Consider the following 55677-nt stretch of genomic DNA (forward strand, 5'->3'; position numbering starts at 1 on the left):
CCCGCCATGTCCTTGATCGCGAGGATGTGCGCGCCCGCCTCGACGATCTGCTCGGCGAGGCCGAGGTAGTAGTCGAGCGTGTACAGACGCTCCGCGGGGTCGAGGAGGTCGCCCGTGTAGCAGAGCGCGACCTCGGCGACGGCGGTGCCGGTCGAGAGGACGGCGTCGATCGCGGGCCGCATCTGCGAGACGTCGTTGAGCGCGTCGAAGATCCGGAAGATGTCGACCCCGGATGCCGCAGCCTCGGCCACGAAGGCGTCGGTGACCTCCGTCGGGTACGGCGTGTAGCCCACCGTGTTGCGGCCGCGCAGCAGCATCTGGATCGCGACGTTCGGAAGAGCCTGACGCAGCGCGTCGAGGCGCTCCCAGGGGTCCTCGCCGAGGAACCGCAGCGCGACGTCGTAGGTCGCACCTCCCCAGGCCTCCACCGACAGCAGCTCAGGAGTCATGCGAGCGACGTAGGGCGCGACCCGGACGAGATCCCGCGTGCGGACCCGCGTGGCCAGCAGCGACTGGTGCGCGTCGCGGAAGGTCGTCTCCGTGACGGCGACGGCGGTCTGCTCGCGCAGGGCACGGGCGAAGCCCACCGGACCCAGCTCGCGCAGGCGCTGGCGCGAGCCCGCGGGTGCGGCATCCGTCAGATCGATCCGCGGGAGCTTGGCGCCGGGGTCGATCGAGAGGGGGTTGTCGCCGTGGGGGCGGTTCACCGTCGTGTCGACGAGCCACGACAGGATCTTCGTGCCGCGGTCCTTCGACTCCCGGCCCTTCAGCAACTCGGGGCGTTCGTCGATGAACGATGTGCTGAGATCCCCCGCAACGAACGCGGGGTCATCGAGCACGGCCTGCAGGAACGGGATGTTGGTGGAGACGCCACGGATGCGGAATTCGGCGAGGGCCCGGCGGGCACGCGCGACGGCCGCGGGGAAGTCACGTCCGCGGCAGGAGAGCTTCGACAGCATCGAGTCGAAGTGCGGGCTCACCTGCGACCCCGCCGCGGTCGTGCCTCCGTCGAGACGGATGCCGGCTCCGCCGGGCGAGCGGTAGGTGGTGATCTTGCCGGTGTCGGGGCGGAAGCCCTGCGTGGGATCCTCCGTGGTGATGCGGCACTGCAGCGCGGCGCCGCGCAACTGGATGTCGTCCTGCTGCAGGTGGAGCTCGGCGAGGGTCTGCCCCGCGGCGATGCGCATCTGCGACTGCACGAGGTCGACGTCGGTGACCTCCTCGGTCACGGTGTGCTCGACCTGGATGCGGGGGTTCATCTCGATGAAGACGACCTCGCCGGCGCGCGGTCCCGCGGTCTCGAGCAGGAACTCGACGGTGCCCGCGTTCTGGTACCCGATCGACCGGGCGAAGGCGACGGCGTAGCGGTGGAGATCCCGCCGCACGGCGTCGTCGAGGTTCGGCGCCGGGGCGATCTCGATGACCTTCTGGTGGCGGCGCTGCACCGAGCAGTCGCGCTCGAAGAGATGAACGGTCTCGCCCGTGGCATCCGCGAGGATCTGCACCTCGACGTGACGTGGACGCTGCACGGCCTGCTCGAGGAACATCCGCGGGTCGCCGAACGCGCTCTGCGCCTCGCGCATCGCCTCGGCCAGAGCCGGCGCGAGCTCGCCCATGGCCTCAACGCGCCGCATGCCGCGTCCGCCGCCGCCGGCGACCGCCTTGGCGAAGAGGGGGAAGCCGATCTCCTCCGCCTGCGCCAGCAGGGCGTCGATGTCGTCGGACGCCGGGGTCGAGCGCAGCACCGGCACGCCGGCTGCGATCGCGTGCTCCTTGGCGGTGACCTTGTTGCCGGCCATCGACAACACCTCGGCGGGAGGGCCGATGAAGGTGATGCCGTTCACCGCGGCCTTCTCGGCGAGCTCCGGGTTCTCCGAGAGGAAGCCGTATCCGGGGTAGATGGCATCCGCTCCGCACTCCCTGGCGACGCGGATGATCTCGTCGACGTCGAGGTAGGCGCGTACGGGGTGACCGCGCTCGCCGATCTGGTAGGCCTCGTCGGCCTTCAGCCGGTGCAGCGACGCCCGATCCTCATACGGGTAGACCGCGACGGTGCGCGCTCCGACCTCGTAGGCGGCACGGAAAGCGCGGATGGCGATCTCTCCGCGATTGGCGACCAGGATTTTCGAGAACATGCGCACCTCACGTCAAGCTGGCGGGGCTGAATGTGCTCACAGCCTAGGGGACGGTAACGTGGACTCTTGTGCACGTACTCTCCGTCAGCTCTCTCAAAGGCGGGGTCGGCAAGACGACCGTGACACTGGGGCTGGCTTCGGCCGCCTTCGCGCGTGGCGTTCGCACTCTCGTCGTCGACCTCGACCCCCAGTCCGACGTGTCGACCGGGATGGACATCCAGGTCGCCGGTCGGCTCAACATCGCCGATGTCCTGGCGAACCCGAAAGAGAAGGTCGTCCGCCAGGCGATCACCTCGAGCGGGTGGGCGAAGGTGCATCCCGGCACCATCGACGTGCTGATCGGCAGCCCGTCGGCCATCAACTTCGACGGGCCGCACCCGAGCGTCCGTGACGTCTGGAAGCTCGAAGAGGCCCTCGCGACGATCGAGAGCGAGTACGACCTCGTTCTCATCGACTGCGCCCCCTCGCTGAACGCCCTCACGCGCACCGCGTGGGCCGCGAGCGACCGCGTGGTCGTCGTGACCGAGCCGGGACTGTTCTCCGTCGCCGCCGCAGACCGCGCGCTGCGCGCGATCGAGGAGATCCGCCGCGGTCTCTCGCCTCGTCTGCAACCCCTCGGCGTCGTGGTCAACCGCGTTCGCCCGCAGTCGATCGAGCACCAGTTCCGCATCAAAGAGCTGCGCGACATGTTCGGCCCCCTCGTGCTCAACCCGCAGCTGCCCGAGCGGACGTCGCTGCAGCAGGCCCAGGGAGCCGCGAAGCCGCTGCACGTGTGGCCGGGCGACTCGGCGCAGGAGCTGGCCGCCGATTTCGACGCGCTGCTCGACCGCATCGTACGCACGGGCCGTATCCCGGTCGACAACGAGGCCCCTCAGGCCTGACCTCTTCTCGAGACGCCGTCCCGCTGCTGCGCAGCCGGGGCGGCGTTTCCTTTCGGCACCGAGCCGTCGGAAGTCGACACCCCCGCCGGCACCGGTGGCTTCGACACGCTCGGACACCTCCGACGCAAGAACGCTGAGCCTGTCGAAGGGGCCGAGAATTCCGCCGGCGCCGGCGCTTCGGCACGCTCAGCCACCTCCGACGCGAGAACCCTGAGCCTCGTGACGAATCCGGGAAACCGGCGGTATGCACGCGAGGACCCTGAGCCTGTCGAAGGGTCCGGGCCGCGCGTCGGGTCGCTGCGCGCGGCCGCGCGACGAAACCCCGGATGCCGAGGCGTCCGGGAAGGGCCTGCCTCAGGCGGTGCGGGCGGCGCGACGGGCGGCGAGCTCGTCGACGGCCTCGGGCGTCGCGGCTTCGAAGTCGACGAGCGTCGACTCGACCTCGCGGAGCACCTTGCCGACCGCGATGCCGAAGACGCCCTGACCGCGGCTGACGAGGTCGATGACCTCGTCGTTCGAGGTGCAGAGGTACACCGACGCTCCATCGCTCATGAGGGTGGTGCCCGCGAGGTCGCGGATACCGGCGGCACGGAGCTGGTCGACGGCCGTGCGGATCTGCTGCAGCGAGATGCCGGTGTCGAGCAGACGCTTCACGAGCTTCAGGACGAGGATGTCGCGGAAGCCGTAGAGGCGCTGCGAGCCGGAGCCGCTGGCTCCACGGACGGTGGGGACGACCAGTTCGGTGCGGGCCCAGTAGTCGAGCTGGCGGTACGTGATGCCGGCGGCACGCGCGGCGACCGCGCCCCGGTAGCCGGTCTCGTCGTCCATCTCGGGCAGACCGTCGGTGAAGAGGAGGTCGGCGGCGAACCGGGGTTCACCGAGTGCATCGCCAGCGTTCATGCTCGCGTCCCTCCTCATCGGCTCGTTGGTTCCACGCTAGATCAGCGCGGGTCCCCCGGCAATGACATCCGCTCCGAGGGCCGCGGCGTGTCGCGATCAGGACAGCATTCGCTCGATCGCGTCGCGCACGAACAGGGTGCGCACCTCATCGAGACGGCCCGCGAGTTCGGGCGCGAGCTCGCTCGCGCGGGCCCGGGAGGCGGCGTCGGGACGACGCAGGAGCGCGGAGAGGGCGGATTCGACGAGCGACACCTCGCGTTCGGCACTCTGGCGCAGCGTGCGGACGTGCCGCGGCTCGATCCCGTGACGGTCGAGGGCGACGAGGGCGCGCAGCAGGGTCACGGTCTGCTCGGAGTAGGTGTCGGCCCCCGCGATCACGCCCGTGCTCACGGCGTCGTTCAAGAGCTGCGGGCGTGCTCCGGCGGCAGCAAGCAGCTCGTCGCGGCGGTACCGGCGCGGCGCGGAGGTCATCGACGGGATCGACGTCGGCGGGGCGGGGTTGCGCCCCGCGTCGAGGTCTTCGAGATACTCGCGGATGACGACGAGCGGCAGATAGTGATCGCGTTGCAGCGTCAACGCGAGGCGCAGCCGTTCGAGATCGGCCGGCGAGAACTTGCGGTACCCCGACTCGGTGCGGGTGGGCGAGACGATGCCCTGCACCTCGAGGAAGCGCAGCTTGCTCGAGGTCAACGCCGGGAAGTCGGGGGTCAGGCGCGCGAGCACCTGTCCGATGCTGAGCAGCCCCGCAGCCGCCTGACGACCACGGGAGGGGGCTGCCGCCATCAGTGCTCTGCCGCGGGCAGGTCGACCGGCGAACCGAAGAAGTTCAGGCGGAACTTGCCGATGCGCACCTCGGAGCCGTTCACGAGAGCGGAGCGGTCGACCCGCTCGCCGTTGACGTAGCTGCCGTTGAGCGAGCGCTGGTCGACGATCTCGAACGCCGAACCGGAGCGGATGATCTCGGCGTGGCGACGCGACACGGTCACGTCGTCGAAGAACAGGTCGGCCTCGGGATGACGCCCGACGGTGGTGACGTCGGTGTCGAGCAGGTACCGGGCACCGGTCGTGGGACCCGACCGCACGATCAGCAGCGCCGCCCCGGAGGGCAGCGCACCGATCGCTTCGAGCTCGGCCTCGGTGAGGTCGGCTCCGAAGGGGACGAACGACAGGTCGGCGTCGTGGGTCTGGGTCGTGTCGTGCGAGCTGTCGCGGGCGACGGCGTCGGCCGCGCGTCGGATCTCGTCTCGATCGAATCGGCTGGTCTCGTCCACGGCTTCTCCTTCATATTCACCATAACCGATCGGTTCAGATCGAACGGGGGGAACCGACCGCGCGCGGGCCATGGTGATGCGTGATGTGTCTTCATTTCGTCGACACCGGACACCGCGGTTCGGGGCGCGGAAACGGCCGACGAGACACTCGAACCTATCGACCCGGGGTCCGTCGTGTCGAGTCCGGTGACGCCACGGGTGTGGCGGGTGAGGAGCGCGAAGACGCAGGTGACGAGAACCTGAGCCGGTGAGGCCGCCGCCGGAGGACCCTTCGAGGGGCTCGGAGCCCCGCGCGCCGGTGGGCGGAACCGCCGCGGGGTCCCGGACCCATCGACAGGCTCAGGGTCCTGGGGCACCGAGGTCGGGGTCCTGTGCGGGAGGTGGCTGAGCCCGTCGAAGCCACCGGAGCAGACGGGGCCCCAGACCCTTCGGCCAGGCGCAGGGTCTGGGGCGGGGAGAAGGGCCGGTACCCGGGGCGGCCCGTCACGCCGACGCCCTCGTTAGGGTCGAAGGATGACGTCCCCCTCGGCGCCGCGTCGGCGCAGCCTCCCCGCCGTCCTGGCATCCCTCCTGTTGGCCGCCGCCGTGCTGTTCGTCCCCGCGACGCCGGCCTCCGCGCACGACGAGCTGGTGTCGACCGATCCCGCGGCCGATGCGGTGCTCGAGGCCGTGCCGCAGCGCATCACCCTCACGTTCAGTGCCGACGTCCTCACCGACCCGGGCGCCACGGTGGTCGAAGTGACCGATGCGAGCGGCGCGTCGCTCGCGGAGGGTGCCCCCGAGCCGTCGGGCACCGAGGTGACCCAGGCGCTGGCGGGGTCGGCATCCGGTGCCGTCACCGTGAAGTGGCGCGTCGTCTCCAGTGACGGACACCCGATCGACGGCTCTTTCGCGTTCACCGTCCCCGAGGCCGCCCCGACCCCGACGGCGACGCCCACGACCTCGGCGTCGGCATCCCCCTCCCCCACCGTCTCCGCCTCGGCCGCGCCCACGGAAGCGGAGACCCCCGTCGCGGCGCCGGTCGAGGAGTCGTCGGCGAGCTCTCCCCTGCCGTGGATCCTGCTGGCCGTGGCCCTGGTGATCGTTGCGGGCGTGCTCGTCTACGTCTTCGCCTCGCGCGGGCGTCGGAACGCCGCCGGTGGCGGCACGACCGGGCGATAGGCTGGAGCCATGCCTCATTACGATCTGGTCATTCTTGGTGCGGGTCCCGGCGGGTACGTCGCCGCGGTCCGCGGTGCGCAGCTGGGACTGTCGGTTGCGATCGTCGAAGAGAAGTACTGGGGCGGTGTCTGCCTCAACGTCGGCTGCATCCCCTCCAAGGCGCTGCTGCGCAACGCCGATCTCGCCCACACCTTCCACGCGAAGGCCGACCTGTTCGGCATCTCGGGCGACGTCACCTTCGACTTCGGCAAGGCGTTCGACCGCAGCCGCAGCGTGGCAGCCGGTCACGTCAAGGGCATCCACTACCTGATGAAGAAGAACAAGGTCACCGAGTACGAGGGTCGCGGATACTTCGCCGACGACCACACCATCGACGTGACCAAGACCGACGGCTCCAAGGAGCAGGTCACCTTCGACAACGTCATCATCGCCACGGGCTCGACAGTGCGCCTCCTCCCCGGCGTCACCCTGAGCGAGAACGTCGTCACCTACGAGGAGCAGATCCTCACCCGCGAGCTCCCCGAGTCGATCGTCATCGTCGGCGCCGGCGCCATCGGCATGGAGTTCGCCTACGTCATGACGAACTACGGCGTGAAGGTCACGATCATCGAGTTCCTCGACCGCGCCCTCCCGAACGAGGACGCCGAGGTCTCGAAGGAGATCCAGAAGCAGTACAAGGGCTACGGCGTCGACATCCTCACCTCGACGAAGGTCGACTCCGTCACCGACCACGGCGACAAGGTCACCGTCGCGTACACCGCGAAGGACGGCTCGACCGGCTCGATCGACGCCGACCGCGTGCTGATGTCGATCGGGTTCGCCCCCAAGGTCGACGGCTTCGGTCTCGAGAACACGGGCGTGAAGCTCACCGAGCGCGGTGCCATCGACATCGACGACCACATGCGCACCAACGTGCCGCACATCTACGCCATCGGCGATGTCACCGCGAAGCTGCAGCTCGCGCACGTCGCCGAGGCGCAGGGCGTCGTCGCCGCCGAGACCATCGGCAACGCCGAGACCCAGACCCTGGGCGACTACCGCAACATGCCGCGCGCCACCTTCTGCAACCCGCAGGTCGCGTCGTTCGGCCTGACGGAGCAGCAGGCCCGCGACGCCGGCCACGACATCAAGGTCGCGAAGTTCCCCTTCTCGGCCAACGGCAAGGCCAACGGCCTCGGCGAGCCGGTCGGCTTCGTCAAGCTCGTCGCCGACGCCGAGACGCTCGAGCTCATCGGCGGCCATCTCATCGGTCCCGACGTCTCCGAGCTGCTGCCCGAGCTCACCCTCGCGCAGAAGTGGGACCTCACCGCGCTCGAGGCGGCCCGCAACGTCCACACGCACCCGACGCTGTCGGAGGGCCTGCAGGAGGCCTTCCACGGCCTCGCAGGGCACATGATCAACCTCTGATCGCTCCACGCAGAAGGCCCGCCCGGTTCGCCCGGGCGGGCCTTCTGCGTGGGTGTCGGGAAGCCGCTCCCGCCAGGACACATCACCTCGCCGACATGCCGGTCGCCGGATGTCCCGGAGTCGTCAGCGAGACGCTGTCCCGCGACGGGCGGGCTGTCGCGGCGGCGGGGAGACCCCGTCCAGGTCGATCAGTGGCCGAGGGCGCGGGCGAGCTTCGAACCGGATGCCGCGGGGCGGCCACCGGCGGCGAAGACGGCCGCATCGACGGCGGCGAAGAACGCCGCACGACCCTCGTCGTCGGTCGGACCGGCCGCGCCGAGCTCGACCTCCCATTCACGCCAGGACGACTCCACGCCCCGGCGCTCGTCGCGCGCACGGACCCGGTCGTCGACGAACTCGGCGACCTCGTTGCCCTCGGCATCCCGGAGCGCGTACGCCGTGCGGTGGTTGCGCAGGCGGGCGAGGGCGGCGAAGGGCGGTCGAGCGATCGCGGAGACGGCATCCTGAACCGCCGGAGGCACGATCGGGTCGGCCTCGGGGTCGACGTCATCGGCCTCGAGCGGCCACTGCGTCTCGGTGCGACCGGCGCCCTCGGCGGGCCCCTTCACGTGCCAGCCCGCGTCGGGACCGCCCAGACGGCGCCGCATCGCCACGCCCGCACGGGCCAGATCGGCCGCGGGGGTGTCGAGGTAGCGCGCGTCGAGATCTCGCGGCTCGGGGTCACCGACCGTCGCCACCCCGGGAAGGGTCGACCAGTCGGGCAGGGGCGTGTCGTCGTCGACGTCGTACTTCGTCTCGACCTCGACGTTCGACGACCCGTTCGGGCCTGCGCTCAATCGTCGCGCCCGTCGGCGTCGGGGTTGATGTCCTCGGTCTCTTCGGCGAAGGCGAAGACCGCCTGGGTGGGGCCGTCGGAGTCGCCCGTGTTCGTGGGCTCGCCCTCGCGGCGGTAGACGAGCTGTCCCTCGCTGTAGGGCATGATCAGCGTATCGTCGGTCTCGTTCTCGAGCGGTATCACCTGCCCGTCGAGCGGGCCTCCGGTCAGTCGTGCAATAGCCATGCCGTCAGCGTAGACCGCACCCGCGACGAGGCCCCGCGCCTTGACACCGCGTCGCCGCGATCGCTCGCGCCGCTGCTCCGGGAAGCACTGCGCGCCTCGCCGCCGCTCCCCCGGGGACCACTCCGCGCCTCGCCGGCGGCGCTGCCCCGGGAACCACTGCGCGCCTCGCCGGCGGCGCTCCCCCGCCCGACGCGGGACCGCCCGACGGTCGCCGCCCGCTCGCCTAGACTCGCTCGGGTGAACGCGACGGACCTGCCCGGTGACCGCCCGTTCGTGCTGCTCGCGACGCGCGCCGAAGACGGCCCCGCCGACGAGGAGTACGCGCTTTTCCTGCGCTACACCGGGCTGCCGCCGCACCGTCTGCGCCGCGTGCGTCTCGAGCGCGAGACGATGCCCGCGATCGATCTCGACGAGGTGTCGGGGGTCCTCGTCGGCGGAAGCCCGTTCAACGCGTCCGACCCGTTCGAGCGCAAGTCCGTCGTGCAGCGTCGCGTCGAGGCGGAGATGGCACAGCTCGTCGCCGAGGTGGTCGCACGCGATGCGCCCTTCCTGGGCGCGTGCTACGGCGTCGGCACCCTCGGGACGCACCTCGGTGCGCCGATCGACGGCACGTATGCGGAACCCATCAGCGTCGTCGAGGTGACGTTGACCCCGGAGGGGCGCACCGACCCCCTGTCGGCGGGCCTCCCCGATGCCTTCACCGCGTTCGTCGGTCACAAGGAGGCCATCAGCGTCCTGCCGCCGTCGGCGGTGCTGCTGGCGTCGTCGGCCGCGTGTCCGGTGCAGATGTTCCGCGTCGGGCGCAACGTCTACGCCACGCAGTTCCACCCCGAACTCGACGTCGACGGGATCGTCACCCGCATCCACGCCTACGCCGGGTACGGCTACTTCGCTTCCGGAGACCTCGACCTCACCCTGTCGGCGGTGCGGCGGGCACCCGTCACGGCACCGTCGCGCATGCTCCGCACCTTCGTCGAGCGCTACGCCCGCTGAGCGGCGGCCGGCACCACTCGGCCCCTACGCCTCGGCGAGGGATCCCGGCGAATCGACCCGCACGACCTCGATCGGCGCGGTGACCGCCGGGTGCGCCCGCCGCAGGTACGGCTCGAGTCCCAGGTCGACCAGGTGCACCCGCCCGGCGAGTTCCGGGCCCCGACCGCGCACGAGACCCGACTTGATCGCGCCGAACGTGACCGTGACATCGGCGGCGAGCACGGCGGCATCCGCGGATCCGTCATCGGGATCGAGTCCGCTCGGGAGGTCGACCGCGACGATGCGCGGACGGCGGGGGCGGGCGAGCAGGCACTCCACGATCGCGCGGGCGCTGCCCCGCATCCGCCGGTCGGCGAGACGGCCGATGCCCAGGATGCCGTCGAGCACGAGGCTGTAGTCGTCGATCGCGGCGCAGATCTCCGACGCCTGCCGCACGACCACGCCGGCGGCGACGGCGGCGTCGAGGGCGGCGCGATGCACGCGATCGCGCACGAGCACGATGTCGACGCGGGAATCGGCGGCACGCGCCAGTTCGGCGGCGGCGTACAGCGCGTCTCCCCCGTTGTCGCCCGCGCCGACGAGGACCAGCGTCGGTCCGGGTGCCGTGTCGCGCTCCGCTGCAGCGACGACGGCGAGGGCATGCGCCGCCCACCGCATCAGCGGTCTCCCCTCCGCGAGGAGAGGCGCCTCGGCCGCGCGGACGGCATCCGCGGTGTATGCGGCGACGCGCGCCGCCCCCGCGGGGGTCGAACCGTCAGACACGCGCGTCCGCTTCCGCCTCGTCCGCACGCGTGGCGGCGGCGGGGTCGCTCTCGGCGAGGGTCTCGCGCTCCTTCTTCTCGGCCGCGCGCGCGGCGTCGAGCTCGCCCGCGGCGGCGCGGACGGCCTTCTCGGCGCGCCGCACCCGGAATTGGATCATCGTGGAGGCGCCGTACTTCGCGCGGACGCGATCGTGGTCCTCCTCCGTGGCGACGGTGATGTACGCGCCCGCGATCAGGATGACCTGGCTGGACAGGTTGAGCCACAGCAGCAGGGCGATGAGCGAGGCGAAGGTCGTCAGCAGCGGGTTGTTGCCCGCACCGCCCACGAACAGGCCCGACAACTGCTGCAGCACCACCAGACCGACGCCCCCGAGCAGCGCCCCGCGCCACAACGTGCGGCGACGGGTCTTCACGCCCGACAGCACGGCGAACGCCACCGCGACCGCCGCGGTGTCGAGGGCGAGGACGACGATCGTGGAGAGCGACCAGGTCAGCACGGCCGTGAGCCAGGAGTCCGCGGAGATGCCGAGCAGCCCCCGGACGAAAGTGAGACCCGCCGTCGCGAGGAAGGTCACCGCGGCCGCCCCCACCAGCGCGACGCCGATGCCGACGGCGACGGCGAGGTTGCGCACGATGACCAGGACGGGCAGGGTGTCGTCGGTCGTCACCCCCGCGATCTGGCGGAGGGCAGTTCGGAGGGAGCCGATCGCCCCGATCGCCGCGCCCAGCAGACCGATCGTTCCGATCACGCCCGCGATGGTGAACTCGGTCGGCGCCTCGATCGCGCTGACGTCGAGCAGACCGTCGGGGCCCACCAGGCCGGGGACGACGTTGTTGACGGAGCGCTCGAGCGCCGCGAGGCCCTCGGGGTTGCCCGACAGCCAGACCGCCGCCGCCGAGAAGCCGAGCAGCACCGCCGCGAACAGACTGAACAGCGTGCGATAGGTGACGCTGTCGGCAAGGACGGGGCCGCGTGCCCCCGAGTAGACGAGGAAGGCGCGCACGAGGCGGAGCGACAAGGCCCACGCGGTGACGCGACGGATGAGGTCGGCCATGGGGTCAGCGTATCGATGCGGCCGTGCCGGGCCGGACGGGCTTGACCCGCCGCCCGTCGAGCGACAAGCGGCCGGGCACCGGTCACGACGCCGGGGTCAGCAGGCGCACCCACGCACCGAGCAGCAGGAACGGGCCGAAGGGCAGGCTCGTTCCGCGCGCACCCGCCGCGAGTACGCCGACGGCGGCGACGCCGGCGGCCACGAAGCCGAGGGCGACTCCGGATGCCACGGCCTCCGGGCCGAACCACCCGAGGTGCGCACCGACGAGGGCGGCGAGCTTGACGTCGCCTCCGCCGAACGCCTCGGGCCGCGACAGACGCACCAGCAGGCACGCGCCGAACGCCCCGACGGCGCCGAAGGCGACTGCGGCCGCGAGTGCCGGTCGTCCGGCGGTCGCCGCCGCGACCGCCAGGATGAGAACCGCCGCCGCCGTCGCGGGCAGCACGACCACATCGGGCAAACGGCGTCGACGCACGTCGGTGATCACGAGCACGACGCTCACGACCGCGAACAGCGAGAGCGCGAGGGCGGGGAGCGACGACGGTGCGTTCGCCGACGACGGCCGCAGCACAGCGCCGTGCGTCTCAGGCGTCGAGCACCGCGAGGTCGACCATGACGGTACCGCCCGGCTCGATCCCCTCGGCGTCGCGCACCGCCCGCTTGAGCGGTAGGACGTACACGCCACCCGCCTGCGGGAAGATCGACGTGCGAAACGACGTGGAACCGATGGTGGCGTCGACACGCACCCCGCCGAACCCGCGGCGGAACGTCTGGGTCTCACGGATGTCGTCGCTCAGCTCGGCTGGGAGGGCGACGAAGTACCAGTCGCTGTCGCTGCGGGCCTCCCACCGGAACACGACGCCGTCGAACTGCACGAGCACCGGGCCCTCCTTTCGTCGCGGAACCGTCACGCTACCCCGCGACGTCCCCGGGGCGCGGCATCCCTCCCCGGGGAGGAGCCGTCGGCGGAGAGACCGCGGATCCCCGCCGCGGCGCACGCACCGCGGACGGGCGACCGGGTCAGCCCGACTCCGCGCGCCGGGCACGCACCCTCGTCACCACGCCGTCGACGCCGAGAGCGCTCGCGACCGCGAGCACGTACACGACGAGGTCGCGCGCGTCGAACCCGGAGCCCAGCACGAGGGCCGCGACCGGCATCCGCTCCGCCAGCGTGATCGGCAACCCGGTGAGCTGCAACAGCTCGACGGCGACGCACCACACGGCCGCGCCCGCCGCGAGAACGAGCGGTCGTGAGCGCGGGAGCAGCAGGACGAGCCCCGTGTACACCGCCGCGGCGTACAGCGCGTCACCGGCGACGTCGGATGCCACCGAGGAGGGCATCAGGCGGTGCCCCGCGAGCCCCGCGGCGACGACGACGGCGAGGGCGAGGACCGCCGCGAGACGCCGTGTCATGAGATCACCCCGGCCGCGCGCGCGGGAGCAGCGTAGGCGGTCGCGAGCGACTCGACGGTGTCGTGCGCGTTCAGACCGCTCGGGTTGGGCAGGACCCATGTCTCGCATCCGGCGATCGCCTCGTCCTGTCGACCCGCGACGGCTTTCGCACGGTCGAACCCCTGCCGATACGCGGTCAGTCCGACGACCGCGACCACCCGCGGCCGCCAGGTCGCGACCCGCTCCGCGAGTGCGTGCGCGCCCGCGCGCAGCTCGTCGCGCGTGAGCTCGTCGGCCCGGGCCGTGGCGCGGGCGACGAGGTTGCTCACCCCGATCCCCGCATCGAACACGAGACGCCGGTCGGCCTCCCCCAGCGCCGACGAGTACGCGGGCGAACGCGGCAGGATCCCGGCTTTCACCAGAGCCGGCCAGAAGCGGTTGCCGGGTCGCGCGAAGGGGGTACCCGTGGCGGCCGTCCACAACCCCGGGTTGATCCCCACGAACAGCAGCCGCACCCCGGGCTCCACGAGGTCGGGCACCGTGGCGTCCCGGAAGGACTCGAGCTCGGCACGCGTGAATCCCATGAGACCACTATGACCAGTACCGGGCCCGCACGCGGCGTTCTGCCAGGATCGGAGGAATGGATGCCGTGCCCGCCCTCACCGAGATCCCTCCCGCGCAGTTCGTCATCGTCGGCGACAACGTGCGCCTCGCCACCTACTCCTGGGGCGATCCCGAGGCGGAACCGGTGCTGTGCGTGCACGGTTTCGGCTCGAGCACGCGCGACAACTGGATCAACACCGGGTGGGTGCGCGATCTGCTGCGCGCGGGCTTCCGGGTGATCGCCGTGGACCAGCGCGGGCACGGGGCGAGCGAGAAGCCCCACGACGCCGCGTCGTACACGATGCCCACCCTCGTATCCGACCTCGTGGCCGTGCTCGACACCTACCTCGTCGACCAGGTGCGCTACCTCGGCTACTCGCTCGGCGGTCGCGTCGGCTGGCAGCTCGCCGTCGACGCGCCCGAGCACGTCGAGCGCGCCGTGCTGGGCGGCATCCCCGACGGCCGGCCGCTCGCCCGACTCAAGGTCGAGCAGGCGCGCGCGTTCCTCGATCACGGCGAGCCCGTCCAGGATGCCACCACCCTGCGCTACGTCTCGCTCGCCGAGCGGGTGCCCGGTAACGACCTGCGCGCGCTCGTGGCGATCGCCGAGGGGATGCGCCTCGGCGAGACCGACCCCGACCCGGCATCTCCCCCGCAGCAGCCCGTGCTGATCGCGACGGGGACCGAGGACCCCATCCACGACCAGTCCGCCCACCTGGCGAGCCTCCTCCCCCGCGGCGAGTTCGCCGACATCCCCGGCCGTCACCACGTCAACGCCCCCGGGGCACGCACGTTCCGCGAGGCGGGCCTGGAGTTCCTCGGCCGCGCCTAGCCCGGCCGCCGCTCCGCCGCGGCGTGCCCGCTCCCGCTCCCGCTCCCGCTCCCGCTCCCGCTCCCGCTCCCGCTCCCGGCGAGTGTCCACGACACCCGGACGGTTTTCGAGATCGACCGGGTGTTTCGGACAGTCGATCGCGCGGAGGGGCGGCGGCGATGCGCGCGGGGACGAGCTCAGCCGCAGGCGTACACCGTCGAGGGGGCGCTGCTGTCGATCGCGCAGTTCTGCCCGACCCAATCGCGGATCTGCGCCGACGTGCTCGACGTGTCCGCGGCCGACGACCCGACCCCTCCGCCGCCGCGCTCCTGCCCCTCGATGACGAAGCGCACCTGGCCCGACTCGACGAGTGCGACGAACTCGTCGAGGGTGGGCACGGCATCCGTCCCGTTGAATCCGCCGATGGGGAGGAACGAGCCGCCGTCGCTGGCGATGATGAGGGATGCCGCGGACTGGGCGCCGAAGGTCGCGGCCAGGTAGGTCGACCCGGCGGCGTTCTGCTCCAGCCAGGAGATGAGGGCCGTGTCGGCGGTTCCCGCGCCGGCGCCGGCGCCTGCGCCTGCGCCTCCGCCGCGGTTCGAGCCGCCGTCGTCGGCCCCGCCGGGCGCTTGCGCGCCGCCGTCGCGCGCCGAGGAGCCGCCCGCGGCCGAGCCCGGTGCACTCCCTCCCGGGGCTGCACCGCCCTGCGCCGAGTCCCCCGCAGCCGCACCGCCCTGCGCCGAGCCCCCCGCAGCCGAACCGCCGGGCGCCGCACCGCCCCCGGGGAATGCGCCCGAGCCGCCCACGCCGCGGCCGGCACCCGGCATCCCGCCGCCGAAGCCTGCGCCCGACATCTCCGACACGCCCCCGGCGACCGGGTTGATCGAATTCGGGTGCGCGATCGTGACCGCCGACCAGACCGCGGGGGTCAGCAGCAGGCCGACCAGCATCGCCGCCGTGGTGACGGTGCGCGACCCGCGGCGAGCGAGCAGCAGGGCGATCGCCACGGCGGCCACCACGGCCTGCGCGAGGGAGACCGGGATGCTGTAGCCGCCCGAGGCGAGCCCGATCCCCAGCGCCGTCACCGCGGCCGTGCCGACGATCGCCACCTGCGGCCAGGTCCGCTCGGCGCGGTGCGCGACCGCCAGAGCCGTCGCCACGACGAGGCCGAGAGGCACGGCGAGGGCCGCGGTGTAGAACTGGTGCATCCCGGCCACCGTCGAGAACATGGCGACGAAAGTGGCCGTCCACACCGTGAGGAGCACCGTGAGCGGCCGCGGGAACCGCATCACCCACAGCACCGCGAGTGCCACGACCGCCGCGGGGATGAGCCACGCGACCTGTCCGGCGAGCTGCGCGTTGAACAGGCGCAGCACCCCCGGGTCGCCGGAGAACGGAGGGGTGAACGACTCGTACGCGCTGCTGTCGCTCGTCGCCGTGAAGCGGCCCAGGCCGTTGTAGCCGAAGACCATCTCCCACGGGTCGTTCGACAGCGTGCTCCCGATGTACGGGCGGCTGCCGGCGGGGATCGCCGCGACGATCGCCACCCACCACAGCGAGGCGACGAGGCTCACGACACCCGCGACGAGCAGATGCCCCACACGGCGCCCCCACGACTGCCGCGTGCAGAGATATGCGGCCGCGAGAGCCGGCCACACCGCCCACGCCTCGAGCATGTAGAACTGGAACGACAGCCCCACCAGCGCGCCCGCGGCGATCAGCCACCCGGCGCTGCGCTGCTGGACGGCGCGCACGGCGGCGAAGGCGGTGAGAGCGAGGCCGAGGACGAAGAACGTCTCCGGCTGATTCGACCGGGCCACCGCGACGAGGATCGGGGTGACCGCCACGATCGCCCCGGCGACCAGACCCGCGCGGACGCCCGCGAGCCGACGCGCGGTCGCCGCCGTCACCAGCGCCGCCCCGACGGCCGCGAGGGCGTTCGGCAGGATCACCGCCCACGCCGAATAGCCGAAGACACGGACGAACAGCGCCGGGACCCAGAACGACCCGGGGATCTTGTCGAGCGTCACCGTGCCCGCGGGGTCGACGGCGCCGAAGAAGAAGTTCGACCACGACCGGCTCATCGACAGGGCGATCGAGGCGTAGTACTCGCTCGGCGCCCCCGCCCACACCTGCCACCCCGTCAGCACGAGGGCGAGCAGCCCGATCGCGACGAGCCCGACCGTCCAGCCCCCGGGCCGTCGTCGCGCGCGCGGAAAGGAGACGGAGGGGGTGGGAGCGGGGGTCAGGACGGCGGTCACCCGCGCAGCGTAGACAGCGATCCCCTCGACCAGCCCTCACGCTTGCTATGCGTGAGCGATGGATGCCGGCATCCCCGACCCGCCGTGTCCCTCCGCGCCACGGCGAGACCCACTGTCGCGGTCAGGGGTCGCGGTCGCACCGTGTGCGGGCGCTGCGCCCGCCGATCGACGGAGCTCAGGATGCCGAGACGCGCAGCGTCGGCGCGGTCGGCGCCGTGGTCGCGGCGGCCTGGAACCCCACCCGCACGCTCTGGCCGGGCGCGAGGGCGGCCGCCCAGTCGCTCCCGGTGCACGTCACGGTGATGCCGGCGACGCTGCACGACATGCCCCAGGCACTGGTCACCGCCGACGTTCCCGGCGCCTCGAACGACACCGACCAGCTCTTCACGGCCGCCCCCGCGGTGAGGGACAGCTCGGCGACGTACCCCTCCCCCCAGGCGCTCTGCGGCACCCACGTCGCGGAGAGGCTCGTCGCCGAGGGCTTCGGCGAGGTCGAGGGCGAGGGCTTCGGCGACGTGGTCGGCTTGGGCGACGTGGACGGGCTCGAGCTCGGCTTCGGCGAGGTGGTGGGCTTCGGCGAGGTGGTGGGCTTCGGCGACGTCGACGGCTTGGGCGACGCGGACGGGCTCGAGCTCGGCTTCGGGGAGGCCGACGCGGTCGGCTTCGGGGATGCCGAGGCGCTCGGCCTCGGGGAGGTCGTGGGGCTCGACGTCGGCTTCGGAGTGGGCACCGTCACGGGGGTGAGGATCGGTCGCAGCGCGGCGAGCTTCGCCTTCTGAAGGGTGCGCCAGTCGTCGGCGACCAGGCCGCCGGTGTCGCCGCTGTTCGGATTGAACGACCAGTACGCGTAGCTGATCTTCGTCTTGGCGAGATAGGCGACGAGCGTGCTCATCCACTTCTTGTCGCTGTCGGTCTCGAGCTTCGTCCCGAATTCGCCCAGCAGCACGGGCGCGATGCCCTTGCGCACGAGGTAGCCCCAGTTGGCATCCCAGACCGCTTCGAGGTTGGCGGGGTAGCCCGGCGCCGTGAACCAGGACTGCTGGTGCACCGTGGCCGGGTAGTCGTGCGGGGAGTACACGACGCGGTTCTTCACCGACAGGGTCACGGGAGCCGCGCCGACGTCGCGCAGGCCGCCTCCCCACCACGTGCTCGAGCCGTCGTTCTGGCGCTCGACGCCCTCGACGACGATCAGCAGCTTCGGGTTGACCGACAGCACGGCGTTTCCGGCGCGCGTGGCTGCCGCGCGCCAGTCGCGGGCCGGATCGCCGCAGTTCCAGCAGGCCGGGCCGTGCGGTTCGTTGTGCAGATCGACACCGATCACGGCTGGCTCGTTCTTGTACCGCTGCGCGAGCATCTTCCAGTCGTCGATCCACCGCTTCTCGCTGTAGGCGCCGGTGTACCAGAGCTCGCTCTGCGCCGCGGAGTCGGGGCGATGACGGTCGAGGATGACCGACAGGCCATAGGCCTTCGCCCGGGCGATCACGGTGTCCATCAGCTTCAGGGGGCTGAGGGCGACGAGGTCGGCATTGACGGAGGCGTTGATCGAATTCGACGACGAGGCGGCGAGGCACTCGTTCGAGAAGGGCAGGCGGATGGTGTTGAAGCCCATGCCCGCGATCGCCCGCAGACCCTCGTCGAGCGAGAGGGACCACAGGCCGTGCGGTGCGCAGTTGGAGGTCTCCATGCCGAACCAGGCGACGGCCTTGATGGTGTACGGCGTGCCGGCGGAGGTCACGATGCTCGCCCCGCGGGTCGAGAGCCAGCCGGGAAGAGTCGACGCTGCGGTCGCGCTCGGTGCGGCGACAGCACCGGTCACGGCGAGCGCGGCGACGGCGACCGCGGCCGCCGCGCGAAGGACGGTGCGGCGCGCAGACGACCACCGTTCGAGCCACCCCGACATCCGCACCTCCGCGGTCATCGTAGCGGCGCCGCGGACCATCGCGCGGACGCGCGGCGCACCGTCGGGGCCGCGGCATTGCGGCAACGACGGTTTCCGCGGTGTTACGCCTCCGTAAATGTCGAGATCATCATTGATTCAGCCAATGTTGCGCTGATACCGTCGCCCATCATGAGTCCCACGGCCGAACGCAGTCCCGCCCTCGATCGCGTCTCCAAGGCGATCGTCGAACAGCTGCAGGAAGACGGCCGCCGCTCCTACGCCGAGATCGGCAAAGCCGTCGGTCTCAGTGAGACCGCGACGCGCCAGCGGGTGCAGAAGCTGCAGGATGCCGGCATCCTGCAGATCGTCGCGGTCACCGACCCTCTGCAGCTGGGCTTCGCCCGGCAGGCGATGATCGGGGTTCGCGTATCGGGCGACACCCGCGTCGTCGCCGCGCAGATGACCGAACTGCCGGGCGTGATCTACGTGGTCTCGACGGCGGGCTCGTTCGACCTGCTCGTGGAAGTCGTCTGCGAGAGCGACGACGACCTCATCGATCTGCTCAACGATCGCATCCGGTCTCTCCCCGACGTCGTCTCGACCGAGACGTTCGTCTATCTCAAGCTCCACCGTCAGCTCTACAACTGGGGAACGCGATGACCCTCATCGAAACCGATCAGCACGCCGACCTGCAGGCGAAGGCCCGCGACCACCTCTGGATGCACTTCTCCCGTCAATCGACCATGACGGAGGGCCCGGGCGTGCCGATCATCGTCAAGGGCGAGGGGCACCACATCTTCGACGCCGCCGGGAAGCGCTACATCGACGGCCTCGCCGGTCTGTTCGTGGTCAACGCCGGCCACGGACGCCGCCGCATCGCCCAGGCCGCCGCGAAGCAGGCCGAGGAGCTCGCATTCTTCCCCCTCTGGTCGTACGCGCACCCCGCGGCGATCGAGCTCGCCGAGCGCCTCGCCGACCTCGCCCCCGGAGACCTCAACCACGTCTTCTTCTCCACAGGCGGCGGTGAAGCGGTCGAGACGGCGTTCAAGCTCGCCAAGCAGTACTGGAAGACGCAAGGCAAGCCCACCAAGCACAAGGTCATCTCGCGCGCGATCGCCTATCACGGCACCACCCAGGGGGCCCTGGCCATCACGGGACTCCCCGTGATGAAGCACATGTTCGAGCCGGTCACCCCCGGCGGTTTCCGCGTGCCCAACACGAACTATTACCGGGCCGAGGAGTCCGGCTTCGGGGGCGGCACCCCCGAGGAGTTCGGGCTGTGGGCGGCCGACCGCATCGAGCAGATGATCCAGTTCGAGGGCCCCGAGACGGTCGCCGCGGTGTTCCTGGAGCCCGTGCAGAACGCGGGCGGGTGCTTCCCCGCCCCGGCCGGGTACTTCCAGCGCGTGCGGGAGATCTGCGACAAGTACGACGTGCTGCTCGTCTCGGACGAGGTCATCTGCGCCTTCGGTCGTCTGGGCCACTACTTCGGCGCCTCGGCGTACGACTACCAGCCCGACATGATCACCTTCGCCAAGGCCGTCACCAGCGGCTACTCGCCGCTGGGCGGCACGATCGTGAGCGACCGCGTGTACGAGCCGTTCGCGCACGGCGACGCGACGTTCCCGCACGGCTACACCTTCGGCGGCCACCCGGTCTCGGCCGCCGTCGCGCTGGAGAACCTGGACGTGTTCGAGGAGGAGGGCCTGCTCCAGAACGTGCGGACCAACTCCCCCGTCTTCCGCTCCGCCCTGGAACGGCTGCTCGACCTGCCGATCGTCGGCGACGTGCGCGGCGACGGCTACTTCTTCGGCATCGAACTCGTCAAGGACAAGGCGACCAAGGAGACCTTCGACGACGACGAATCGGAGCGACTGCTGCGCGGCTTCCTCTCGAAGGCGCTGTTCGACGCGGGCCTGTACTGCCGCGCCGACGACCGGGGCGACCCCGTCATCCAGCTCGCCCCGCCCCTGACCATCGGCCCGTCCGAGTTCACCGAGATCGAGCAGATCCTGCGCTCGACCCTCACTGAGGCGTGGTCGCGCCTCTGATCCCGCGGGATGCCGGCCCACACCCGCCGGCATCCCTCCCCCCATCGACGGTCGCACCTCGACCGCTCATCCGGCTCCACCCCTGCCGACACCCCCGCTCCCACCCCGAGCGGTGCTCCGACCGCTGTACCCCCGACATCAGCCCACGGACGCGACACCCGATCGCGCACCGCACCCCTCTAGGAGGAGCCACGAACGAGAACCTCGCCGCCGACGCGGCCACGTCACGCTCGGGAGCCAAACTCGCCCGCACCCTGGGTCTCTGGTCGATCGTCGGCCTGGGACTGGGGTACATGACCCCCACCGTCGTGTTCGACACCTTCGGTCTCGTCGCCGACAAGACCAACAACGTCGTCCCCGCCGCCTACGCGGTCGCCCTCGTCGTCCTCGTCTTCACCGCCATCAGCTACGGCAAGATGGTGCGCGTCATCCCCAGTGCCGGCTCCGCCTACACCTACGCGCGGGAGTCCATCCATCCCGGCGTCGGCTTCGTCGTCGGCTGGACGGCGCTCATCGACTACATGCTGCTGCCGATGGTCAACGCCCTCATCCTGCGCAGTTACATGGAGGCCCTCTTCCCCGATGTGCCCGGCTGGATCTGGGTCGTCGTCTTCACCGCGGGAGTGACCGGGGTGATCTACCTCACGATGCGCGGCACCTCGAACGTCAACATGGTGCTGCTGGTGTTCTCGATCCTCGTGATGACGGTCTTCGTCGTCATGGTCGTCGTGCAGTTGGTGGGTGGTGCGGGAGCCGGCACCGCGGTGTCGCTCGCTCCCTTCGCCCACAGCGACGTGCAGTTCGGCGCCGTGCTGGCGGGGGCAACGGTCGTGTGCTTCTCGTTCATCGGGTTCGATGCGGTGTCGATGTACTCCGAGGAGGCGAAGACCCCGAAGATCATGCCGCGCGCGATCGTGCTCACGCTCATCGTGGGCGGTCTCATCTTCCTCATCGCGTCCTACGTCACGCAGCTGCGCTTCCCCGAGGCGACGGCGTTCCCGCAGGAGGCGATCGAGGACAGCACGCTGCCCGAGATCGGCGTGCAGGTCGGCGGCCCCGTGCTGCAGGCCGTCCTCACCGCCGCGGGCTTCGCGGCGACCCTGGCGTCGTGGCTCGCATCCCACGCCTCGGTCTCGCGCATGCTGATGGTGATGGGCCGCAACAACGTGTTGCCGCGCCGCATCTTCGGTTTCATCAACCCCAAGACGCACACCCCGACGTTCTCGATCGTCATCGTGGGCCTCGTGAGCCTCTTCGCGATCTCGTTCACCCTCGAGCAGATCGCGGCGTACATCAACTACGGCGCCCTCGTCGCGTTCACCTTCGTCAACATCTCGGTGATCGCCTGGTTCGCGGTGCGCAAGGGGCTGCGCAAGACGCCCGGCGACATCGCGCGGTACATCGTCATGCCCGCGATCGGCATGCTGCTGACGGGCCTGCTGTGGGTCAACCTCGACATGCACGCCCTCGTCGGCGGCCTCATCTGGACCACCCTCGGCGTCGTGTACCTCGTGATCCTCACCCGCGGCTTCCGCCGGCCGATCGCCTCGTTCGACGAGAACCAGCCGGTCACCGGGGTCAACAAGGTGGCACCGGGCCCGCGCTCGGAGATCTGACGCACCCCCGCACCGCGGCCGCGGCATCCCCCACCGGATGCCGCGGCCCTCGCGTGCACACCGCACCCGCCGTCCGCGGCTCGGGGCGGACCGGACCGCCCGGAGCGGTCACAGCCCGCTGATAGTCCGGACATACGCGGTGCCGTTGCGGCGGGAGCACTCTTCTCGTCGTGACCTCTCCCGTCGTCCTCGCGCGCTGGTGGCGCGAACCCTGGTGGGCGCGCATCTCGCTGGCGCTCATCGTCGCGGCGTTCGTCGTCCTGACCGGCTGGAACCTCGCCCGTGGCGGCGACTTCTCCTTCTACGAGGCGTCGGCGCGGTCGATGGCGTCGTCATGGCACGCGATGCTGTTCGGCGCATTCGACCCGGCGGCCACCGTGACCCTCGACAAGCTCAGCGGATTCGCGGTGCCGCAGGCGCTCGGCATCCGGCTGTTCGGCATGTCGACCTCCGCGATCGCCCTGCCCCAGGTGATCGAGGGCGTGGTGACCATCGTCGCGTGCGCGGTGCTGGGGCTGCGATCCGGCGGGCGCGGGGTGGGCCTGGTCGCCGCCGCGGCCGCCGCGTCGACGCCCATCTTCGTCTCGATGTTCGCGCATCCGATGGAGGACGGGCTGTTGACGATGGCGCTGGCCGTCGCGGTGGTGTGGTGGCAGCGGGCCGTGATCACCTCCCGGTGGTGGCCGCTGCTGCTCTGCGCGGTGTTCATCGGCATCGGCTTCCAAGCCAAGATGATGTCGGCCTGGTTCGTGCTCCCGGCGCTCGTCGTCGCCACGGTCGTGGCCACGAGCGGTCGCCGCCGCGGCCTCGCACGGGCCGGCGTCGTGACGGGCGCCGCCGTCGCCGCCTCGGTGGCGTGGATCACCGCGATCGCCCTCGTCCCGACGGGTTCGCGCCCGTACATCGACGGCTCGACGGATGACGACGTCTTCGCCATGGTCTTCGGCTACAACGGTCTCGACCGCTTCGCCCCGGGCGCGGTGCCGGGCTCGGTCGGCTCCCCCGCGGCTTCGGGCGGGTGGGGGGCCACGCTCACCGCGCTCGTGCACGCCGTGACGGGGCACGGCGCCGCGGCCGGCGGCGGGGCGTCGTCGTCGCCGACGAAGCTGCTCGAGCTGCCGCTCGTCACGCAGATCGGGTGGCTCTATCCCGCGGCGATCGCCGGCATCGCCCTCGGACTGTGGCGCTGGTGGCCGCGTCGCGAGGAGGGGCGCGTCCGCGGGCGCCGAGCCGATGCCGCACGGCCCGGGGCCGAGGCGACGGCGATCGACGCGCGCGCCCGGTTCGCGCTGGTGGTTCTGGCGGCGGTCTGGCTCGTGACCGCGGCCGTCGTGCTGTCGCTGACGCGCGTCCCGCACACGGCCTATGTCGCCGCACTCGGCGTGCCGCTCGTGCTGCTGACGGCCGTCGCGTGGGGCGAGGGCGTGCAGCTGCTGCGCGCGGAGAGTCGGGGCCGACGCCTGGTGCTCCCGGGTATCGCGCTCGCGCAGGGGGCCTGGTGGGCGGTGCTCGTCACGCAGGCCCGGCTGCCCGGCATCCTTCTCCTCCCGGCGATGGTCGTCGGGGTCGCCGGTGTCGTCGTCGGGGTGGTCGCGGCTCTCTCGTCTGCACGAGGGCGTCGCGTGGCCCCCGCCGCCCTCGCTGCAGCCCTGCTGTGCGTGCCGATCGCGACGAGCCTGCAGGTGCTCGACGACGCGCGCGACGGCAGCGGCGGCGACGCGTACGTGGGCGTCACCGCCCAGAAGAGCGATCCGGACGAGACGTTCGCGGTGTCGAGCCCGGCGCCCTGGGGCGGAAGCGCGGGGCTCACCCCGGCGATGGCGCAGCTCGTCGACACGGCCCGCGCCCACGGCGGCGGGAGCAGCGGTCAGGCCCTGATGGTCACCGACTCGTGGGCGATCTCGGCGCAGATCATCGACGCCACCGGCGCCGACGTGCTCACCGACGGCGGCTACTCCGGCCACGTGCCGGTGTTCACGGTGCCCGCGCTCGAGCAGATGGTCCATTCCGGTCGGGCCCGCCTCCTGGCGGTGGCGAAGGGGGCGCCCGAGTCCGACCCCGTCCGCCACGTCGCGACGGAGCCCGGATGCCGGCAGGTGCGCGGGTGGTCCTTCTCGGCGGCGCACGAAGGCGGCGACGTGAACAAGGTGTCGGGCGTCACGCTGTACGACTGCGAAGGGGCGTGAGAGCGGGCCCAGTCCTGTTCACCCACCCCGTCATCCGCGCGGGCGCGCGGGCCCGCGCCGGTAGACTTCAGCCAGTGACCCGCACCCGAGCCGAAGCCGCCTACCTGCGCTCGGCGACGGCGTTCAAGAACCCCACCCTCGACCTGCTGCACGGGCGTTTCGCGCCCTTCGTGGTGGCCGCCCTGTCGGTGGTGTTCACGCCCGATCGCCCCGCCGTCGCGGTCGCGGACGCCCACGTGGAGGTCGCGGAGGTCATCGAGGAGCTGCGCGCCGCCGGCATCGACACCGACGACGAGCGCCGCATCCCCGCGGGCTCCGCGCGTGAGATCTGCCGCGGCTGGGTGCGCGTGGGCTGGCTCGGCCTGCAGATCGAGGACGACGTCGAGGTCTACCGCCTCTCGGCGCACGCGGTCGGCGCCCTCGAGATCGCCGGTCGTGCCGGCGGCGGCCGCGCCCGGGTCTCGCGCTCGCGCGTGCGCACGCTGCTCGACGCCGTCGAACGTCTCGCCCGCGACGCGGAGAGCGACCCCGGCCGCCGCCGCGAGGCGCTGCTGGCCGAACGCGCCGCCCTGGATGCCGAGATCGCGGCGCTCGACGAGGGCGTCGTCGAGCCGCTCGACGACGACCATCTGCTCGAGGAGGCCGAGAACGTCATCCACCTCGCCCGCGAGCTGCCCGCGGACTTCTCACGCGTCGCGGAGTCGATCACGGCGATGCAGCGCGACGTCGTGGCGGAGCTCCGCCGCGACGTGCGTCCGACGGGCGACGTGCTGCGGGAGTACCTCGAACGCGGGCGGCAGGTGATGCGGGCCACGCCGGAGGGCCGGGCGTTCCAGGGAGCACTGCGCCTCATCGGCGACCCCGAGCACATCGACGACCTCACCGAGCAGCTGCATGCGGTGCTCACCCAGCCGTTCTCGCGCCTCATGACCCCCGAGCAACGGGGCGAGCTCGACGCGATCGCCCGCCGCGTCGAGGCCGGCGTGCAAGAGGTGCTGACCGCCCAGCGGCGCGCGTCGCACGTGATCACCGCCCAGGTGCGCACCCATGACCCGATCCGCGACCGCCAGGTCGACGACCTCCTGCGCGGCGTCATGGCGGGGCTGCACCGCTGGAGTCAGACCCGCGCACCCGGCCGCGTCGAACCGGTGCGGACCCTCCCCCTCGCCGACATCGGCCACCTTCGCCGCTCGGTGAGCGACGTGCGGCCGCCCGGAGCGCCCGAGCCCCTGGCATCCGCATCCGAGACGGCCGACGTCGAGTTCGCCACGGTCGACACGCGTGCCTGGGGCGGACCGCACTACCCCGAGCTCGAGGCGTACGTCGCCGGCCTCGGCGGCGACTTCGATCTCGCCGCGGCCTTCGCGGGCGCCGACGCTGAGACACGGCGCCCCGTCGACCTGGTCGGCCTGCTCGAGATCGTGCACCGGGGCGGCCTCGTCGAGACCGACGAGGTCTCGATCGTGGAGGCCGTACGCCCCGACGGAACGACCCGGCGCTTCGCGTTCGGCGCGGTCCGCGCCCAGAGCCACACAGAAACGGATGCCGATGACTGACCTCGAGTCCTCCCGCGCCGACACCGGCACCGAGACGGACACCCCCGCGTTCATCGCGCCCGTGGCGATGGAGAACGACCCCGACGCGCTCTTCGCCGGCGATCGCGGCGTCCTCGACGCGGACGTGCGCCGCGTGCTCGTGCGGATCCTGCAGCGCCGGTTCCTGCTGGCGGAGTCCTCCCCGACGGAGTGGAAGCTGCTGCTCGCCCACCAGCAGACGATCGAGTCGCGGCTGAACGACCTGTTCGTGCGCCTCGTCGTCGACCACTCCCGCGGGGTGGCCTACAAGGAGCAGGTGCGCAGCGACGAGCTCGACGTGCCGATCCTGCTCAAGGACGAGGCCTACTCCCGCGCCGAGACCCTCGTGCTCGTCTATCTGCGCACGGTGTTCCAGCGGGAGACCACCGCCGGCACCGGGTCCGCCCGTGTCGACGTCGAAGAGGTCGAGCAGACCGTGCTGACCTACTTCTCCGAGAGCGACGGCACGCGCGCGAGCCAGCAGCGCGCCGTGCGCACCGCGATCGCCCGCCTCGACCGCGAGGGCATCATCGAGGAGGAGTCCGAGGGCCGCTACCGCATCGGTCCCCTCATCGAGATCGTGCTGAGCGCCGAGACGCTGCGCGAGCTGCAGCGCTGGCTGGACGAGCAGACGACGGATGCCGCGACGCCGGCGGTGCGCAACGCCGAAGCCGACGCCGACGCCGACGCCGAGGCGGAGCTCGTGGCATCCGGAACGACCGAGGGAGAGCTCCCATGACCATGCTCGAGACCCTCTTCGGGCTCATCCCCGCCGCCTCCCGCGGGCAGCAGTGGGTGGCGGAAGACCTGCAGCTGATCAACTGGGGCGGCTACGACGGGACGCACCGCGTGCGTTTCGCGCCGACCGCGACGCTTCTGTGCGGCGGGTCCGGCTCGGGGAAGTCGACGCTCATGGACGCGTACGTCGCGTTGATGATGCCGCACACCACCCCCTTCAACGGCGCCTCGAACGGCGCGGTCGTGGGGCGCCCGCGCGGACAGGAGCAGCGCAACATCCTGTCGTACGGGCGCGGCAAGCTCGACGAGTCGCGCACCGACGAGGGCACGAAGGTGCGGGTGCTGCGCGGCGACGGCGTCGACACCTGGACGGCGATCGGCATGACCTGGGCCGACCACGACGGCGCCCGCTTCACCGCGGTGCGGGCCTGGTACATCCCCGCGACGGCCCGCACGCTCGACGACGCGGTCAAGGTGCGCGCGACCGTGCACGGCGCGTTCGACCTCCGAGACCTCGAGCGAGCGGCGCAGAGCCACCTCCCCGACGCGGCGGTCCGGGCCACGGGCCTCGACACCCTCGCCACCGACCGCGAATTCTCGGCCCGCCTTCACGCGGTGCTCGGCATCGGCGCGGCGGGGTCCGGGGCGAAGGCGATGAGCCTGCTCGCGCGCATCCAGGCCGGGCAGCAGATCACCACGGTCGACGATCTGTACAAGCGCATGGTGCTCGAGGAGCCCGAGACGCTCGCCGTCGCCGACGCCGTCGTGTCGCACTTCGACGGTCTCGAGGGCACGCGGACGCGCATGCTGGAGGCCCGCCAGCAGGTGCGGGCGTTGCAGCCCATCCGCGCGATGAAGACCCGCATCGACGAGGCCGCGGAACGACTGCGCCTCATCGACGCGCTCGGACGCTTCGGCGACCCCGAGTCGCGTGCCTCGCTCTGGCGCGCCCAGCGCCGCGTCGATCTCCTGGCGGCGGTCGAGACCGAGCTGCGCGAGCGCACCCACGCCACCGACGCCCTCGTCCGCGAGCGACAGGCTCTGGCGGATGCCGCCGAAGCCGAGCGCGAGGGACTGGGCGACGTGCTGCGCGCGGCCGGAGGCGACCAGCTCGACGCCGCCCAGCGCGAACAGCGTGCGCTCGAGCGGCGGCTCGCCGGGATGCAGCGCGACCGCGAGAGGTTCGACGCCGCCCTGTCTGTTCTGCACACGGAGGCGACCTCGGAGAAGCAGTTCGGCGCGCTGCTCGCCGAAGCCCGCGCCACCCTCGGCGATACTCTCGGCAAGAGCGCCGTGCGCGACGCGTTCGTCGCCGCGAGCAGCCGGCACACCGACCTGCGCCAGCAGCTCTCCGCCCTCGAGGCCGAGCACCGCCGCACGCAGACGCGCGACGACAACATCCCCCCGCGCCTGCACGAGGCGCGCGAGGCGCTGGCCGAGGCCGCCGGTCTCACCGCCGCCGACCTGCCCTTCGTCGCCGAGCTCGTCGACGTCCGCACCGAGTTCGAGCCGTGGCGCGGGGCGTTCACCCTCGCCCTCGGGGGCTTCGCGACGACCCTCCTCGTGGATGCCGCGCACCTGGCATCCTTCCGTGCCGCCATCGACGGTGTGCGCCTGTCGGAGCGGCTGCGGTTCGAGGGCGTGTCGACCGACCTGCCCGAGCGCACCGGGCTCGACCCCGCGACCCTGCCCGGACGCCTCGAGTACCGCCGCTCCCCCTTCACCGGCTGGCTGCAGGACCGCATCGAGCAGCAGTTCGCGTTCGTCTGCGTGGATGCCGCCGCCGACCTGGCGCAGCACCGCCTGGCGCTCACGATCTCGGGGCAGACGAGTCAGGGCTCCCGCGGTGCGCACGGTGGATCGGTCCGCCAGAGCGTCCTGGGCTTCTCGTCCCGCGTGCGTCTGACCGAGCTCGGCGAGCAGATCGTCACGGTGCGTCGCGACCTCGCCACCGCGAAGTCGGCGGTCGACGAGGCCGCTGCGGCCCTCGACGCGTTCGACGAGCGGCGCAGCGCCCTCGAGAAGATCGCCGATCTGTCGTGGGACCAGGTCGACACGGCATCCGTCGAGCACGACCTCGAGCGCTGGAACGAGACGATTGTCGAGGTGACCGCGGGCAACCCGCGCATCGCCGAGCTGCAGGAGCAGATCTCCGGCACGCGCGCCCGCGCGGCGCGGCTGCGCGAGGAGATCGGGGCCGCCAAGACCGAGCAGCAGGCGCTCGCCGCACGCTGGGCCGAGGTCACCGACGAGGTGGATGCCGCGAACGAGCGCCTGGAGCGGGCGGAAGACGCCGCGATGACGCTGACGGTCGACGAAGCCGCGTACCTGGACGGGCTGTTCGTCGCGCCCTCCGACGACGCCTCCCCCTCGCAGCTGCTCTCCCGCTTCGACGCCGCCCTCGAGTCCGCCTCGAAGCGTCTGCTCGAGGAGCAGCGCGCCGCCCAGGAGACCTGGAGCGATCAGCGCGAGAGCCTGCGCCGCACCCTCACCGCCTTCACCGACCGGTGGCCGAGCCCGAACCTGCTGGCCGACCCCGACGAGTCGCTCGGCGACTTCGAGCGCATCCTCGCCGACCTCGAGGCGAGCGGCCTGCACGAACTCGAGGCGGAGTGGCGCGACTCGCTGCTGCAGCTGTCGGGCAACGACCTCACGAACCTCGACTCGGCGCTCACGCGGGCCCTGCGCGAGATCCGCGAGCGCATCGCGCCGATCAACGACATCATGCAGGATCTGCCGTTCTACGACGACGACCACCGCCTGCAGATCGTGCCGCGCGAGAACCAGTCCGAGGTGCGGCGCCGTTTCCGTCGCGAGTTGCGCGACGTGCGGGCGGCGATCGACGCGGCATCCACCGACGACGAGCGCGAGGCCGTGTACGGCCGCATGGCGCGGCTGATCGGCCGGATCCGCCCCACCGCACCCGACTTCGCCGACCTCGTCGACGTGCGCAACCACGTGCGCGTGAGCGCCGAGCGTTTCCGCGCCGACACCGGCGAGCACGTCGCCCTCTACGACCACATCGGCGAGAAGTCCGGCGGCGAGTCGCAGGAGCTCATCGCGTTCATCGTCGGCGCGGCCCTGCGCTACCAGCTCGGGGATGCCGGATCGGAGCGTCCGCGGTACGCCCCGGTGTTCCTCGACGAGGCCCTCATCAAGGCCGACGCACACTTCACCAAGCGCGCGATCGGGGCGTGGCGCGGTCTCGGTTTCCAGCTCGTCATCGGCGCTCCGAACGACAAGTACAGCGCGATCGAGCCGCACGTCGACGTCGAGTACGACATCCTCAAGGACACCCGGGGGCGGTCGTGGGCGAAGGCGAAGGTGGGCGTCGCCGGCTGACGCGAGCGGCGGCGCCTCGGCTCTCGCGGGCGCAGCGCGCGCTCATCCCTCACGGGCGCGGAGCGCGTCGTCGACGCCGCGGAGGACGGCGGGTCCGGGGCCGTTCAGCTCCGCTCGCGCCGAAGGGACATCGCGGAAGTACCGCACCACCGTGGCGACCTGGTTCGGGTCCGAACCCAGCGCCAGCATGGGCGCTTCGATGCCGGGTCCCCGTGCGTCGGCGACGAGCCGGAGCTTCGCGACCGGTCCCGTGCCCACATCCACCTCGGCGAGCTCGTCCCAGGTCCAGTCGATGCGGCCGCGACCACGAATACCTGTGAGCCCCTCCACCGTCACGTGGAGGCCGGCCGCCTCGCGCAGCCGCACGGTGTTCACGACGATGATGCCGAGGCCGAGCAGTCCGAGCGCAGAGGGCGCGCGCGTGAGCAGGAACGACGGCATCGTCACCAAGTCCGCCACGTCGACAACGATCTGCGCGACCGCGGGGAGCAGCAGAAGGCTCCCGAGCACGAACGGCATCGCCGTCGCGGCCGGGGCAGGGCGGAACCAGATGCCGGATGCCGACTCGTCGATGCGCACCACCCTCTCCCGCATCGTGCGGAGGAGCAGGTTCAGGCAGCCCGCGACGCCGAGGAGGGTGACGGTCGACGCACCCGTCACGAGGCGCAGCCCGGGTCGGCCGTCGGCGACCGCCATGACACCGGGCAGCACGGCGAAGAGCACGACGACGACGACGAGCCACGCGGGGCGTCGGCCGTTCGGGAAGACGGGCACACGCGCCTCCGCGGACGCCAGTCGAGGCGAGGTCGTGACGACACCCATCACCACGCTCCCCCGTCTCGTCGGCGCGATCGCGCCATCGGCCGATCGCCCCGTTCCTCCGCCAGAGTATCGAAGACGAGAACAGCTGCCCCTTCGATGCTCCTCCGCACCCTCCACGGCATGCTCATCCGGGACCGGTCGCTGAACGCGGCTACGCCGTCGTCGAGAGCGAGCCGCCCCGACCGGCGCGAACACCCCCTCGGGAATGTCCGGGCCCTTCTCTACGCTGAGTCCTGAGGGCATGGCGAAAGGCGGCACGGATGCAGGGACTCGAGATCACGGTTCTGCTGGGCCTCGCGATGCTCGTGGGCACGGTGCTGGCGCCGCGACTGCGCGTCGCGACGCCCCTGGTCCTCCTCGTCATCGGCCTCGCCCTGGGCTTCATCCCCGAGCTCCGTCAGATCGAGCTCCCGCCCGAGACCGTGCTGCTGCTGTTCCTGCCGATCATGCTCTTCCGTGAGGCGTGGACCACGTCCCTCCGTTCGGTGCGCCGGTCTCTGCGCTACATCATCCCGATGAGCACGCTCCTCGTCGTGGCATCCGCGTTCGCCGTCGCCGGGGTCGCGACGCTGCTGGGCGTGCCGTGGGAGGCCGCCCTGGTGCTCGGCGCGGCGGTGGCACCGCCCGACGCCACGGCGGTCGCCGCGCTCGGGCGCCTGCTGCCCGCCAAGACCTTCATGAAGCTCAAGGCCGAGAGCCTGACGAACGACGGCACCGCCCTGGTCCTCTACGCGATCGCCGTCGCGCTCCTGCTGGGCGACCAGATCACGCCGCTGCAGATCACCGGCATGGTGCTGCTGTCGTACCTGGGCGGAGCGGCCGCGGGGATCGCGGTGGCCGCTGCGGCGTTCTTCGCCCTGCGACGGATGCAGTCGACCCTGACGATCAACCTCACCATGGTGCTGGTCCCGTTCGTCTCCTTCCTGATCGCCGAGCTCATCGACGCCTCGGGGGTGCTGGCGGTCGTCTTCGCGGGCCTCATCATGGCCTGGGTGTCGCCGCGGATCACCACCGCGATGTCGCGGAGGGCGGCGGATGCCACGTGGCCCTTCGGCGTCTACCTCCTCAACGGCGCGCTCTTCGTGCTCATCGGCCTCGAGGTGCAACTCGTGCTGCACGAGATCTCGGGGTCGGAGATCGGCATCCTGCTCATCGTGACGGTCGCCGCCTGGATCGCCCTGTTCGTGGTGCGCTATCTGTTCCAGTGGATGTTCTCGCCCTTCTCGCGACCCGCCGCGGGATCGTCGCGGTCGCTCCGGCACCGGTCGCGGGTCGTGAGCACCGTGGCCGGGTTCCGCGGAGCCGTGTCACTGGCCATCGCCCTGTCGGTTCCCGTCACCACGGCCGCGGGCGACCCGGTCGCGGGACGCGACGCGATCGTCTTCGTGACGGCGGGCGTCATCGTGCTCACCCTTCTCGTGCAGGGACCGCTTCTTCCCGCGGTCATCAAATGGGCGAAGCTGCCGAACGACGATGCGGCGATCGAGGAGTACGAGCTCGCCGAACGCGCCATCTCGGGAGCCGCCCTCGCCGCCCTCGACGACCTCGCGGTCGAACACGGCATCAGCGATCGGGTGCGCGACCGCGCGCGGCGTGAAGGCTACGAGCGTCTCGAGCTCGCGAACGCGCGGGCCGTCGCCCGGCAGCGCGCCATCGAGGAGCGCGACCTCGCCGAACTCGACGCCTCTCTCGACGACGACGGCTCGGCGACCGGACCCGTCCCCCCGGACGGTCACGAAACCGACCGGCGCGGCGACGATCGCCGGGTCGACGACGGGGACGCGGCGGGCACGGCCTTCACCGGGCCCCTCCGGATGATCGCCGTCAGCGAAGACATCGACGTCACGCAGCGCTCCCCGCTGCTGCGTCACAAGGAGGCGCAGAGGCTGCGGCTCGCGGTCCTCGACCGCAAACGCGAAGTGCTGCTCCGGCTGCGCCGCGAGGGCACGATCGACGACCTCGTCGCACGCAAGATCCTCGCCGGCCTCGACCTCGAAGAGATCCGCACCCGCGGTCTCGAGAAGGCGGGCGAGTAGCCGCGCCGAGGGGAAGCGGCCCTTCGGTGAACGGGCGGCAGCGCTCGTCAGCGCCCCCGCAGACGAGGGCGTGAGGGCATCGGTCTCCGGTCGCGCCTGACCGGTGTTCCGCTCCGTGGGGATCAGCGGCGAGGGACCCCACCCGAGCGGAGCGCCGCGGACGCCGCCTGATCGCGCGCGAGCACATCGTCGCCGCCGCGACCGCGAGTCTCGCGCGCCGACAGCCCCGCGTCGGTCAGCCGCCGGCGCAGGCCCGACGGCAGTGTGGGCAGCGTCGTCGCCATCCCCGCGGGCCGATGGGAGAGACCGAACAGCAGCACGAGCCCGGGGCCGTCCACCGGCCGTAGCTCGACGCGGGTCGGCGCCTCGCTCGCCGCCCAACGGAGCGACCGGAGCTCGGCGAGACCGAGGTCGACGATCGGTGCGCCTCCCGGCATCCGTTCCACCACCATCCGATCGGCGGTCACCCGCACGCGCGCGTCGACGGTGCGGGAACGTGCGATCAGCAGCAGGCCGCCGTAGACGGGCAGGCCGACGAGCCAGCCCAGGACGATGACGATGAGCAGCGGGCTCATGCGCATCGCGACATCGGAGAACCCGACCACGAAAGCGATCAGCGCGCCCCCGCCGCCCCCGATCAGGATGCCGAGCACGAGCCGATACGTCGACAGCCGCAGCGGCACGACCGGCAGGCGCAGCTCCCACACGTCTCCGCTCCGCTCCCACTCGGGAGTCACCAGCCGTGCCGCGCGCCGAGCGGAGTCCGCGCGGACGAGACCGGACACCCGCCCGATCAGGGTCAGCCAGACCCATCCCGCGGCCGGGACGGCCGCGTAGGACGCCGCCGTGACGATCGCCGCATCGACCGGAGCCGGCGCCGCGTGCTGCGTCAGCGCGTACAGAGCCACTCCGGCGGCCGCCGCGAGGCCGATGTGCAGCGAGAACGAGAGGGCGAGCGAGCGCAGGGTCATCAGCGCGCGGACGACCGCGTGCGCGACGAGCCAGCCCGCGGCGAGACAGAGGAGGAACCCTCCGAAGTCGAACGCCGTGCCCAGCAGGGGCACGGCCGCGAGACCGCACACCACCGCCCAGACCAGCGGATGCCCGAGCGCACCACGAACCCCGATGAGGCGTCGCCCTCCGCTCATGCGATCCCCCGCTCGTCCACGCCGACCCACCCCGCCGGTGTCACGATCCTACGAGGACCCGTGCGCCGACCCCGGCGGACCCGTCGGAGAGCGATGAGCCGCCCCGCCGCGCGCCCCGACGACATCCGCGCGGGCGACGATCGTGACGGTGGCCGTCACTCCCCCGGGACCAGCAGCCCGCTCTCGTACGCCGCGATCACCAGCTGCGCGCGGTCGTGCGCACCGAGCTTCAGCATCGTGTTCTTCACGTGGGTCTTCGCCGTGTGGGGGGAGATGAAGAGGGATGCCGCGATCTCGTCGTTCGACCGCCCGCGGGCGATGTGGCGCAGGACTTCCCGTTCCCGGTCGGTCAGCACGTCGAGCGACGGCGCCTCCCCCGCGACCGGCGCTGCGCGCCGCACGTACTTCTCGATGAGACCGCGGGTCGCCGCGGGCGACAGGAGCGCGCCCCCGTCGTCGACGGCGAGCACGGCGTGGATGATCTCCTCCGGCTCGGCGCCCTTGCCGATGAAGCCGCTCGCTCCGGCGCGCAGCGCTGCGACGACGTAGTCGTCCTCCTCGAACGTGGTGAGGATCAGCACGCGGGTGTCGGCCAGCGCCGGGTCGGTGCAGATACGGCGGGTGGCCTCGATGCCGTCCATGCGCGGCATCCGGATGTCGCACACCACGACATCGGGGCGAAGCGCCTGGGCGAGCGCGACGGCCTGCTCGCCGTCGGCGGCGTCGCCGATCACCTCGATGCCGTCGGCCGCGTCGAGGAGGTCGCGCACCGCGGCACGGATGAGGGCCTGATCGTCGACGACGATGACGCGTGTCGGGCTCATGCGGAACCTCCGGGTCGAGCAGTCGGGCGGGGGGCGGGCACCGGCAGACGCGCGGCGAGACGATAGCCGCCGGGCGCCGGTCCCGCGTCGAGGCGACCGCCCGCCGACTCGACGCGCTCCCGCAGGCCGATCAGGCCGAAGCCCGACGGGGAGGGCTCGGCGGCGGCCTCCTCGGGGCGGAAGGGGTTGGTGACCACGACCTCGAGATCGTCGCCGTCACGACGCAGCAGCACGTGCACGCGACGGGCCGTGCCGTGCTTGAGGGCGTTGGTCAGCCCCTCCTGCACGACGCGGTAGGCGACGATGTCGACGCCGAGGGGCAGCACCTCGTCGGGGTCGCGCTCGTCGCGGACGGCCGCATCCCACCCGGCGACGCGCACCGACTCCACGACCGCCCCGAGGCGCGCGAGCCCCGGTTGGTCGCGGGCGTCCACGTCGTCGGGGGTGCGCAACACGGCCAGCATCGAACCGATCTCGGCGAGCACGTCGCGTGAAGCGGTGCGGATCGTGGCGAGCGCCTCGCGGGCCTTGTCCGGGCGGGTGTCCAGTGCCGAGCTCGCCACTCCGGCGTTCAGGCTGATGACCGAGATCTGATGGGCGACGGCGTCATGGAGGTCGCGGGCGATGCGCAGGCGTTCTTCGCTCACGCGGCGCCGCGCTTCGGCCTCGCGCGTCTGCTCGGCGCGTCGGGCGCGCTCGAGAACCGCCGCGACGTACGCGCGGCGGGAGCGCGCGGCATCTCCGATCGCTCCGGCGAGCGCGACGGCGAGGCCGACCTGAAGGAACCGCGTGTCGAGCCCTGTCATGAGGCCGATGACGATGCTGGCGCCGACGAGCCCCACCACCCCCGCGATGGCCACGGGCGCGGCCTCCCTGCGCCCGACGCGGTCGGCCATCCCGTAGGCCGCGATCGCCGTCGCCAGCGCCGCCCCCGGCGCGAGTGTCCCGAGCACGAGGGCTCCCACGAAGATGGCGATGCAGACGACGAAGACGAGACGCGGCCACCGGCGGCGCAGCGGCAGCAGCAGCGCCGGCAGCACGATGAGCACGTGCACCAGGGGGCTCGACGGCCGCAACTCGGGGAACGGGACCGGCGCGAACGAGGGCACGACGACCAGCACGGCGATGACCACGTCGACGAGCCAGGCGCGCCCCGCCGGCACCAGGCGCGGCGGCGTGTCCGTGGCCGGGTCGGGTCGCATCCTCCCAGTGTGGACTGCTCACTCCCCCGCGGGTATCGCCCGCACGGGGCATTCGCGGAATACCCCCGCGGGGGGAGTCGCCCACCCCGCGCGAGCGACGCGGAGCGGTGCGCTCGCGAGCGACAGTGAGGTCATGGCATCCGAACCTCCTCCTCCCCTGCTCTCCGTCACCGATCTGCACAAGTCGTACGGCCGCGGATCCGCGCGCTTCGACGCGCTGCGCGGTGTGAGCCTCGACATCCACCGCGGCGAGAGCATCGCGATCGTCGGCAAGAGCGGATCGGGCAAGTCGACCCTCATGCACCTGCTCGCTCTCATGGACGCCCCCTCGAGCGGAACCGTGCGTCTGGAGGGGAAGGATGCCGCGACCCTGCGCGGGCGCCAGCTCAACCGCACGCGCAACAAGACGTTCGGCTTCGTGTTCCAGCAGTTCTTCCTCACCCCCAGCGCCTCGGTGCTCGAGAACGTGATCCTGCCGTTGAAGATCGCGGGCGTCGGACGCGCTGAACGCCGCCGGCGGGGACTCGCGGCGCTGGCCGAGCTCGACATGCAGGACAAGGCGAAGAACAAGGCCACGGCCCTCTCGGGCGGGCAGAAGCAGCGCGCGGTGATCGCCCGCGCTCTCGTGAACGACCCGCGGGTCATCTTCGCCGACGAGCCCACGGGCAACCTCGACTCCGCCACCGGCGCCGTGGTGGAGGACATTCTGTTCCGCCTCAACCGCGAGCACGGCATCACCCTCATCGTGGTGACCCACGACGACGAACTGGCGGCGCGGTGCGACCGCCGGGTGCAGATCCGCGACGGCGTCATCGTCACCGAGGGACGGAGCGCCGCATGAAGACCACCGACCTGGTCGCCACGGCCGCCGCGAACACGTTCCGTTCCAAGACCCGCACGATCCTCACGGTGCTCGCGATCTTCGTGGGCGCCTTCACGCTGACGTTGACGAACGGTCTCGGCACCGGCATCAACCGCTTCATCGACGACACCGTCTCCTCCATCGGCGCTGCCGACGTGCTGACCGTGACGAAGACGGGAACGGGGGCCGCGGCATCCGCAGAACCGCAGAAGTACGACCCCGACGCGGTCTCCTCGGCGAACACGAACCCCGGTCGCCCCGGCGCCACCGCGACCGTCTCGGCACTGACGGATGCCGACATCCGGACGATCGAAGACCTTCCCGGTGTCGCGTCGGTGAGCCCCACCCGCGCCGTGCAGATCGACTACGTGCAGGTCGACGGCGGCGAGCGCTACGTCGCGAGCGCGGGCTCGCTCATCGGCGGCCAGACTCCGCAGCTGGCGGCGGGCGCCGCGCCCGACGAGTCCTCCGACGCGCTCGAGACCGCGATCCCCGAGTCGCTCGTGACGCCCCTCGGCTTCGCGGACGCCGCGGATGCCGTCGGGGCCACGCTCACGATCGCCGTGTCCGACCCGGTGCGCACGCAGCACGTGGTCTCGGCGACCATCACGGGCGTGACCGAGGGCGCCTTCGCCTCCACGACCTCGTTGACCACCAACACCGCTCTGGAAGACGTGTTGTTCACCGCGCAGAACACCGGGGTCCCGGCCGATGAGCTCGATCGGTACGCGAGCGCGAGCGTGACCCTGTCGTCGGCGGCGGCGCAGGACGTCGACGACGCCAAGACCGCGCTGTCGGATGCCGGCTACTCCGGCCAGACCGTCTCGGATCAGCTCGGCACCTTCAAGGCGGTCATCGACGGGATCGTGCTCGTCCTCAACGCGTTCGCCGTCATCGCGCTGTTGGCGGCGAGCTTCGGCATCGTCAACACCCTGCTGATGTCGGTGCAGGAGCGCACGCGCGAGATCGGGCTGATGAAGGCGATGGGCATGGGCAGCGGCCGGGTCTTCTCGCTGTTCAGCCTCGAGGCGGTGATGCTGGGACTGTTGGGCAGTCTCATCGGCGCGGTCGTCGCGATCGGCGTCGGCACGGCCGTGAGCGCGCAGCTGGGGCAGACGCTCTTCAGCGATCTGCCGGGGCTGCAGCTCATCGCCTTCGACCCCGTGTCGATCCTGGTGACGACGGTGGCGATCATGGCGATCGCGTTCCTCGCGGGGAGCCTTCCGGCCGCGCGGGCGGCACGCGCCGATCCGGTGGAGTCGCTGCGGTACGAGTGACGGCGGGACGGGCCCGGGGTGACGCATCCCGGGCCCCGAGCGCAGCGCTGCACACGGCACGGCGCTCGGTCCACCGGAACGTCGACGGGGGTCCTCAGGCGAACACGAGCTCGATGTTCGCGTGATCGCGGAACACCCCGACGACGAGGTCGAAGTACGTCTCGCCGCGTCCGGCCTCGAGCTCGTCGAGGGCACGTCGCGCCGGTGCGACCGCATAGACGTCCGGGCGTTCGAGCTTGCGCCGCAGGTAGGCGAGGGTCGTCTCCACCCCGAGCGCCGCTCGCGCCGCCTCCGCGTCGCGCCACAGCACGCGCACCGGTTCCGAGCCGTGCAGGACCCCGAACCCGCCGTACAGCAGATCGTCCAACGCGTCGAGGCTCTCGCCGAGGGTCCAGGGCTCGTTCGGCATGAACACCCGGTTCAGCTCCGCGTACAGGGATGGGATGCCGTGCACCCGCGATCCGTCGATCTCGATGAGCCGCGCGGTCATGGCATCCGCCCTCCTTCCACGGGATCACGACGAAGGACCGGAGCCTGTCGGCATCCGGTCCTGTCGTGAGTGGCCCTGGCGGGCCGCGGGACGATCAGTCTCCGCCGTTGATCACCGAGAGGTACGAGCCGAAGGGGCGCGCGGTCTCGGGGGCGGAGAAGTCGTCGGCGAGGCCCTCGTGGGGCGTGGTTTCGAACTGCATGCATCGAGTGTGCCCCCATGGGCGCATCACCACATGCCGCTTGACAATCCGCCGATATCTCGTCTAGCTAACTACTTGGCTCTCTAACTGAATGGTTCCGTCCGCCGGATTCCGAATCGGACGCCGTCACTCCGGCGCCCCGGCCGAGGCGGGCGCGAGCACGATGATCCCCGCCCCCACGAGAGCGACGGCCGAGCCGACGTAGTCCCACACCGTGGGACGGAAGCCGTCGACGACGATGCCCCAGGCGAGAGAACCCGCGACGAACACCCCGCCGTAGGCGGCGAGGACGCGCCCGAAGTGCGCGTCCGGCTGCAGCGCCGCGATGAAGCCGTACGCGCCGAGCGCGACGATCCCGAGCAGCGCCAGCCACCAGCCCCGGTTCTCGCGCACCGCCTGCCAGATGAGCCAGGCACCGCCGATCTCGGCGATGGCGGCGAGAGCGAAGAGCACGACGATGCGGGCGGTGACCATCGGGCCATTATGGCCGCGACCCGCCCAGGGCACCCTGCCGCATCCGCCCGGAAGACGGTCTGGAGACGCCCGGGTTACGGTCGTCCACGCGCGCATTACGGAGAGGAAAATTCTCGGCCAGGACCTATCTCCGAGGGCTACATTCCCCGCAGGGGGTGATGATGACTCGACCTCGCACCTTGACACACATCTACACACTCGCGGGCGGCTGGCAGAAGGCCCCCCACGAGCCCCTCACGCCGGAACGAGCCGCCGCGTTGCGCGACCAGGGGATCATGCTGGTACGCGCGCGTCGCGGCTTGTTCGACACGCGTGAGATCTCGCTGCGGCAGTATCCGCCGACACGCTGACCCTCCGAAGAGGGGACAGACACCCCCACCGACGACGCGTAACGTCGTCCTCCCCCGCTCCAATGGCGCAGCGCCCTCGAAAGCTCGAGTTCTGGAGTGGAAATGACTCGCCCTCGCACCGTGACCCACGCCTATCGCATGCCCGGCGGATGGGAGACGCTCCCCCACCGCCCCCTCACCGCCGAGACCGCCCACGCGCTGCGTGACGAGGGGTACACCCTCGTCCGGGCTCGACGCGGGTGGGGCAACTCGAAAGAGCTGTCGCTCTCGCATTACACCCAGCAACCGGCCGGCGCCGCCCCGTGGTCCGACGCCGACATCCGCCCGTCGGGGTCGTCCGCGGCCTGACCATACAGCCACCCCCTGGGGGTGAGGACGCGGATGCCGTGCGTATCGTCCCGCGCGAATCGGGCACGGCGGCCGGCCTCACGGCATCCGCGTCCTCGTCGTGAGCCCCCAACTCCGCGCCCGGATTCCGGGGACGGCCCGACGGGGAAGGCCGATCGAACCGAAGCTCCGGCGAATCCCGGTAGTGCGAGCGGAAAGCGATTGCCCCACCGGCAGGTAAAGTCGCTTGAATCGGTCCGCTGCATTCAAGGGGGGCAATGCCGATGCCAGGGTCGCAGACGATCACGCACGCCTATCGACTGCCGGGAGGGTGGGAACCCGTGCCGAAGCAGCGATTGAGCGTCACGAACGCTCTCGCTCTCCGCGCTCAGGGCTACACGATGATCCGCGCGAAGCGGCGGTTCCGCAGCCCGTACAACCACTCGATGGTGCAGTTCCTCCAGGCGGCCGGTCACTCGGACCGCTGAGGCGCGACCTCTCCCAAGACGGTGCTCTCCCGGTGCCTGCGCATCCAGGAGACCCCGCCGACGCGCGTCGTATTCCGTATAGCCTTGGCGGATGACGTGCACTCGCCCCGCATTCGACGAGATCTCGCAGTGGGTCGCCGACTACGAGCAGCACGACAGCGTCGCCCACGCGACCGTTCACGTCCTCCCGCAGGACGACCCCGAGCACGCCGACTCGGGCATCGTCGCCGTCCATCTCAACCACGGTCCGGCGTCCATCTACCTCAACATCGACTGCGACCGCACCTGGACCGCGACCCTCACCGAGCGTTCCGGGGAGTTCCCGCTCACCGGAACGCACCTGATTTCCCTCGGCGAGGAGCTGTTCACGACGGGCAAGCTCTGCGAATACCTGCAGAAGCGAACGGATGCCGCGACGGTGGACGCCGCCTGATCTCCCCCGCCGCGGACGTGCCACCGTAGCTCGGAGCCCCGCGTCCGACGCCGAGACACCTGCGCAAGGTGTGCGCGCCGCTCGACAACGGGTGCGAGACTGCCGGTATGGAATCGCTCGAGGACTCGCCGCCCCGCCGCTCCCGCGAACAGCTCGAAGCATGGGTCGCGGAGTTCGAAAGCGAGGAGCACTGCATCGCGGGTTCGATCTCGGTCGCCCCTCAGGAGGACGACGGCGAGGACGACACGGGGCTCGTCATCCTGCGCCTGCGCAACGCGTCGGCATCCATCCACATGCGACCGCGCAGCTACGACGACCCGATGTGGGAACTGACCCTCAGCGAGCAGCCCGAGAGTCTGTCTCTGTCGATCCACGACATCACGAGCCTCGCCGCCGAATACGTGATCGCCAGCAACCTCTGCACCTTCCTCCAGTGGAAGTCGCTCGAGTGGGACCGCAACAGCGGGCGGCACGCGGACTGAGCCGGCGGGCGCGCCCGATCGGATCGACACGGGAGGGCATCGGATAACTCCGACGCGTTCCGAATGGTCACCGGATCGTGTCCGTCCGCGTGCGCGTCGACGGCGTGCAGTCTCGCCCGCCGCAGAAGCATCCCGAATGCGGCGCAGTCGACGCAGAGCAGGGGCCGCGCGTCGGGCGCATCGCTGACCCGGACCGGAAGCCCGCCTGACGCACGCGGCAAGCATTCTCAGCTCGTCGAGCATCCGGTGAGCGAGGAGGTGACAACGGCGTCCGACTTCGCCCCTGTTGCGGTGTAGCCCTCGGGCAGCGTCGTGAGAGCGTTCAAAGTCCACCTCGCGCTCGTCGACAGAGTCGTGCGGAACGAGATGGCTGTTCCCGCCGGAAGGTCTGCGGTCAGCGTGAATTGGGTAGCCGTGCCGCTGAGCCGAGTCTGCGTTGTCATCCCCGAAGGGGTCGAGGAGAAGACTCCGATACTGGAAACTCCTGTGCCGGAGATGAGCACCGTCGTTCCTGTCGGTAACGGCGCGGTGGCGCTGGCGACGAGAACGAACCCCGGCCCCTGAATACCCGGAGCTCCGCAGGAGCCGGAGAGCGAATACGCGCCGACATCGGACGTGGACGCCGCCGCGCGGGGTGCCGCGACGGCGATGGCGATTGCGGGAACCGTCCACGCAGCCGCTTTGATAACGGTACGGCGATCCATTCCATCGTTCGCGGTGGAATGGTCGGTGATGAGCTCGGTCACGAAGTCCCCCGTCGTTGCGGGGGTGCTGCCTCGATCGACTGGTGCCGCCCCGTGCAGTCCCATTGCCACCCCGTGCCGCCGAGTATGCATGAATCACATGACGTCTGTGTAACTGAGCCAAGAATTCAGCTCGGCAATTCCGACATCGCGTGTCCGCGGCACTTCAACAGCCGATAGCATCCGTGGCATGAGCGATCTCGAACGCGGTGTCATCAGTCGCCGCGCCCTCGTCGGGGCTGCCGCATGGAGCGCGCCCGTGATCGCGTTGGCCGTCGCTGCGCCCCTCGCATCAGCGAGCACCACACCTCAGCTCACCTACCGGGTGAGCGGCCCCACTGACAACAACGGCATCACGTCCTACGTGATCTGGATCACCAACGACGGCACCACTGCCCTTGCCGCCGGCGACCTCATCGCTGACCTTCCGGCGACCGAACCGGATTACTTCTACTCGGGATACAGCGGCGATGTCGCTTGGCGGTACGGCGACGGAGGCGAGTCCGTCGTCTGGTTTTTTGCAGCACCCATCGAGCCCGGCGCCGAGAGCGGGGCTTTCATCATCTACCTCGGCCGCCAGGGGCCGGAGCAGAGTTCCCCGCCGACGGCTGTCATCACTTTCTCGGCGCCGGGTCGAGGTTCGGTGTCGATTCCCCTCACGCTTCTCTGAGTAAAAGGACCCCGGGGCAATGAGTGCTGGCGTCAGTCGGGCCGAACACGATCGCTTCCGCCGGGACTGCTCCTCCCCGGAATGTGGTGCTGACCCATCGGAATGAGTCACATGCGATCACGCACCCCAGGGGCCTTTGCTGCCGGCCTGCTCACCCTCTCCCTCATCACAGCCCCCACCGCCGCCAGCGCCGACTCGGCACCCGACTGCCTCACGGTGCCAGGCAAGGCCGGTGCCGCCATTGACGCGAACATCGCCGGCTACCCGGTCGAGAAGCCGAGCGAGTACCGGACTGTCGACGGGCAGAAGGAGCCGGTGTACCGCGTCAAGATCGGGCAGACACTGCACATCCCCACCCGTATAACCAATTCGGGCACCTGCCACTACTGGACGTTCGGCGGCGACCTCACCGCCATCGGCCACGATGCCTTCAAGACGCCCGGCAGCAGCACCTACGTCGAAGGAATCGGAAACCGAATCTGGGCCGCGTCCATCGGCGTGCCCACCTGGGACCCCGACCCAGACCGAAATCACCCGTACACACGACGCTCCGAGCGCCTCTACGTAGAGGTCTCTCCCGGCGACACCGCGAAACGACTGTGGCCGATCACGGTGGACAATCTTCCCCGAGCAGGAGTCCTCTACGGCGTCCGGTTCCGTTACGACACCGACGTGTCCGACCCGCCTGTATCCGACAACGCCACCAGCAAACGTATCTGGCTCGTCCGCGACTGACGTCAGTGCCAGGTCCAGACGATTCTGTTAGAGCCGCTGATCGAACCGCACTCGGCGCTCACGTGCCCGCTCATGAGACGCACGCCCGTCGCCGGAAACGACAAGAGGCCCGAACCCCCGCAATCTTGCGGAAGTTCGGGCCTCAACTGTCGGGATGACAGGATTTGAACCTGCGACCCCTTGACCCCCAGTCAAGTGCGCTACCAAGCTGCGCCACATCCCGTTACCCGCGAGCGGGCAACTCCCCTATATTAGCCCCTCCCCGACACCGTCGCGAACCAGCGCCCACCCCGGGCGTGTGGCGCCGCGTCGAACGACGTGATGCCCTTGTCGATGTCGGACCCCCTCGCTAGCGTCGCGACATGACGATCGAGATCCTGCCCGCCACCGGTGACCGCTTCGACGACGCCGAGACGGCCCTCGACAGCGGAGACGGCCCCGGCTGTCAGTGCCAGTGGTGGCTGCTCACCAACGCGCAGTTCAACGACGAATCGCGCAGCCAGTTGACGGAGCGGTTCCGCGCCGAGACGCGGAGCGAAAGGGCGCCCGGCCTCATCGCCTACGTCGACGGCGAGCCGGCCGGGTGGGTCCGGGTCGGTCCACGTCTCGCGCAGCCGCGCCTCGCCCGCACGCGCGACGTCAAGACCGCGACCGTGGAGCCTCTCGACGCCGACGACGTGTGGGCCGTGTCGTGCTTCGTGGTGCGGGAGCAGCACCGGGGCACCGGCCTCACCCGTGCCCTCCTGCATGCCGCGGTGACCTTCGCCCGTGAGGGCGGTGCCCGCGTCGTCGAGGGCTACCCCCTCGATCCGTCGGTCCAGAAGCGTTCGGCTGATCAGCTGTTCCGCGGCACGGTGGCGGTCTTCCAGGATGCCGGCTTCGACATCGTCGACCGCCCCAAGCCCGACCGCGCCCTGGTCTCCCTCACTCTCCGCAATTGATCGCCCGTCTTACGATGGAGGTTCGCCGACGAAGGACTTGAGATGACGGATGCCACGACCACCGCTCGCGTCGACGCGTGGCTGTGGGCGGTGCGCGTCTACAAGACGCGTTCGGCTGCGACCACGGCGTGCCGCGCCGGACACGTGCGCGTCAACGGCGAACGGGCGAAGGCGGCTCAGCCGGTGCGTCCCGGCGACGAGCTCCGCGTGCGCATCCAGGGGTTCGATCGCATCCTGGTCGTGAAGAAGACCATCGCGAAGCGCGTCGGTGCCGCTCTGGTGGCCGAGTCGGTGGACGATCGCACTCCCCCGCCCCCGTCGAAGGAGAGCATGCCGTTCGTGCCCGTCCGCGACCGCGGCGCGGGACGCCCCACGAAGCGCGACCGCCGCGAGATCGAGAAGCTGCGCGGCCGCGAGCTCGACTGAGCCCGTCGGCGTCGCACCACGCGGGGCTGCGTCCGGTCGTTGCGCCGGTCGCGGGGACCGATGGCTTCGACAGGCTCAGCCACCTTCCGCGCTACGCCAGGTCCCTGAGCATGGCGAAGGGACCGGTGGCCTCGAGAAGCTGAGCTCCCTCACGCGGCCCGATGTTCGGGTCCAGACCGGTGGCTTCGACAAGCTCAGCCACCTCGCCGGGAAGGGAATCGCCGCCGGTCGGAAGCGCCGTCAGCCCAGCTGATCCAGCGCCCAGCGTGCGCCGCGCACGGTCGCGCCGAGAGCCTCGACGCGGGCCGCGAGCTCACGGTCGCCGGTCACCACCACGACGGGATCGAACGCCCCCACGAGCCCGCGCACGGCCTCGACGATCTCGTCATCACCCTCACCCGGGGCGCGGCGGACCTCGAGGGCCGGAGCCACCGGCTCCGCCGCCCGAGACTGTCCCTCCAGCACGGCGACCACCCGCGGGAACCAACGCGTGGCGGAGAGGCCGAGGAGGTCGGCATCCACCCCCTGCTCGGCGAGACGGGAGAGCTTCGTGACGAGGCGGGTCGCGGCTCCTGCGCGATCCTTCCACCAGCCATCGGGAACCGACCCCATGACGTTGGCCACGTCGAACACGATCGCCGGACGAGAGCCCAGCGCTGCGCGCAGCGCCGGCCAGGCCGAAGCGAATCCGGGGTGCAGCGGAAGGTCCGTCACCCGATCGACCGCGACCCACTCGAGGGCCACGCTCTCGGGGTCGCTGATGACCGGCTCGAAAGGCGTCGTGACGTCGGCGACGAGCGTGGAGTACGACCAGATATCCAGATCGAGGACGCTCTCGAAGCGCGCGCGCACGGCATCCACGGGCACACCGGCCTCTTCCGCCGACTCGCGCAGGGCACCGTCGCGAGCGGACTCCCCCTCGTGACGCGCTCCGCCGGGCAGCGCCCAGGTGCCGCCGAAGTGGCTCCACGAGACCCGGTGCTGCAGCAGCACGCCGCGCTCGGGGTCGAGGGCGAGCAGGCCCGCGGCGCCGAAACGTCCCCAGTACTTCTCGCCCGTGGGCGCGACGACCCATGCGTCGCCGGGGTCGCGCGGCCCGTGCGGTCGCCGCGGTTCGCCCGGGGCGGGAGGCTCGATCGTCATCCCGTCCAGCCTGGCACAGCCGTCGGGTGGGAGCGCCGCCGTGCGTCATATCCCGCCGCGGAACGCGCCACACTTGACGTGTGGAGTACGAATTCGACGACGACCCCCGGCGCATCGACCGTGACGCGGTCTGGCAGTGGCTGAGCACCGAGGCCTACTGGGCCCGGTGGCGCACCCGCGCCGACGTGGAGGCTCAGCTCGACAGCGCGTGGCGCCTCGTCGCCGCCTACCGCCGCGACACCGGTGAGCTCGTCGGCTTCGCACGGGCGATCTCCGACGGGGTCGCCTTCGGCTACCTCGCCGACGTCTTCGTCGTCGAGGGGCACCGGGGCCACGGCATCGGCCGGGGCCTCGTGTCGCTGATGATCGACGAGGGTCCGGGCCCGCACTTCCGCTGGACGCTCTTCACCAGCGACGCGCACGGACTGTACCGGAAGTACGGTTTCGTCGAGCCCGACCGCACCGCCCTCGTGCGTCCGGCGGCGTCCGCCTGACGCCCGCCCCGAGACGGCGCGGTGGGCGGGCAGGGCCCCCGGTACCGCCACCGACGCCACTCGCGAGCGGATGCCGAGCGCAGGGCCGGCGGCATCCATCTTCCCCGCACACGCGAACGTCCCGACCCCCTTAGGGGCCGGGACGTTCGGTATCGAGATCAGGCGTCGAATCGCGCTCCGCGCGGATCGCTGGGCAGCAGCTCGAAGACGAAGAGGATGATGCCGCCGACGAGCGGAACGAACCCGATGAAGATCCAGAACCCGCTGCGGTTGGTGTCGTGCAGACGGCGCACGATGAGCGCGAGATGCGGCACGAACGTCGCGAGGCCCCACAGCAGCAGGATCACGTAGAAGACGAAGCCGAGACCCGACGGCGCGGCGGTCTGTCCGTATTCGTCGACCGCCGGTCCGCCGGTGAGGAGCGCGAGCACGCTGAGCACGATGGAGACCAGCGCGTTCGCGAGGATCCACCACCAGAACTCGCTGCGGCTGGCGCGACCGCGGAAGGTCGCGTACTTCTTGAAGAATCGCTGCACGGCGGCGCCGAACGAGGCGCCGTAGAGCGGCTGAGAAAGCGGAGCGGTGCTCTGCGTGTGTGACATGTGTGTCCCCCTGACACGATGACGGATGATTCGCGACGCGGCGGCCGATCGCCCCCGTTCGTGCACTGTATCGAGACCGCACACCCGCCGTGCGAGAACGACGCTCCGTGTCGACTCAGACGTCGAAGCGTGCGCCCTCCGGCCGCGGCCCCTGCACCGTGAAGACGAGGAGCACCAGGATGCCGATGAGGGGCACGATCCCGACGAGCACCCACAGGCCGCTCCGCCCGGCGTCGTGGAGGCGCCGCACCAGCACGGCCAGTGTCGGCACGATCGTGCCGAGGGCCCAGACGATCCAGATCAGCGAGAGGATCACCCCGTGCGGTCCCGTGATGGTCGTCGAGCCGTCGGCCTCGATCCGCACGCCGTCGGTCAGTGTCGGCAGCGCGTTCAGCACGGTGCCCACGACGGTCCCGGTCAGGACCCACCACCAGTACTCGCTGCGACTCGCCCGTCCGCGGAAGGTCGCGTACTTCGCGAAGAACCGCCTGACGGCAGCGCGAAGCGGCGCGCCGTAGTAGGGCTGGTCGAGGGGTGGTGCGATCGCGGTCATGGCGCGCCTCCGGGAGGGATCAGGGATGCCACGGCCCCCGCCGTCGCCCGTGCACTGTATCGGCACCCGGCTCGCGGCCGCGGACCCTTGCATCCGGCCCCGCACGGGACTCGCCACGAGCAGCCGGCCGGCATCCCGGCGGGATGACGCCGAGACGACAGGCACCCACCATCTTGCGCCCCCGGCGCCTCGCCGGACATCGCCCCGCGACCCCGGCACGCGTCGCAGTGACCGCCCGCGGCGACGCGAACGCCCCGACCCCCAGAGGAGGGACCGGGGCGTCGGACGCGCGGCTCAGCGCTGGCGCTTCTCGCGGATACGCATGTTCAGCACGATCGGCGTGCCCTCGAAGCCGTAGATCTCGCGCAGGCGCCGCTGGATGAACCGGCGGTAGCCCGGGTCGAGGAACCCGGTCGTGAACAGCACGAATGTCGGCGGACGCGTCGCCGCCTGCGTCCCGAACAGGATGCGGGGCTGCTTGCCGCCGCGGAGCGGATGCGGGTGCTCGGCGACGAGCTCCGAGAGGAAGGCGTTGAACTTGCCGGTGGGGATGCGGGTGTCCCACGACTCCAGCGCCGTCTCGAGCGCCGGCACGAGCTTGTCGAGGTGACGGCCGGTGCGGGCCGAGATGTTCACGCGCGGAGCCCACGCCACGTGCGCGAGGTCCTGCTCGATCTCGCGCTCGAGGTAGCGGCGACGGTCCTGGTTCTCCATGTCGTCGTCGTTCAAGCGGTCCCACTTGTTGAACGCCAGCACGAGAGCGCGACCCGACTCCAGGACGAGGTCGATGATGTTGAGGTCCTGCACGCTGATGGGCTGCGACACATCGAGCACGACGACCGCGACCTCGGACTTCTCCAGCGCTGTCGAGGTGCGCAGCGACGCGTAGAAGTCGGCCCCCTGCGACAGGTGCACGCGGCGCCGGATGCCGGCGGTGTCCACCAGCGTCCAGAGCTTGCCGCCGAGCTCGACGACCTCGTCGACGGGGTCGCGGGTGGTGCCCGCGAGCTCGTTGACGACGACGCGCTCCTCGCCCGCGGCCTTGTTCAGCAGCGACGACTTGCCGACGTTCGGGCGACCGAGGATCGCGACGCGGCGCGGTCCGCCGATCTCGTATTTCGCGACCGCCGAGACCTCGGGCAGCACCTTCATGAGCTCGTCGAGCAGGTCGGCGACGCCGCGACCGTGGATGGCCGAGACCGGGTGCGGCTCGCCGAGGCCGAGGTTCCACAGGGCCGTGGCCTCGGGCTCCTGGCGGGCGTCGTCGACCTTGTTGGCGATGAGGAAGACGGGCTTCTTGCTCTTGCGCAGGAGCTTCACGACGTGCTCGTCGGTCGAGGTCGCCCCCACCGTGGCATCCACCACGAACAGTACGACGTCGGCGAGGTCGATCGCGACCTCGGCCTGGGCGGCGACGGAGCGGTCGATGCCCTTCGCGTCGGGCTCCCACCCGCCGGTGTCGACCAGCGAGAAGCGGCGGTCGAGCCACTCGGCCTTGTACGTGACGCGGTCGCGCGTGACACCGGGGGTGTCTTCGACGACCGCCTCACGGCGACCGAGGATGCGGTTCACGAGCGCCGACTTGCCGACGTTCGGCCGACCGACGATCGCGACGACCGGCAGTGCGGGCAGGAACTCGATCTCGCCGTCGCCCGACGCCAGCCCCGCGAGCAGTTCGGCGTCGTCCTCGTCGAGGTCGAAGTCGGCGAGGCCCGCACGCAGTGCTTCGGCTCGCTGCTCGGCGAGCGCCTCGTCGAGGTTCTGCATCTTCTCGGCGAGCTGGTCGGGCCCGCCTTCGTATTCGTCTTCTTCAACGCCCATCGCGGGCTCCCATCGTGTTCTCGACGACGCTCAGCACGGCGTCGACGGTCTGTGCGAAATCGAGGTGGGTCGAGTCGACGACCTCGACGCCGGGCGCGGCGGTGAGGAAGTCGACGACCGTGGAATCAGCGGCATCCCGCTTGCGCAGAGCCGCGGCGACGGCCGCGGCGTCCTGCGAGGTGAGCTCTTTGCTGCGTCGGGCCGCCCGCACCTCGGGGGCCGCGGTCAGCAGGATGCGCACGGGCGCGTCGGGGTACACGACCGTCGTGATGTCGCGCCCCTCCACCACCACGCCGGGAAGACCCGCGGATGCCACGAGCCGACGGAACAGCTCGTTCACCGCGTGCCGCACGGGGGCGACGCGCGCCACCCCGCTCACCGCGTCGGTGACCCGGGGCTCCCGGATCGCGGTCGTGACGTCGGTGGACCCGACGCGCACCCACCGGTCGGTGGTGTCGAGCGAGATGGCGTAGTCGAAGTCGCCGAACACCTCGAGCACCGCGGTGGCGTCGGAGGTGTCGACCCCGTGTTCGAGCGCGTGCCACGCGAGGGCGCGGTAGGCGGCGCCGGTGTCGAGGAAGCCGTAGCCGAGGCGCGCGGCCGCAGCCTTCGACACGCTCGACTTGCCGCTGCCGGCGGGGCCGTCGATCGCGACGACGACGGGAGCCGCGGATGCCGACCCCTCGGCCGGGGCGCCGAAGGCGGGCTTGAGGAGGGATTCAGTCATGGGTGGTGCTCGCAATCCGCCATCCGCGCTGCTGGAGTCCGTCGACGGCTCGACGGACCGCGTCGGGCACGACGCTGATCTCGGCGAGGCCGAACGGGGCACCGGGCGAGTGCTCGAGGCGCAGGTCTTCGACGTTGACGTCGAGGTCTCCGAGCTCGCCGAAGAGGCGGCCCAGCTGTCCGGAGGTGTCGTCGACCATGACGACGAAGGTATCGAAGCGGCGGTTCTGTCCGTGCTTGCCCGGCAGGCGTTCGACGCCCTCGTTGCCGCGGCGGATGGTGTCGGCCACCGTCCGGCGGGCACCGGGCACATCGGGATCGCGCAGGGCGTCGGCCACGTCGGTGAGATCGGAGGCGAGCCGATCGAGCACGTCGACCACGGGGGCGGCGTTCGCGCCGAGGATCTGCACCCAGAGTTCGGGAGCGGATGCCGCGATGCGCGTCGTGTCGCGCACGCCCTGGCCGGCGAGACGGAGGGAGCCGTCGGGCGCCTCCACGAAGCGTCCGGCGAGCAGGCTCGCGACGAGCTGCGGCACGTGCGACATGAGCGCAACGGACTCGTCGTGCTCCTCGGGCGTCATCTCGATGAGCGTCGCGCCGAGGTCGAGAGCCAGCCCCTCGACGAGCGACAGATCGTGCGCCGAGGTCTCGCCGTCGCGGCAGACCACCCACGGGCGGCCCACGAAGATGTCGGCGCGCGCCGAGATGGCTCCCCCGCGCTCTCGCCCCGCCATGGGGTGGGAGCCGATGTAGTGGGTCAGGTCGACCCCGCGTGCCCGCAGAGTGCGCAGGGGCTCGAGCTTCACGCTCGCGACGTCGGTGACCACGGCATCCGGGTATCGGGCGAGCTCGCGCTCGACGACGTCGGCCGTGACGTCGGGCGGTACCGCCACGACGATCAGCGAGGGGGCGTCGTCGGGGCGCTCCGCGCGACCGGCGCCGTAATCGATCGCCAGCCGCAGCTGGGAGGGCGACGCGTCGACGAGCACCACGTCGACCCCGCGGGCGGTCAGTGCGTGGCCGATGCTCGCGCCGAGGAGACCGGAGCCCACGACACGGACCGTGCCGCTCGTGCGGGTCGCCAAAGGCCCCGCCGCGCGCGCGGACGCCTCGTTCGATTCGCTCATCGGGTCTCCTGCTGCCCTGGGCGGTGCCGCACGCACCGCGAGACGCCCGGGAGGCTCACTTCACCGGAGCGTCGCCGTCTCGACGAGACAGCGTGAGCAGGGCACCACGTTCTACTGTAGTCAACTCGCGCGCCTTGCCCACCGGGAGTGTTCCCAGGTGAAGGGGTCCGAACTGCCGCCGCACCAGTTCGACGACCGGATGACCGACCTCGGCCATCATGCGGCGCACGATGCGGTTCTTGCCCGAGTGGAGGGTCAGCTCCACCAGGCTCTCCCCCCGCGAGGCGTCCAGGAGGCGCGCCTTGTCGGCGGCGATGCGTCCGTCTTCGAGCTCCACGCCCTTCAGCAGGCGCTGGATGGTCTGCGGCAGCACCTGCCCCTCGACCTTCGCGATGTAGACCTTGGTCACCCCGAACGAAGGGTGCGCGAGCACGTGGGCGAGGTCGCCGTCGTTGGTCAGTACGAGCAGGCCGCTCGTGTCGGCATCCAGTCGTCCGACGTTGTACAGCCGCTCGTCCCAGTCCTTCGTGTACCGACGCAGGTCGGGGCGGCCGCGGTCGTCGCTCATCGAGCTCACGACCCCGGTGGGCTTGTTGAGGATGACGTAGCGCTTCGACTCGTCGAGCTGGATGGCGGTCCCGTCCACGTCGACGAGGTCGGTCTCGGGGTGGATGCGGCGGCCCAGCTCGGTGACGACGAGGCCGTTCACGCGCACGCGCCCCTCGACGATCATCTGCTCGGCGACGCGGCGTGACGCCACTCCCCGGTTGGCCAGCACCTTCTGCAGGCGCACGCCCTCTTCACTCGCCGAGCCTGCGCCCCCGGTCGTCGAGCCTGTCGAAGCGTCGCTCATTTCAGTACCTCTCCGTCGAATCCGTCCGAGCCGTCGTCGAGCAACGGCGAGATGTGCGGCAGCTCGTCGAGCGAGTTGATGCCGAGGTTGATCAGCAGCTGATCGGTCGTGCCGTAGTGGATCGCCCCCGTGTCGGGGTCGGTGAACACCTCGGTGATCAGTCCGCGGGCGAGCAGGGTGCGCACGACCGAGTCGACGTTGACGGCGCGGATGGATGCCACCTGCCCGCGCGTGACGGGCTGCTTGTACGCGATGACGGCCAGGGTCTCCAACGCGGCCTGCGACAGTCGCGAGGGCGCTTGCGTGTTGACGTACTCCCCCACGACGACGTCGTACTCCTCGCGCACGTACAGGCGCCATCCGCCCCCGACTTCGCGCAGCTCGAACCCGCGGCGCGGTCCCCCGGTCTCGCCGTCGTAGTCGGCGACGAGCGCCTCGACCGCCTGGCGGACGGCCGGAACCGGAGCGCCGACCGCGGCGGCGAGGCTCACGAGACTCTGCGGCTCCTCGAGCACGAGCAGAATCGCCTCGAGGCGACGAGCGACGGATGCCGGGTCGGCCGACCGCGGCGCGGGAGATGGCGCGGGCGCGGTCTCGGCGGTCGGGGGCCCCGCAGGCGCTTCCTGCGCCGCGGGCGAAGTCATGGGATCAGCGGTCATAGTCGGCTCCGAGGGCGGCGAGGTTCTCTTCGGACCACCGTTCGGCGGTCCAGCGCAGCGTCAGCTCACCGAGGGGCTCCAGCTGCTCGAACGACAGGGCAGCGTGGCGGTAGAGCTCGAGGATCGACAGGAAGCGCGCGACGACGACCCCCGTCTCGGTGACACCTGCGACGAGATCCCGGAAGTTCAGCGTGCCCGCCGAGCGCAGCAGCGTGACGACGATCGCGGCCTGCTCACGGATGCTGACGAGCGGGGCGTGCAGGTGATCGAGTCCCACGGTCGGGATCTGCTTCGGGGCGAGGGCGACGACGGCCAGCGCCGCGAAGTCGGCGGCGGTGAGGGTCCACTTCAGCTCGGGGACCGCGCTGCGATACTTCTCGTCGAGGCGCACGGCGCGCGTGTGCCTCTTGTCTTCGCGCTGGAGGCAGCGCGCGAACCAGGCCGAGACCTCTTTGAACGCGCGATACTGCAGCAGACGCGCGAAGAGCAGGTCGCGGGCCTCCAGCAGCGCCACCGATTCGGCATCCACGAGCTCTCCCTGCGGGAGCAGTCCGGCGATCTTCATGTCGAGCAGGGTGGCGGCGACGACGAGGAACTCCGATGCCTCGTCGAGGTCGGCGTCGGGGCCGAGGGCGCGCAGATAGGCGATGAATTCGTCGGTCACCCGACTGAGGGCCACCTCGGTCACGTCGAGCTCAGCGCGCGAGATGAGCGTCAGCAGCAGGTCGAAGGGTCCGTCGAAGTCGGGCAGGGAAACGCGGAAACCGCCAGCGTCGGTCCCGGTCCCATCGACAGGCTCAGGGACCTCAGCAGGGAGGGGGTCGCCGGTCGCGAGGTGGCTGAGCCCGTCGAAGCCACCGGGACTCGCCGCGTCAGTGCCTTCCGCAGGCTCGGGACCCGGCGGCGCCGCGACGGGGCTGCCCGTGGGGGTGTCGTCAGGCGACGGCGCCACGGGCGACCAGCTCCCGCGCCAGCCGCAGGTAGGCCTGAGCGGCGGCATGTTCGGGGGCGAACTCCGTGATCGGCATGCCCGAGACCGACGCGTCGGGGAACTTCACCGTGCGACCGATCACCGTCTCGAGCACGTCGTCGCCGAACGCCTCGACCACCCGCTCGAGCACCTCGCGCGAGTGGAGGGTGCGGGGGTCGTACATCGTCGCGAGCACCCCGTCGAGCTCGATCGCCGGGTTGAGGCGGTCGCGCACCTTGTCGATGGTCTCGACCAGCAGTGCGACACCGCGCAGGGCGAAGAACTCGCACTCGAGCGGGATGAGCACGCCGTGCGCCGCGGTGAGGGCGTTGACGGTGAGCAGACCGAGCGAGGGCTGGCAGTCGACGAGGATCACGTCGTAGTCGGCCGCGACCTTGCGCAGCACGCGGGCCAGGATCGTCTCGCGGGCGACCTCGTTGACCAGGTGCACCTCGGCCGCCGACAGGTCGATGTTGGCCGGGATCACGTCGAGACCCTCGACGCGGGTGTGCACGATGACCTCGCGCGGGTCGCGCTTGGTGTCCAGCAGCAGGTCGTAGATGGTCGGCACGTCGTGCGTCTGGATGCCGAGACCCGCCGACAGCGCGCCCTGCGGGTCGAAGTCGATCGCGAGGACGCGACGGCCGTAGCCCGCGAGGGAGGCCGCGAGGTTGATGGTCGTCGTCGTCTTGCCGACGCCGCCCTTCTGGTTGCAGAGCGCGATGATGCGGGCGGGACCGTGTCCGTCGAGCGGCTTCGGGGTGGGGAACCCCTGGTAGGGGCGTCCGGTGGGTCCGAGGATGACCTCGTCCGCGCCCGTCTTCGTGCCCTTCGTGCTCGCCGACACCGAGTCTCCCGCCTTCGTCATAACGGTTCCGAGTCTAACCGCCGCCCGCTCTCCCGCCCGGTGTGACCCGCGGGCGGCGCCCCCGAACCGTGAAACCGAGGTCCCGAGCCACGCAACCGAGGTCCCTGAGCCCGTCGAAGGGACCGGGCCCTGCTGCCCATCGCTCCCCGAGGCGCCACCACCCCGCGCACGATCGCCCGGTGACTCCGACGCGCTCAGCCGCCTCCTCACCGAGCGCTCCGGGCGCCCCTACCCCGCGCGGACAGCCACCCGCGCGCGACGCGCCTGCACGAACAGCGCCAGGGCCACCGTCAGCGCGGCCCACGCGGCGGCGACCTTCGTCAGCACACCGTAGATGAGGTGGGTGGTGGTGTACTCCTCGCCGAACCCGCCGTTGGCCCCCAGCGCCACGAGGGATGCCACGACCAGCAGAACCGGGAGCGAGAGCCACCACGCCCAGCGGGCGGCATCCGGAAGCACCCTCCGTACGGGCTGGGGCGCATGCCGTGACAGCCACACCAGCGCGAAGATCCCCAGCACGGCCAGCCCGAACACCCCCGACCCGTACTGCAGCCACTTCGTCACCGAGAAGGGGCCCCAGCGCTCCGCGAGGGCGGGGAGCAGTTCCTCCCCCGTGCGCCCCTCGTGGGTGAAGAGGTCCCAGGCGATGTGCGAGGCGACGCCGAGCGCGAGCGAGAGGACGAGCCACAGGATGCCGAGGGCTCCCCCGCCGACGCTCTCGCGCACCCCCGCGCGGGCATCCGTGTCCCACTGCGCCGGCAACCGCTCGGCCACCGGCCGCGGCAGGAGCTCGCGCGTCGCGGGGCGCAGCGCGCACCGCCACACGAGCAGTAGGACGAAGGCGACGACGAC

Annotated in this window: 57 protein-coding genes and 1 tRNA gene (2 of these 58 cut by a window edge); 25 read left to right on the top strand and 33 right to left on the bottom strand. The window is 71.3% G+C overall.

From position 1 onward, the window contains the following. Positions 1-2135, bottom strand: partial view of a pyruvate carboxylase gene (locus AB0230_RS00580; protein ID WP_366373354.1) — the 5' portion only. Its footprint begins 1273 nt before the window's first position; 2135 of the gene's 3408 nt are visible here — the first part of the coding sequence; its start codon is at positions 2133-2135; the stop codon falls past the left edge of the window. A gap of 68 nt (positions 2136-2203) precedes the next feature. Here AB0230_RS00580 and AB0230_RS00585 point away from each other — a divergent pair, with 68 nt between their 5' ends. Next, positions 2204-3016 carry a ParA family protein gene (locus tag AB0230_RS00585; protein WP_298875452.1) on the top strand — a complete coding sequence of 271 codons (813 nt, stop codon included), beginning with the start codon at positions 2204-2206 and terminating at the stop codon, positions 3014-3016. A 354-nt stretch (positions 3017-3370) separates the two neighbouring features. On the opposite strand, the gene AB0230_RS00590 is transcribed toward AB0230_RS00585, so the two are convergent. The 3 genes from AB0230_RS00590 to AB0230_RS00600 all read right to left on the bottom strand — a co-directional run bounded on the left by AB0230_RS00590 (position 3371) and on the right by AB0230_RS00600 (position 5154). After that, positions 3371-3916, bottom strand: coding sequence for a MerR family transcriptional regulator (locus tag AB0230_RS00590; RefSeq protein WP_315992998.1), 546 nt, complete (start codon positions 3914-3916; stop codon positions 3371-3373). A gap of 96 nt (positions 3917-4012) precedes the next feature. After that, positions 4013-4699: a MerR family transcriptional regulator gene (locus AB0230_RS00595; protein WP_315992999.1), complete on the bottom strand. Its 687-nt coding sequence runs from the start codon at positions 4697-4699 to the stop codon at positions 4013-4015. Further along, positions 4699-5154: an FHA domain-containing protein gene (locus AB0230_RS00600; protein WP_315994570.1), complete on the bottom strand. Its 456-nt coding sequence runs from the start codon at positions 5152-5154 to the stop codon at positions 4699-4701. Before AB0230_RS00600 ends, AB0230_RS00595 begins: the two co-directional genes overlap by 1 nt. A gap of 546 nt (positions 5155-5700) precedes the next feature. On the opposite strand from AB0230_RS00600, the gene AB0230_RS00605 reads away from it, so the two are divergent. Next, on the top strand, positions 5701-6348 hold the full coding sequence (locus AB0230_RS00605) for a copper resistance CopC family protein (protein WP_363392442.1): 648 nt from the start codon (positions 5701-5703) through the stop codon (positions 6346-6348). A 9-nt stretch (positions 6349-6357) separates the two neighbouring features. Continuing rightward, a complete protein-coding gene (gene lpdA, locus AB0230_RS00610) occupies positions 6358-7755 on the top strand; it encodes a dihydrolipoyl dehydrogenase (RefSeq protein WP_315993001.1) in 1398 nt (465 codons plus the stop codon). A gap of 188 nt (positions 7756-7943) precedes the next feature. Here lpdA and AB0230_RS00615 read toward each other — a convergent pair whose 3' ends face one another. Both AB0230_RS00615 and AB0230_RS00620 read right to left on the bottom strand, forming a co-directional pair. Next, positions 7944-8591: a CYTH domain-containing protein gene (locus AB0230_RS00615; protein WP_366373358.1), complete on the bottom strand. Its 648-nt coding sequence runs from the start codon at positions 8589-8591 to the stop codon at positions 7944-7946. Continuing rightward, positions 8588-8815 carry a response regulator gene (locus AB0230_RS00620; RefSeq protein ID WP_315993003.1) on the bottom strand — a complete coding sequence of 76 codons (228 nt, stop codon included), beginning with the start codon at positions 8813-8815 and terminating at the stop codon, positions 8588-8590. The genes AB0230_RS00615 and AB0230_RS00620 overlap by 4 nt, the downstream gene beginning before the upstream one ends. A 237-nt stretch (positions 8816-9052) precedes the next feature. Between AB0230_RS00620 and AB0230_RS00625 the strand changes: the two genes are divergently transcribed. Beyond that, positions 9053-9808 (top strand): glutamine amidotransferase, encoded by a 756-nt coding sequence (locus tag AB0230_RS00625; protein WP_315993004.1) that lies wholly within the window; start codon positions 9053-9055, stop codon positions 9806-9808. A gap of 24 nt (positions 9809-9832) precedes the next feature. On the opposite strand, the gene AB0230_RS00630 is transcribed toward AB0230_RS00625, so the two are convergent. The 6 genes from AB0230_RS00630 to AB0230_RS00655 all read right to left on the bottom strand — a co-directional run bounded on the left by AB0230_RS00630 (position 9833) and on the right by AB0230_RS00655 (position 13600). After that, positions 9833-10570: an NAD(P)H-hydrate epimerase gene (locus tag AB0230_RS00630; protein ID WP_366373361.1), complete on the bottom strand. Its 738-nt coding sequence runs from the start codon at positions 10568-10570 to the stop codon at positions 9833-9835. Further along, positions 10563-11624, bottom strand: coding sequence for a YhjD/YihY/BrkB family envelope integrity protein (locus AB0230_RS00635; RefSeq protein WP_366373363.1), 1062 nt, complete (start codon positions 11622-11624; stop codon positions 10563-10565). Before AB0230_RS00635 ends, AB0230_RS00630 begins: the two co-directional genes overlap by 8 nt. Positions 11625-11706: 82 nt before the next feature. Further along, on the bottom strand, positions 11707-12195 hold the full coding sequence (locus tag AB0230_RS00640) for an A24 family peptidase (RefSeq protein ID WP_366373365.1): 489 nt from the start codon (positions 12193-12195) through the stop codon (positions 11707-11709). A gap of 13 nt (positions 12196-12208) precedes the next feature. Continuing rightward, positions 12209-12505 (bottom strand): DUF1905 domain-containing protein, encoded by a 297-nt coding sequence (locus AB0230_RS00645; protein ID WP_366373367.1) that lies wholly within the window; start codon positions 12503-12505, stop codon positions 12209-12211. Positions 12506-12644: 139 nt separating this feature from the next. Further along, positions 12645-13037 (bottom strand): DUF2809 domain-containing protein, encoded by a 393-nt coding sequence (locus AB0230_RS00650; protein ID WP_366373369.1) that lies wholly within the window; start codon positions 13035-13037, stop codon positions 12645-12647. After that, a complete protein-coding gene (locus AB0230_RS00655; RefSeq protein WP_363578884.1) occupies positions 13034-13600 on the bottom strand; it encodes a mismatch-specific DNA-glycosylase in 567 nt (188 codons plus the stop codon). The genes AB0230_RS00650 and AB0230_RS00655 overlap by 4 nt, the downstream gene beginning before the upstream one ends. Before the next feature lie 56 nt (positions 13601-13656). Between AB0230_RS00655 and AB0230_RS00660 the strand changes: the two genes are divergently transcribed. Beyond that, positions 13657-14451 carry an alpha/beta hydrolase gene (locus tag AB0230_RS00660; RefSeq protein ID WP_315993011.1) on the top strand — a complete coding sequence of 265 codons (795 nt, stop codon included), beginning with the start codon at positions 13657-13659 and terminating at the stop codon, positions 14449-14451. Positions 14452-14627: 176 nt separating this feature from the next. On the opposite strand, the gene AB0230_RS00665 is transcribed toward AB0230_RS00660, so the two are convergent. Together AB0230_RS00665 and AB0230_RS00670 are read right to left on the bottom strand one after the other, a co-directional pair. Then, positions 14628-16691 carry a glycosyltransferase family 39 protein gene (locus AB0230_RS00665; RefSeq protein WP_366373372.1) on the bottom strand — a complete coding sequence of 688 codons (2064 nt, stop codon included), beginning with the start codon at positions 16689-16691 and terminating at the stop codon, positions 14628-14630. Between the two features lie 175 nt (positions 16692-16866). After that, entirely contained in the window at positions 16867-18591 is a 1725-nt protein-coding gene (locus AB0230_RS00670; RefSeq protein WP_366373374.1) for a cellulase family glycosylhydrolase, read from the bottom strand. Between the two features lie 168 nt (positions 18592-18759). Here AB0230_RS00670 and AB0230_RS00675 point away from each other — a divergent pair, with 168 nt between their 5' ends. The 7 genes from AB0230_RS00675 (at position 18760) to AB0230_RS00705 (ending at position 30077) form a co-directional block, all read left to right on the top strand. Next, positions 18760-19230, top strand: coding sequence for an Lrp/AsnC family transcriptional regulator (locus AB0230_RS00675; RefSeq protein ID WP_076674833.1), 471 nt, complete (start codon positions 18760-18762; stop codon positions 19228-19230). Then, positions 19227-20621: an aspartate aminotransferase family protein gene (locus AB0230_RS00680; protein WP_366373376.1), complete on the top strand. Its 1395-nt coding sequence runs from the start codon at positions 19227-19229 to the stop codon at positions 20619-20621. Before AB0230_RS00675 ends, AB0230_RS00680 begins: the two co-directional genes overlap by 4 nt. A gap of 254 nt (positions 20622-20875) precedes the next feature. Continuing rightward, positions 20876-22237, top strand: a complete 1362-nt coding sequence (locus tag AB0230_RS00685; RefSeq protein WP_363393326.1) for an APC family permease — start codon at positions 20876-20878, stop codon at positions 22235-22237. Between the two features lie 170 nt (positions 22238-22407). After that, positions 22408-24423, top strand: coding sequence for a glycosyltransferase family 39 protein (locus tag AB0230_RS00690; protein WP_366373378.1), 2016 nt, complete (start codon positions 22408-22410; stop codon positions 24421-24423). Between the two features lie 74 nt (positions 24424-24497). After that, positions 24498-25979: a DUF3375 domain-containing protein gene (locus AB0230_RS00695; RefSeq protein WP_366373380.1), complete on the top strand. Its 1482-nt coding sequence runs from the start codon at positions 24498-24500 to the stop codon at positions 25977-25979. Further along, positions 25972-26736 (top strand): DUF4194 domain-containing protein, encoded by a 765-nt coding sequence (locus AB0230_RS00700; protein ID WP_366373382.1) that lies wholly within the window; start codon positions 25972-25974, stop codon positions 26734-26736. Before AB0230_RS00695 ends, AB0230_RS00700 begins: the two co-directional genes overlap by 8 nt. Continuing rightward, positions 26733-30077, top strand: coding sequence for an SbcC/MukB-like Walker B domain-containing protein (locus AB0230_RS00705; protein WP_366373384.1), 3345 nt, complete (start codon positions 26733-26735; stop codon positions 30075-30077). Before AB0230_RS00700 ends, AB0230_RS00705 begins: the two co-directional genes overlap by 4 nt. Before the next feature lie 42 nt (positions 30078-30119). Here AB0230_RS00705 and AB0230_RS00710 read toward each other — a convergent pair whose 3' ends face one another. Further along, positions 30120-30899 carry a hypothetical protein gene (locus tag AB0230_RS00710; RefSeq protein WP_366373386.1) on the bottom strand — a complete coding sequence of 260 codons (780 nt, stop codon included), beginning with the start codon at positions 30897-30899 and terminating at the stop codon, positions 30120-30122. Between the two features lie 260 nt (positions 30900-31159). On the opposite strand from AB0230_RS00710, the gene AB0230_RS00715 reads away from it, so the two are divergent. After that, positions 31160-32935 (top strand): Na+/H+ antiporter, encoded by a 1776-nt coding sequence (locus tag AB0230_RS00715; protein WP_363392470.1) that lies wholly within the window; start codon positions 31160-31162, stop codon positions 32933-32935. A gap of 122 nt (positions 32936-33057) precedes the next feature. Here AB0230_RS00715 and AB0230_RS00720 read toward each other — a convergent pair whose 3' ends face one another. From AB0230_RS00720 to AB0230_RS00730, 3 genes are all read right to left on the bottom strand, one after another. Beyond that, entirely contained in the window at positions 33058-34083 is a 1026-nt protein-coding gene (locus AB0230_RS00720; RefSeq protein ID WP_366373389.1) for a hypothetical protein, read from the bottom strand. 155 nt (positions 34084-34238) lie between these two features. After that, positions 34239-34907 (bottom strand): response regulator transcription factor, encoded by a 669-nt coding sequence (locus tag AB0230_RS00725; RefSeq protein WP_315993022.1) that lies wholly within the window; start codon positions 34905-34907, stop codon positions 34239-34241. Next, positions 34904-36109 (bottom strand): sensor histidine kinase, encoded by a 1206-nt coding sequence (locus AB0230_RS00730; RefSeq protein WP_363392476.1) that lies wholly within the window; start codon positions 36107-36109, stop codon positions 34904-34906. The genes AB0230_RS00725 and AB0230_RS00730 overlap by 4 nt, the downstream gene beginning before the upstream one ends. Before the next feature lie 133 nt (positions 36110-36242). Between AB0230_RS00730 and AB0230_RS00735 the strand changes: the two genes are divergently transcribed. Then, positions 36243-36950 (top strand): ABC transporter ATP-binding protein, encoded by a 708-nt coding sequence (locus AB0230_RS00735; RefSeq protein ID WP_366373392.1) that lies wholly within the window; start codon positions 36243-36245, stop codon positions 36948-36950. Further along, the gene (locus AB0230_RS00740; protein WP_363392480.1) at positions 36947-38248 is read left to right on the top strand and encodes an ABC transporter permease; all 1302 of its coding nucleotides are present in this window, start codon (positions 36947-36949) and stop codon (positions 38246-38248) included. Before AB0230_RS00735 ends, AB0230_RS00740 begins: the two co-directional genes overlap by 4 nt. Before the next feature lie 94 nt (positions 38249-38342). Here AB0230_RS00740 and AB0230_RS00745 read toward each other — a convergent pair whose 3' ends face one another. Together AB0230_RS00745 and AB0230_RS00750 are read right to left on the bottom strand one after the other, a co-directional pair. Continuing rightward, entirely contained in the window at positions 38343-38738 is a 396-nt protein-coding gene (locus AB0230_RS00745; protein ID WP_315993026.1) for a barstar family protein, read from the bottom strand. Positions 38739-39066: 328 nt separating this feature from the next. Then, entirely contained in the window at positions 39067-39414 is a 348-nt protein-coding gene (locus AB0230_RS00750; RefSeq protein ID WP_315993027.1) for a YnfA family protein, read from the bottom strand. A gap of 161 nt (positions 39415-39575) precedes the next feature. On the opposite strand from AB0230_RS00750, the gene AB0230_RS00755 reads away from it, so the two are divergent. From AB0230_RS00755 to AB0230_RS00775, 5 genes are all read left to right on the top strand, one after another. Further along, positions 39576-39764: an alternative tryptophan synthase beta-subunit gene (locus AB0230_RS00755; RefSeq protein WP_363578867.1), complete on the top strand. Its 189-nt coding sequence runs from the start codon at positions 39576-39578 to the stop codon at positions 39762-39764. Between the two features lie 102 nt (positions 39765-39866). Continuing rightward, positions 39867-40112, top strand: coding sequence for an alternative tryptophan synthase beta-subunit (locus tag AB0230_RS00760; protein ID WP_315993028.1), 246 nt, complete (start codon positions 39867-39869; stop codon positions 40110-40112). Positions 40113-40432: 320 nt separating this feature from the next. Beyond that, complete coding sequence (locus AB0230_RS00765; RefSeq protein ID WP_315993029.1) at positions 40433-40579, top strand: hypothetical protein; 147 nt, start codon at positions 40433-40435, stop codon at positions 40577-40579. A 91-nt stretch (positions 40580-40670) separates the two neighbouring features. Further along, positions 40671-41012, top strand: a complete 342-nt coding sequence (locus AB0230_RS00770; protein WP_363578866.1) for a hypothetical protein — start codon at positions 40671-40673, stop codon at positions 41010-41012. 107 nt (positions 41013-41119) lie between these two features. After that, positions 41120-41494, top strand: a complete 375-nt coding sequence (locus AB0230_RS00775; RefSeq protein WP_315993031.1) for a hypothetical protein — start codon at positions 41120-41122, stop codon at positions 41492-41494. A 227-nt stretch (positions 41495-41721) separates the two neighbouring features. On the opposite strand, the gene AB0230_RS00780 is transcribed toward AB0230_RS00775, so the two are convergent. Next, entirely contained in the window at positions 41722-42240 is a 519-nt protein-coding gene (locus AB0230_RS00780; RefSeq protein ID WP_366373396.1) for a hypothetical protein, read from the bottom strand. Between the two features lie 187 nt (positions 42241-42427). Here AB0230_RS00780 and AB0230_RS00785 point away from each other — a divergent pair, with 187 nt between their 5' ends. Together AB0230_RS00785 and AB0230_RS00790 are read left to right on the top strand one after the other, a co-directional pair. Then, positions 42428-42907: a hypothetical protein gene (locus AB0230_RS00785; RefSeq protein WP_315993033.1), complete on the top strand. Its 480-nt coding sequence runs from the start codon at positions 42428-42430 to the stop codon at positions 42905-42907. A gap of 111 nt (positions 42908-43018) precedes the next feature. Beyond that, positions 43019-43642, top strand: a complete 624-nt coding sequence (locus AB0230_RS00790) for a hypothetical protein (RefSeq protein ID WP_366373399.1) — start codon at positions 43019-43021, stop codon at positions 43640-43642. A 149-nt stretch (positions 43643-43791) separates the two neighbouring features. Here AB0230_RS00790 and AB0230_RS00795 read toward each other — a convergent pair. Beyond that, positions 43792-43865, bottom strand: a tRNA-Pro gene (locus tag AB0230_RS00795). Positions 43866-44004: 139 nt separating this feature from the next. Between AB0230_RS00795 and AB0230_RS00800 the strand changes: the two genes are divergently transcribed. Next, complete coding sequence (locus tag AB0230_RS00800; RefSeq protein WP_366373401.1) at positions 44005-44583, top strand: GNAT family N-acetyltransferase; 579 nt, start codon at positions 44005-44007, stop codon at positions 44581-44583. A gap of 42 nt (positions 44584-44625) precedes the next feature. Continuing rightward, positions 44626-45009, top strand: coding sequence for a S4 domain-containing protein (locus AB0230_RS00805; RefSeq protein WP_076674808.1), 384 nt, complete (start codon positions 44626-44628; stop codon positions 45007-45009). Between the two features lie 240 nt (positions 45010-45249). Here AB0230_RS00805 and AB0230_RS00810 read toward each other — a convergent pair whose 3' ends face one another. Further along, entirely contained in the window at positions 45250-46152 is a 903-nt protein-coding gene (locus tag AB0230_RS00810) for an NUDIX hydrolase (RefSeq protein WP_366373404.1), read from the bottom strand. Between the two features lie 80 nt (positions 46153-46232). On the opposite strand from AB0230_RS00810, the gene AB0230_RS00815 reads away from it, so the two are divergent. Further along, positions 46233-46646: a GNAT family N-acetyltransferase gene (locus AB0230_RS00815; RefSeq protein ID WP_366373406.1), complete on the top strand. Its 414-nt coding sequence runs from the start codon at positions 46233-46235 to the stop codon at positions 46644-46646. A gap of 158 nt (positions 46647-46804) precedes the next feature. Here the strand turns inward: AB0230_RS00815 and AB0230_RS00820 are convergent, their stop codons facing one another. The 10 genes from AB0230_RS00820 to AB0230_RS00865 all read right to left on the bottom strand — a co-directional run. Continuing rightward, on the bottom strand, positions 46805-47248 hold the full coding sequence (locus AB0230_RS00820) for a DUF805 domain-containing protein (RefSeq protein WP_366373408.1): 444 nt from the start codon (positions 47246-47248) through the stop codon (positions 46805-46807). A gap of 115 nt (positions 47249-47363) precedes the next feature. Then, positions 47364-47801, bottom strand: coding sequence for a DUF805 domain-containing protein (locus AB0230_RS00825; protein WP_366373410.1), 438 nt, complete (start codon positions 47799-47801; stop codon positions 47364-47366). Positions 47802-48095: 294 nt separating this feature from the next. Further along, complete coding sequence (gene der, locus AB0230_RS00830; protein WP_315993047.1) at positions 48096-49622, bottom strand: ribosome biogenesis GTPase Der; 1527 nt, start codon at positions 49620-49622, stop codon at positions 48096-48098. Continuing rightward, on the bottom strand, positions 49612-50349 hold the full coding sequence (gene cmk, locus AB0230_RS00835) for a (d)CMP kinase (RefSeq protein WP_366373413.1): 738 nt from the start codon (positions 50347-50349) through the stop codon (positions 49612-49614). The genes der and cmk overlap by 11 nt, the downstream gene beginning before the upstream one ends. Continuing rightward, complete coding sequence (locus AB0230_RS00840) at positions 50342-51475, bottom strand: prephenate dehydrogenase (RefSeq protein ID WP_315993049.1); 1134 nt, start codon at positions 51473-51475, stop codon at positions 50342-50344. The genes cmk and AB0230_RS00840 overlap by 8 nt, the downstream gene beginning before the upstream one ends. 55 nt (positions 51476-51530) lie before the next feature. After that, positions 51531-52328 (bottom strand): pseudouridine synthase, encoded by a 798-nt coding sequence (locus tag AB0230_RS00845; RefSeq protein ID WP_366373415.1) that lies wholly within the window; start codon positions 52326-52328, stop codon positions 51531-51533. Further along, positions 52325-52972 (bottom strand): SMC-Scp complex subunit ScpB, encoded by a 648-nt coding sequence (scpB, locus tag AB0230_RS00850; protein WP_366373417.1) that lies wholly within the window; start codon positions 52970-52972, stop codon positions 52325-52327. Before scpB ends, AB0230_RS00845 begins: the two co-directional genes overlap by 4 nt. A gap of 4 nt (positions 52973-52976) precedes the next feature. Next, a complete protein-coding gene (locus AB0230_RS00855; protein WP_315994572.1) occupies positions 52977-53738 on the bottom strand; it encodes a segregation/condensation protein A in 762 nt (253 codons plus the stop codon). 184 nt (positions 53739-53922) lie between these two features. Next, on the bottom strand, positions 53923-54825 hold the full coding sequence (locus tag AB0230_RS00860; protein ID WP_315993052.1) for a ParA family protein: 903 nt from the start codon (positions 54823-54825) through the stop codon (positions 53923-53925). Positions 54826-55053: 228 nt separating this feature from the next. Next, positions 55054-55677: the 3' portion of a DUF4184 family protein gene (locus AB0230_RS00865; RefSeq protein ID WP_363392525.1), read on the bottom strand. Its footprint extends 168 nt past the window's final position; 624 of the gene's 792 nt are visible here — the last part of the coding sequence; its start codon lies off the right edge, out of view; it ends in the stop codon at positions 55054-55056.

Source organism: Microbacterium sp. NPDC089190, from assembly GCF_040701795.1.
GTDB lineage: Bacteria > Actinomycetota > Actinomycetes > Actinomycetales > Microbacteriaceae > Microbacterium > Microbacterium galbum.

Bases quoted from the DNA above. Each gene is read 5' to 3' on its own strand.
- AB0230_RS00590 (WP_315992998.1), bottom strand. From the start codon at position 3,916: ATGAACGCTGGCGATGCACTCGGTGAACCCCGGTTCGCCGCCGACCTC.
- AB0230_RS00595 (WP_315992999.1), bottom strand. From the start codon at position 4,699: ATGGCGGCAGCCCCCTCCCGTGGTCGTCAGGCGGCTGCGGGGCTGCTC.
- AB0230_RS00605 (WP_363392442.1), top strand. From the start codon at position 5,701: ATGACGTCCCCCTCGGCGCCGCGTCGGCGCAGCCTCCCCGCCGTCCTG.
- lpdA (WP_315993001.1), top strand. From the start codon at position 6,358: ATGCCTCATTACGATCTGGTCATTCTTGGTGCGGGTCCCGGCGGGTAC.
- AB0230_RS00620 (WP_315993003.1), bottom strand. From the start codon at position 8,815: ATGGCTATTGCACGACTGACCGGAGGCCCGCTCGACGGGCAGGTGATA.
- AB0230_RS00635 (WP_366373363.1), bottom strand. From the start codon at position 11,624: ATGGCCGACCTCATCCGTCGCGTCACCGCGTGGGCCTTGTCGCTCCGC.
- AB0230_RS00650 (WP_366373369.1), bottom strand. From the start codon at position 13,037: ATGACACGGCGTCTCGCGGCGGTCCTCGCCCTCGCCGTCGTCGTCGCC.
- AB0230_RS00655 (WP_363578884.1), bottom strand. From the start codon at position 13,600: ATGGGATTCACGCGTGCCGAGCTCGAGTCCTTCCGGGACGCCACGGTG.
- AB0230_RS00660 (WP_315993011.1), top strand. From the start codon at position 13,657: ATGGATGCCGTGCCCGCCCTCACCGAGATCCCTCCCGCGCAGTTCGTC.
- AB0230_RS00670 (WP_366373374.1), bottom strand. From the start codon at position 18,591: ATGTCGGGGTGGCTCGAACGGTGGTCGTCTGCGCGCCGCACCGTCCTT.
- AB0230_RS00675 (WP_076674833.1), top strand. From the start codon at position 18,760: ATGAGTCCCACGGCCGAACGCAGTCCCGCCCTCGATCGCGTCTCCAAG.
- AB0230_RS00680 (WP_366373376.1), top strand. From the start codon at position 19,227: ATGACCCTCATCGAAACCGATCAGCACGCCGACCTGCAGGCGAAGGCC.
- AB0230_RS00700 (WP_366373382.1), top strand. From the start codon at position 25,972: ATGACTGACCTCGAGTCCTCCCGCGCCGACACCGGCACCGAGACGGAC.
- AB0230_RS00705 (WP_366373384.1), top strand. From the start codon at position 26,733: ATGACCATGCTCGAGACCCTCTTCGGGCTCATCCCCGCCGCCTCCCGC.
- AB0230_RS00710 (WP_366373386.1), bottom strand. From the start codon at position 30,899: ATGGGTGTCGTCACGACCTCGCCTCGACTGGCGTCCGCGGAGGCGCGT.
- AB0230_RS00715 (WP_363392470.1), top strand. From the start codon at position 31,160: ATGCAGGGACTCGAGATCACGGTTCTGCTGGGCCTCGCGATGCTCGTG.
- AB0230_RS00720 (WP_366373389.1), bottom strand. From the start codon at position 34,083: ATGAGCGGAGGGCGACGCCTCATCGGGGTTCGTGGTGCGCTCGGGCAT.
- AB0230_RS00725 (WP_315993022.1), bottom strand. From the start codon at position 34,907: ATGAGCCCGACACGCGTCATCGTCGTCGACGATCAGGCCCTCATCCGT.
- AB0230_RS00730 (WP_363392476.1), bottom strand. From the start codon at position 36,109: ATGCGACCCGACCCGGCCACGGACACGCCGCCGCGCCTGGTGCCGGCG.
- AB0230_RS00735 (WP_366373392.1), top strand. From the start codon at position 36,243: ATGGCATCCGAACCTCCTCCTCCCCTGCTCTCCGTCACCGATCTGCAC.
- AB0230_RS00740 (WP_363392480.1), top strand. From the start codon at position 36,947: ATGAAGACCACCGACCTGGTCGCCACGGCCGCCGCGAACACGTTCCGT.
- AB0230_RS00745 (WP_315993026.1), bottom strand. From the start codon at position 38,738: ATGACCGCGCGGCTCATCGAGATCGACGGATCGCGGGTGCACGGCATC.
- AB0230_RS00750 (WP_315993027.1), bottom strand. From the start codon at position 39,414: ATGGTCACCGCCCGCATCGTCGTGCTCTTCGCTCTCGCCGCCATCGCC.
- AB0230_RS00755 (WP_363578867.1), top strand. From the start codon at position 39,576: ATGACTCGACCTCGCACCTTGACACACATCTACACACTCGCGGGCGGC.
- AB0230_RS00760 (WP_315993028.1), top strand. From the start codon at position 39,867: ATGACTCGCCCTCGCACCGTGACCCACGCCTATCGCATGCCCGGCGGA.
- AB0230_RS00770 (WP_363578866.1), top strand. From the start codon at position 40,671: ATGACGTGCACTCGCCCCGCATTCGACGAGATCTCGCAGTGGGTCGCC.
- AB0230_RS00775 (WP_315993031.1), top strand. From the start codon at position 41,120: ATGGAATCGCTCGAGGACTCGCCGCCCCGCCGCTCCCGCGAACAGCTC.
- AB0230_RS00785 (WP_315993033.1), top strand. From the start codon at position 42,428: ATGAGCGATCTCGAACGCGGTGTCATCAGTCGCCGCGCCCTCGTCGGG.
- AB0230_RS00790 (WP_366373399.1), top strand. From the start codon at position 43,019: ATGCGATCACGCACCCCAGGGGCCTTTGCTGCCGGCCTGCTCACCCTC.
- AB0230_RS00800 (WP_366373401.1), top strand. From the start codon at position 44,005: ATGACGATCGAGATCCTGCCCGCCACCGGTGACCGCTTCGACGACGCC.
- AB0230_RS00805 (WP_076674808.1), top strand. From the start codon at position 44,626: ATGACGGATGCCACGACCACCGCTCGCGTCGACGCGTGGCTGTGGGCG.
- AB0230_RS00810 (WP_366373404.1), bottom strand. From the start codon at position 46,152: ATGACGATCGAGCCTCCCGCCCCGGGCGAACCGCGGCGACCGCACGGG.
- AB0230_RS00820 (WP_366373408.1), bottom strand. From the start codon at position 47,248: ATGTCACACACGCAGAGCACCGCTCCGCTTTCTCAGCCGCTCTACGGC.
- AB0230_RS00825 (WP_366373410.1), bottom strand. From the start codon at position 47,801: ATGACCGCGATCGCACCACCCCTCGACCAGCCCTACTACGGCGCGCCG.
- der (WP_315993047.1), bottom strand. From the start codon at position 49,622: ATGGGCGTTGAAGAAGACGAATACGAAGGCGGGCCCGACCAGCTCGCC.
- cmk (WP_366373413.1), bottom strand. From the start codon at position 50,349: ATGACTGAATCCCTCCTCAAGCCCGCCTTCGGCGCCCCGGCCGAGGGG.
- AB0230_RS00840 (WP_315993049.1), bottom strand. From the start codon at position 51,475: ATGAGCGAATCGAACGAGGCGTCCGCGCGCGCGGCGGGGCCTTTGGCG.
- AB0230_RS00845 (WP_366373415.1), bottom strand. From the start codon at position 52,328: ATGAGCGACGCTTCGACAGGCTCGACGACCGGGGGCGCAGGCTCGGCG.
- scpB (WP_366373417.1), bottom strand. From the start codon at position 52,972: ATGACTTCGCCCGCGGCGCAGGAAGCGCCTGCGGGGCCCCCGACCGCC.
- AB0230_RS00860 (WP_315993052.1), bottom strand. From the start codon at position 54,825: ATGACGAAGGCGGGAGACTCGGTGTCGGCGAGCACGAAGGGCACGAAG.